This is a genomic window from Bradyrhizobium sp. SZCCHNGR1005 (assembly GCF_032489995.1).
Taxonomy (GTDB): Bacteria; Pseudomonadota; Alphaproteobacteria; order Rhizobiales; family Xanthobacteraceae; genus Bradyrhizobium.
Genome location: NZ_JAUEZC010000008.1, coordinates 1 through 56,614 on the forward strand (window position 1 = coordinate 1; position 56,614 = coordinate 56,614).

The window sequence follows — 56,614 nt, forward strand, 5'->3', positions numbered from 1 at the left end:
TCACCGCAAACACCATGGTCAAAAACAACACCCGATATACCCAGCAATCGCTTGACAGCTAAGACAGTCGCCGGGCTTATCGTTTTGCGCCGCCCCGGAATGACGGCGGTGAGGAGCCAAGCCTCGATGCCGCTGCAAAACCGCGTCACCCCCACTGGCGACATCATCGCGACGCCCGAACGCGGCCTGTTCACCGGCAATCGCGGCATCATCCATGATCCCGCGACCAGGACGCTGCTGAGGAGGCGCTGGTCGAGCCCGGCCTGGCTCACCTGCCTGTGTGACTTCCGCGGCCGTCGCCGCGAGGTGATGGCCCGGCGAAGCTGGACCGAACTGTTCTTCCTCGACGAAGCCACCGCGCTCGCCGCCGGGCATCGGCCCTGCTTCTATTGCCGCCGTGAGGACGCCAACCGTTTTCGCGTGGCGTGGGAGGCGGGCAACGGAGCGAGCGGCGTGCACGCCTCGGACATTGATACCGTGCTGCATGGCGAGCGGCTGGAGCGCGGCCGGAAGCGGCTGCATCCGCTGCCGGCGCCACTGGAGCAATTGCCTGATGGCGCGATGGTGCAGGCGGGCGAAGAGAGCTTCTTGATTCTGCAGGGCAGGGCGTTGCCATGGTCGCCGGCCGGCTATGGTGATGCGCGTGCCCCGCCTGATGAAGCGATGCTGCTGACCCCGCCGTCGACCGTTCGGACCCTGCAAGCGCGCTACGAGCCTGTGCTGCATCCGAGCGCGCAGGCACAAAAGACGCGAGGGTAGCTCGGTCTGCTCTCGCCCCCTTGTGGGAGAGAGTTGGAGAGGGGGACGAGCGCAGGCGTGTGGGGCTTACCCCCTCCCTAGCCCAACGGCGGGGAGGGAACACGGTGCACCCGGCTTCGATAGCTCGGGTCCAAGCTGATTACGCCAGCCGCTGCCGCGCCAGCTTCGCGCCGCTGCCCAGCGCCATCAGCTTGGCTTCCGCGATCTCGCGCCGCATCGGCGCCATGCCGCAATTGGTGGTGGCGATGATGTTCTGCTTCGGCACGTATTTCATGACGTCTTCGATCACTTTGCAGACGTCCTCGGCAGTCTCGATCTCGTCGCTGGCGACATCGATCACGCCGGCCTGCACCACCTTGTTCTTCAACAGCCCGAGCAACTCGATCGGCACTTTCGAGTTGCGGCATTCGACAGCGACCTGCTGGATCGCGCTGGCATCGATCGCCGGAAAGGTCTCCTCATATTGCCGCCACTCGCTGCCCAGCGTCTCCTTCCAATCGGTGTTGGCCTTGATGCCGTAGCCGTAACAGATGTGAACGGCGGTGGGACAGGTCAGCCCTTCGGCCGCACGCTCCAGCGCCTTGATGCCCCAGTCGCGCACCTCGTCCATGTAGACGTTGAAGGCGGGCTCGTCGAACTGGATCAGGTCGATGCCGTCGGCATGCAGCGCCTTGGCCTCCTGGTTCAACAGCTCGGCGAAGGCGAAGGCCATCTTGACCCGGTCGCCGTAGTAATTGTCGGCGATGGTGTCGATGATGGTCATCGGTCCGGGCAGCGTGAACTTCAGCGCCCGCGTCGTATGCGTGCGCGCGATCCGCGCCTCGTCGGCATGGACGCGACCCTTCAGCGACAGCGGCGCCACGACCTGCGGCACCATCGCCTTGTAGCGATCTTTCCGGATGCCCATCTCGACCTTGTGGGCGAAATCGATGCCTTCCACGCGCTCGAGGAAGCCGTGCACGAAATGCTGGCGCGACTGCTCTCCCTCGGTGAGGATGTCGATGCCGGCATCCTCCTGCAGCTTCAGCGCCAGGATGGTCGCATCGCGCTTGGCGCGGGCAAGCTCGTCGCCCTTCGATTTCCACGGCGCCCAGAGCGCATTCGGCTCGGCCAGCCATTCCGGCTTCGGCAGGGAGCCTGCGATGGTGGATGGAAACAGCACCTTGTCATTCCCCGTCGGTTCCATGGGCGGCGTCCTCATATGCCAGCTTCGGCTGATGTTGTTGAGCGCTTCTCTGCCATGTCTTATGGTCAAGGTATAGCAATGAATACGGCCGCGAAAAGTGGCTGGCAGGAAACGCCATGATCGAATTCTTCTTCGACTGCTCCAGCCCGTGGACCTATCTCGCCTTCCACAACATCCAGCCGATCGCGGCAGAGTTCGGTGCGGAGATCGTTTGGCGGCCGATCCTGGTCGGCGGCATTTTCAATACCGTGAATCCGAGCGTCTACGCGCAACGCGAAACCCCGGTGCCGCTGAAGGCGCAATACATGCTCAAGGACCTCGGCGACTGGGCGCGCTCGGCGGGTCTCAAGATCAAGATGCCGCCGACCGTGTTTCCGGTGAACAGCGTCAAGGCGATGCGCGGCTGCATCTGGCTCGGCAACGAGGACATGGTGCCGTTCGCGCGTGCGGTGTTCGAGGCCTATTGGGGCGAGGACAAGGACATCTCGCAGGATGGCGTGCTGACGGAGATCTGCCGGCGGGTCGGGATCGATTCCGCAAAGTTCTTTGAGGGGATCAGCCAGCAGGCCGTCAAGGATCAGCTCAGGGCGAACACGGAGGAGGTGGTCAAGCGCGGAGGTTTCGGCTCGCCCACGATCTTCCTCAACCAGACCGACATGTATTTCGGCAACGACCGCCTGCCGCTGGTGCGCGAAGCGCTGGCTCGAAGCAAAGAGCGCGCAGCCTGATGTCGCGCGCCGTAGTCTGCCGCGAACTCGGGGCGCCCGAGATGTTGCGGCTGGAAAACATCGAAAGCCGCTCGCTGCAAGAGGGCGAGGTGCGGGTGAGGATCCGCGCCGCCGGGATCAATTTTCCCGACATACTGATGTGCGCCGGCGAATATCAGCTCAAGCCGGAATTGCCGTTCACACCGGGTGTAGAGGCGGCAGGTGACGTCGTCGAGGTGAGTCCGGACGTGACGGGCGCGGCGGTCGGCGACAAAGTCATCGTGCGGATGCGCTTCGGCGCCTATGCCGAGGAAGCGGCGGTCGTAGCCGGCCAGCTGACGCCGCTGCCCTCCACCTTCGACTATGCCGAAGGCGCGACATATCTTGCCGCCTACGGCACAGCCCATCACGCGCTGGTCGACCGCGGCCAACTCAAGGCTGGCGAGGTTCTCCTCGTCCATGGCGCCGGTGGCGGCGTCGGCCTTGCCGCGGTCGAGATGGGCAAGCTGTTAGGGGCGACCGTGATCGCCACGGCGTCATCCGAGGAGAAGCTCGGGGTCGCGCGATCGCGCGGCGCCGACCATCTCGTGCTCTATTCCCGGGAGCCGTTCCGCGAGGCGGTCAAGCGGATCACGGATGGGCGTGGCGTCGATGTCGTGTTCGATCCGGTCGGCGGCGAGGTGTTCGAGCAGAGCGTGCGAAGCATTGCCTGGGGCGCGCGGCTGCTCGTCGTCGGCTTCACCGGCGGCATCGGGCTCGCCCGCACCAATTTGATCCTGATGAAGGGCGCGAGCGTACTCGGTGTGCGAGCCGGGGAGGCGACGCGCAAGGACCCGGCACTGGCAGCCGCGCGCATGCGGGCGCTGTTGGCCTGGGCGGAAGCGGGCAGGCTGCGGCCGCACGTGTCGCATCGCGTGCCGATCGAGGACTATGCGCGCGCGATGCGATTGCTTATCGAGCGCAAGGCGATCGGCCGTGTCGCGCTGATGATGGATTAGTTTGCAAGCGTCTGCCCAAAATTGCGGCGCGCAAGTCTGTGGGTTTATTTACCACTGGATTTCTAAAATGATCGGACAGGTTGAGGCCGATCATGCTCAAGACGTCGAAAATACTTCACCGGATAGCCCTCTCGGCATTGTTGCCGATCCTCACACTCGGCGCACTGGCCGCCTACGAAATCTCCACAAAGTGGTCGGTCCGTTCCGAGATGGCGCGCCTGCAGCCGGTTGCAGAAGCTGTCGGCCAGCTGAGCCGCTTCGTTCACGAGCTGCAGCGCGAGCGCGGCATGTCGTCGGCCTTCCTCAGCAGCAAGGGCCTGCAGATGGGCCCCGAGCTCGCCCGCCAACGTCAGCAGTCCAATGTGGAGCGTGCAGCCGCGGTCACTGCACTCAACGAGCTGCGTGGCGCCGAAGCCCTGGCTGCGGCCGTGCGCGACTGCGAGCAGCAACTGGCCCAGCTCGATGGCTATCGCGGTGAGATTGACGCGCAATCGGTCACGCCGCCCGTCGCGGTCGGCAATCTCACCGAGATCGTCAGCCGTCTGATCGGACTGATCAACGGCATGTCGAAATTGAGCCACGACGACGAGATTTCCAAAGCCATCATCGCCTATGGCAACCTGACCGAGGGCAAGGAGCGCGCCGGCTTGGAGCGCGCCACCGTGGCCGGCGGCCTTGCTGCGGGCCGCTTCGAACCGGCTGGCTATGCCCGTGCGATGGGGCTTGCTGCAGCTCAGGACAGCTTCTTCAGCGCGTTCAGAATGGTCGCGACCGCGAAGGCGCAGGCGGCATTCCAGGCCGCAATGGCGAGCTCGGCCATCCAAGGTTTCAGCGCGATGCGCAAGACCGTCGAACAAGGCGCGGTCAATGGTGATTTCAAGGGGCTCGACAGCAAGGTGTGGTTCGACGCGGCGACTGTGCGGATCGATCTTCTGAAAAAGGTCGAGGACGCGCTGGCGGCCGAACTGTCGGAGATGATGGCGCGCAAGGAAGCCGACGCTGATAGGAGTCTCGGTGTCGTTGCCGGATTGCTGCTGGTCGCCCTGCTGGTCAGCATCGGTGCCGTGCTTGCGATGGCACGGAGCATCACCGAGCCGGTCAACGCGCTCGCCGATGCGATGACGCGGCTCGCGAAGGGCGATCTTGCGACGGAGGTCGACGCGGTCGACCGGTGCGACGAGATCGGGCTGATGGCGCAGTCGGTGCAGTTCTTCAAGCAGAACATGATCCATACGGCCGAGCTCACCGCCAAGGATGCCGAGGCGGAACGTGCGCGCACTGCCAGAGCGCGGCAGGTCGGCGACCTCGCCGACCGGTTCAGCAACGATATCGCAGGCGTGATCGAGACGGTGATCTCGGCATCGACCCAATTGGAGTCGACCGCCGCCGTGATGGACAAGAGTGCAAGCCGGACCAGCGGCGAGGCGGCGAGAGTGGCGCAGGCGACCGAAGCCGCATCGGGCAATATGCAGACGGTGGCTGCGGCATCGGAGCAACTGTCGACCGCGGTCGCAAGGATCGGTGGGCAGGTGACGCAGTCCACCGAGATTGCGCGTGGAGCAGTGGTCGAGGGACGACGGGCGAACGAGACCGTGCAGGGCCTCTCCAGCGCGGCCGAGAAGATCGGTGATGTGGTCAGGCTGATCAGCGAGATCGCCGGTCAGACCAACCTGCTTGCGCTCAATGCCACGATCGAGGCCGCGCGGGCGGGCGATGCGGGCCGCGGTTTTGCGGTGGTTGCCGGCGAAGTGAAGAGCCTTGCCGAGCAGACCGCCAAGGCTACCGACGAGATCCGCGCGCAGATATCGGCGATGCAGGGCATCTCGACCGAGGCCGTACGGGCCATTCGAGGGATCACGACCACGATCGACGAGCTCAACACGATTGCGGTCTCGATTGCTTCAGCCGTCGAGGAGCAGGACGCCGCGACGCGCGAGATCGTTCGCAACGTGCAACATGCGGCGCAGGGCACCGGCGAGATATCGGACAATATCCTGCAGGTCACCGCTGCGGCCACCGAGTCCGGAACGGCAGCGAGCCAGGTGCTCGGCGCCTCGAAGGAGCTGTTGCGCCAATCGGAGAGCATGCGCCGACAGGTCGATGCCTTCATCAACGGCATCAAGGCGGCCTGAGCGGTCGCGGTGCTGGTTTGTGAACCGGCGCTGAAAGCAACCCGTTCGGTGTCGTCCCGGCCTTTGAGCCGGGACCCAAATCCACAGAACGCCATTTGGCGAAGAACGACGTCCGGATTGCCCCTGATAGATCACGCGGCATGGATCCCGGCTTTCGCCGGGATGACAGCGTGGGCAACTCTACTTGTACTCCCGCTCGTCCCACCACGGGAAATAGTCTGGCATGTCGCTGGAGACCTTGTTCCCGAACTGCGCCGGGCGTTTCTCCAGGAACGCCATCACGCCTTCCTTGACGTCATCGGAGCGCCCGCGTGCATAGATGCCGCGGCTGTCGACCTTGTGCGCCTCCATCGGATCGTCGGCGCCCATCATGCGCCACATCATCTGGCGGATCAGCGCGATCGAGACCGGGGCGGTCTTCTCGGCGATCTCGCGCGCCAGCGCACGAGCGGTCGGTAGCAGTTCGTCCGGCGGCACCACCTTGCTGATGAGACGCCCCGCAAGTGCCTCCTGCGCCGGGAAGACGCGGCCGGTGTAGCACCATTCCAAGGCTTGCGAGATGCCGACGATGCGCGGCAGGAACCAGCTGGACGCCGCCTCCGGCACGATGCCGCGCTGGGAGAACACGAAGCCGAAGCGCGCCGCTTCCGAGGCGATGCGGATGTCCATCGCGAGCTGCATGGTGACGCCGATGCCGACGGCAGGGCCGTTGACCGCGGCGATGACGGGCTTCAGCGACTTGAAGATGCGAAGAGTGACCTGTCCGCCGCCATCGCGGACCTGCGGATCGGAATAGTCGACGCGGCCGTCGGCATGGCGCTTGACGGGTCCGCGCCTGGCGTCGCGATCGAAGGTGTCGGCACCGGAGGACAGATCGGCGCCGGCGCAGAAGGCGCGGCCCGCGCCGGTGACGATGATCGCTCTGACCTCGTCGTCCCGGTCGGCGCGATCGAAGGCGTCGATCAGCTCCTTCTGCATCGTCGGCGTGAAGGCGTTCAGCTTCTCGGGACGGTTGAGCGTAATGGTCAGGATCTGGTCGGCGACGTCGTAGAGAATGGTCTCGTAGGCCATGGGCGTTTCCTCGCGCTTGTTTGCTTTTGTTGTCGTCGTTGTAGCTGCTCACGTCGTCATTCCGGGGCGGCGCGAAGCGACGAGCCCGGAATCCATAACCACCATTGTGAATTGGCTAGCATGGATTCCCGGCTCGTCGCTTCGCATCGCCCCGGAATGACGGCGGAAATATCTATGCCTTCGGCGGCGCCGGCCAGGGGCGCTGCTCGCCGCGCAGGCCCTCGAAGGTCTTCGCCAGGCCGAGCACGCCGAGATCGTCGAAGCGGCGGCCGACGATCTGCAGCCCGATCGGGAAGCCGTGGGCGTCATAGCCGGCGTTGATCGAGACCGCCGGGTTCTCCGATATATTCCACGGCACGGTGTAGGTGATGTGCTCGAACGGCAGCTGCGGGTCGTTGATCGGGGATGCGAACTCCGCCGGAAATTTCACGCCCGGAGAGGTCGGCGAGATCACGTAGTCGAACTCGCAGAACATCTTGGCGGCGGCGGCGCGGATCGCCATGGTGACGTTGAAGCCGCGCACGACCTCGACGCCCGAAAGCGTCGCGCCGCGCTCGGCCCATTGCAGGATATAAGGCAGCGTCTTGTTGCGGATCTCGGGCGTGAGCCGGGAGAGATCGTCCCACAGCCGCGCGCGCCAGAAATTGTCGAGCCCGTCGAGCATCTCGCGCGTGAGGAAGCCCTTGGCTTCGCCGACGACGGCGCCTGCGGATTCGAACGCCTTTGCCGCCTCGAGCACGACCGCGCGCACCGGCTGCTCCAGCGGCTGTCCGACGCCGGGCTCGAGCATCACGCCGATGCGGAGCTTGCGCGGCGATTTCTCGGCGAGCTTCCAGTTGAGGTCGCTCGGCGGCAGGCTGCTGCCGTCACGACGATCGGGCTTCGACAGCACGCTCATCATCAGCGCAGCGTCATCGACGGTGCGCGTCATCGGCCCGGCGACGCGGCCGACATAGGGCGGATCGATCGGCACGCGCCCGTGGCTCGGCTTGAGGCCGACCAGGCCGCACCACGATGCCGGCAGGCGGACCGAGCCGCCAATGTCGGTCCCGAGGTGCAACGGGCCATAACCGGCCGCGGCGGCGGCTCCAGCGCCGGCGCTCGAGCCGCCGGGATTCATCTTGAGGTCCCAGGGATTGCGGGTGAGCGGATGGAAGCTCGACAAGCCAGAGGACAGCATGCCGTAATCCGGCATCGTGGTCTTGGCGAAGATGATCGCGCCAGCTTCGCGCAAGCGTGCGACGGGCGGGGCGTCCGCCACGGCCGGCGCCAGCGTGACGCTCGCCGAGCCGAGCGGGATCGGCTGGCCCTTGGTGGCCATGTTGTCCTTCACCGTCGTTGGTACGCCGTCGAGCGCACCGATCGGCTCGTCCTGCGCCCAGCGCGCCGTGGAGGCCGATGCGGCGGCGCGCGCCGCATCGGGATCAAACAGATAGAGCGCCTTGATGTGCGGCTCCCAAGCCGCAGCACGTGCCAGCACCTCCTCCATCACCTCCGATGGCGAGAACTGGCGCGCGCGATAGCCGGCGATCAGATCGACCGCGGAAAGGTCGTGCAGCGAGGTAATCTCGTCCGAGACCGGTTTATGCATGGGCGCTCACACTGGGAGGCGGGTTTCGATGATACGGGCGAACATGCTGGCGCCGACCGGCAGGATCTTGTCGTCCAGCACGTAACCGGGATTGTGCACCGGGACCGAGCCGTCATGGCCAACCCAGAAATAGGCGCCCGGAATCTTCTGCAGCATGTCGGCGAAGTCCTCGCTGCCCATCTTCGGGGTCGAGCGGGTCACGACCTTGGACGGCTCGACCACGCTACGTGCGACCTCTTCGACCACCTTGGACTGTTCTTCCTGGTTCACCAGCACGCTGAACGTATCGCGGATATCGACGTCGATCTCGCAATGGAAGGCGGCCGCCACGCCGGCGCAGAGCGCGCGCATGCGCTCGCGGATCAGGGCGCGGACGGAATCGGAGAAGGCGCGCACGGTACCGCACAGCCAGGCATCGCCCGGAATGACGTTGTAGGCGGAGCCGGCATGGATCTGCGTGATCGAGACCACGGCGGCCTGCAACGGATCGACATTGCGGCTGACGATGGTCTGGATCGACTGCGCCACGGTGGTTGCAATGACGACCGCGTCCTTGGAGCGCTCGGGCATCGCGCCATGGGCGCCATAGCCGGAGATGCGGATATCGAAGAAATCGGCGCCGGCCATCGCGGGCCCCGGCAGGATGGCGATCTCGCCGTGGTTCAGATCGGGCGCGTTGTGCAGACCGTAGAGCTCGTCGCAGGGAAACTTCTCGAACAGCCCGTCCTTGATCATCGCCCGCGCGCCGCCGAGGCCTTCCTCGGCGGGCTGGAAGATGAAATGCACGGTGCCGTCGAAATTCCGGGTCTCGGCCAGATACCGCGCAGTGCCGAGCAGCATGGTGGTGTGGCCATCATGGCCGCAGCCATGGAAGCGGCCCGGAATGGTCGAGCGCCAGGGCAGGATGGTGTTCTCTTCCATGGGCAGCGCGTCCATGTCGGCGCGCAGACCGATCGTCTTGCCATTGGCGCCCTTGCCCTTGAGCACGCCGACCAGGCCGGTACCACCGAGGCCGCGATGCACTTCGATGCCCCATTGCGCAAGCTTCTCGGCGACGATGCCGGATGTGCGCGTCTCCTCGAAGCCGATCTCCGGATGAGCGTGCAGGTCGCGGCGGATCGCGGTGAGCTCGTCGGCGTAGCCTTCAATGCGGTCGATCAGGGGCATGGATATCTTTGTCCGTTGCGAGATGATGAGATGTTAAGGCGCGAACGTCGGGCCGTTCGGTTTGAGGCGGATGCCCGGACGCAGCCGCGTCCAGGGCAGGGTGGCGGGATCGGCCGCCATCGGGCCGGGCGCGGCGCAGATCAACAGCTTCTCCGCGATCGGCTCGAAGTCGGCGCGGAAATGCACCGAGCTCTTGTTGATCAGGATGGCCTGCTCGGTTGGCTCGATCCCGACGAAGCGGTACATCGCCTGATCGGCGAGCTGCGCCTTGTGCGAGCAGACCACGACACTGATGTCACCGATGCGCAAGGCGGCCGAAGGGCCCATGTCCATCTTGCGGCCGCCATAGAACGGACCCGGCGCCACGAAGCGGCCGTCCGACAGTTTCTCGACGATGAAGCTCTCCGTAAAGGGCGCGTCGCCGGGAATCCCGGACTTGCCGCCAAGGGAGAGCGTGACGGTGGCGCCTTCGCCGGCGGCGTGCGCTGCGAGCGCCGATTGCGGATCGTAGATCATTCCGATCGCGGCGCGCTGCGCGCGGTTACGCACCAGTGCACGCAGCATGCCCGTGGTGTCGGAATCGCCACCGGCGCCGGGATTGTCCTGGGTGTCGGCGATGACGATCGGTTTCGACGCATTCCTGGCAAGCTCCATCGCGTGGCGCACGCCCTCGTCCGGCGAATAGATCCTGCCGTCGAAATCGTCCTCATGACTTGCGACGAGGCTTGCGATCGCATCGGCCGCGGCATCGGCATCGGCTTGGGTCCGGCCATAGGCGAAGACGCTCGGCCCGCAATGAATGAAGTCGGCGGCCGGAAAGCCCGGCGCGAAGGATAGCGTCGGCACGGTCTCGCTCTGGTAGCGTGCGAGCGTCTCGTAGATGCCCTTGGCGGGATGATCGTTGGTGCATTGCCAACTGATCGGAATCAGGAAAGGCAATTGCCGGAATGATTTGGCGAGGCGCTGCTTCGAGTCCAGCAGCAGCGCGAGATGATGCGCCGAGGCGCGGCCGGTGTCGGCCATATCAGTATGCGGATATTTCCGATAGGCGATCAGCGCATCGGCATGCGCGATCATCTCAGGCGTGACATTGGCGTGCAGGTCGAGGCTTGCGACCAGAGGCACGCTCGGGCCGATCACCTTGCGCACGCGCGCCAAAATCTCGCCTTCGCCGTCGTCGAAATGTTCGGTGACCATCGCGCCATGCAGGTCGAGATATACGCCATCGATGGCGCCGGCGGCCTTGATGCGATCGACCATGACGCCAACGATGCGCTCGAACGCATCCTCCGTGACATGAGCCGATGGGCTTGCATGACAGGCGATGGTCGGCACCACGTCCCACCCGCGCGACGTCGCGACATCGATAAATCCGGACTGGCCCGCATTGATGCCGCGCATGATCTTCATCACGTTGGCGGCGTCTGCGATCGTGGCGCCGCCTTCGTGCATGAAGTCGTCATAGGTCGCCTTGGTCGGCGCGAAGGTGTTGGTCTCGTGCAGGAAGCCGCCGATGGCGATGCGGGTCATTCGGGTCATCTCAAGCCGTTGACGTGATCGGCGACGTTAGACCGCTCCTCGCGCGGGGCGCAAGCGAGGGAGCGATGCCGATTTGCATGCGCCGGGCGCGCCTCACGCGTGTTGGCTGGCCCACCTGCTTCTACAGCGTCATTCCGGGGCATCGCGTAGCGATGAGCCCGGAATCCATAACCACAGCAGGATCTGTGTGGCATGAGCGTCGATCAGCCGATGTTACGACATCCGCCTGTGAGTATGGATTCCGGGCTCGTGCTGCGCACGCCCCGGAATGACGAGGAGGACGAGGCTGCTACGCCACCGCCTCGGCCACGGGGCGGAAATTGGCAAAATCCCAGTTGCGGCCGGGCGCGGCCTCGAGCAGCGCCCGAGTATAGGTCTCCTTCGGGTGCGTGAGGATCTCGCCGGCCGGGCCCTGCTCGACGATGCGGCCCTTCTGCATCACCACGACCTCGTCGCAGATCTGCGCGGCGACGCGCAGATCGTGGGTGATGAACAAGATGGCGATGCCGAGCCGGCGCTGGATCTCATCGAGGAGGTCCAGCACCTGCGCCTGCACGGAAACGTCGAGCGCGGAAACCGCTTCGTCCGCGACCAGCACATCCGGATCGAGTGCCAGTGCGCGGGCGATCGCGATGCGCTGGCGCTGGCCGCCGGAGAACTGATGCGGAAAGCGCGAGATGGAATCCGCGGGCAGTCCGACCAGTTCCAATAGCTCCCGGGCGCGCGCCATCGCCTTGTCACGCGACGTGCCGTAATTGATCGGCCCCTCGGCGATGCTTTCGCCCACGGTCAGGCGCGGGTTCAGCGAGCGGTAGGGATCCTGGAAGACGATCTGGATGCGCTTGCGGTGCGGCTGCAGCAGGCGGCGCGTCAGGATCGAAATTTCGTGGCCGGCCAGCCGGACCCCGCCCGAGGTCGGATCGATCAGACGGACGATGCAGCGCGCCACCGTCGACTTGCCCGAGCCGCTCTCGCCGACGATGCCGAGCGTGCGGCCCTTGCGCAACGTGAGAGTGACATTCTGCGCCGCGACCACCTCGCGCGGTTTGCCGAGGAAGGAACGCTCACGATAGACCTTGCCGAGATCGGTGGTCTCCAGCACCACCGGCTCCTTGGTCTCGGGGCGGGCAGGGCGCGGAATGAGACTGGGGACCGCTGCGAGCAGGTTGCGCGTGTAGTCCATTTCCGGCTTGCGCAGGATCTGGTCGAGCGCACCGGTTTCGACCAGTCGGCCCTGGCGCATCACCGCGACGCGGTCCGCGATCTCGGCCACGACGCCCATGTCATGGGTGATGAACAGCACCGCCGTGCCATGGTCGCGCTGCAGCTCGCGGATCAGGGTGAGGATCTGCTTCTGCGTGGTGACGTCGAGCGCGGTGGTCGGCTCGTCCGCGATCAAGAGTTTTGGTTCAAGCACCAGCGCCATCGCGATCATGATGCGCTGGCGCTGGCCGCCGGACAGGCGGTGGGGATAGGAGGCGAAGATGCGCTCGACATCGGGCAGGTGCACCTGCTCCATCATGTTGAGAATGCGCTTGCGGCGGGTGCGCGCGTCCAGCGAGGTGTGCGCGCGCAGGACCTCGTCGATCTGACGGCCGACCGGCACCACGGGATTGAGTGCGGTCATCGGCTCCTGGAAGATCATCGCCATGGTGGTGGCGCGGAGTTGCCGCAGCCGGCGATCGGTCGCGGTCAACAGCTCCTCACCGACCAGCTTGATGCTGCCGCTGACCGGGTGCAGCGTGTTCTTCGGCAACAGGCCCATCGTCGTCAGCGAGGTCACGGATTTGCCGGAGCCGCTTTCGCCGACCACGCACAGCGTCTCGCCCTTGGCCACCTTGATGGAGATGCCGTCGATGATCCGCGGGCCGGTGGAGCTCTTGGTCTTGCCGAGGGCAACGACGAGATTGTCGATGTCGAGGATGGTATCGGTCATGATCGTACTCTCTGCCGTCATTGCGAGGAGCGAAGCGACGAAGCAATCCAGTTCAATGTTGCAAGGCGATTCTGGATTGCTTCGCTTCGCTCGCAATGATGGTTAGGGGAAGACGGCGTCATTTCCCCTCCCGCTGCTTCATGCGCGGATCGAGCGCATCGCGCGCGGCGTCGCCGATCAGGTTGATCGAGAGAATCGCGATCGACAGCAGCAGGCCCGGCCAGAAGATCAGGGACGGCTTGATCTGGAAGTAAGCGCGGCCCTCGGCCATGATGTTGCCCCAGGTCGGCGTCTCCGGGCTGATGCCGGCGCCGAGGAAGGAGAGGATCGCCTCGGTGAGGATCGCCGAGGCGCAGACATAAGTACCCTGCACGATCAGGGGCGCGATCGTGTTCGGCATCAGATGCCGCCACATGATCTTGGGTAGCGAAGAGCCGACCGAGATCGCGGCCTCGACATAGGGCTCCTCGCGCGCGGTCAGCACCACCGAACGCACCAGCCGCGCGACGCGCGGAATTTCCGGAATGGTGATCGCGATCATCACGGTGGCGATGCTGGCGCCGGACAATGACACCACGGCAATGGCGAGCAGGATGCTCGGAATCGCCATCAGGCCATCCATCACGCGCATCATCACGGCATCGACCCATTTGAAGAAGCCGGAGACGAGGCCGATGAACAGGCCGATCGCGATCGAGAATACGGCGGCGCCCACACCGACCAGGAGCGATACGCGCCCGCCATAGATCGTGCGCGACATCAGATCGCGGCCGTAGGCGTCGGTGCCGAGCAGGAACTGCGCGCTGGCCGGCTTCAGCCGCTGTGCCGGCGCCAGCAGGACCGGATCATGCGGCGCCAGCAATGGCGCCAGCACGGAGATGAGCACGATCAAAGCGAGACAGACGGTTGCGACCGCGATGATCGGAGTCGAGGTGAGAAAGCCGAACCGCGGGCTCAGCCGCGAGGTGACCGGCAAAGACGGCTCGGGATGGGTGACGATCGCCATCAGGACAATGCCTCAGTAACGGATACGGGGATCGAGCAGGGTGTAGGCGACATCGATCAGCAGGTTGACTGCGAGATAGATGAAGGATGTCAGCAGAATCATGCCCTGGATGACCGGATAGTCGCGCGCCAGCACGGCGTCGACCGTAAGGCGTCCGATGCCCGGCAGGTTGAACACGCTTTCGGTGACGACAACGCCGGAGATCAGAAGCGCAAAGCCGGACCCGATCACGGTGATGACGGGCACGGCGGCATTGCGCAGCGCATGACGCAGCAGCACCGAGGTTTCGCCGATGCCCTTGGCGCGTGCGGTGCGGACGAAGTCCTCGCCGAGGACGTCGAGCATCGCCGCGCGCGTCATGCGGGCAATCAATGCGATGTAGATGAACGACAGCGTGCAGGTCGGCAGGATGATGCGGTCGAAGAACGGCCCGAAGCCGGCCGACAGGCTCTTGAAGCCCTGCACCGGGAACCAGCGCAGATTGATCGCGAACACCTCGATCAGCACGTAGCCGATCACGAAGACGGGGACCGAGAAGCCGAGCACGGAGAGCCCCATCACGAAACGATCGATCCAGGTGCCGTGCTTCCAGGCGGCGATGACGCCGAGCGGCACGGCGACCACGATCGCCAGAATGATCGTGGAGATCGCGACCGAGATCGATGGCTCGATGCGTTGGCCGATCATCTGCAAGACCGGCACTTTGGAGATCAGCGAGACGCCAAGATCGCCATGCAGCAGCTGATTGATCCAGGTGAAGAACTGGACGTACAGCGGCTCGTGCAGGCCGAGCGAGACGCGAATGCGTTCGAGCTGTTCGGGGGTGGCGTTATCGCCCGCCAAGATGGCGGCGGGATCACCGGGCGTTAGTCTCAAAAGAAGGAACACGAACAAGGCGACCACGCCCATCACGGGAATGGCGGCGAGTACGCGGCGAACCAGATATCCGATCATCGGGTGAGGACTGCCTTCATCCTAGGCTTGGGCCGGTTACACGGCACGGTGAATGCGCCTGCATGTCACTGATATCAGTCACTTTCAAGAACTCCCGGTAATTTCGCACTGCAATGTGCTGCAAGCTGCGTGCCATGTACCGAAGCACATTGCGATGCTGCACATCATGTTTGACGGTTCTCGCCGACCGAGAGCGCGCAGATGCGGGACAAATGCGTATAGGACAATCCTGTCTCCTTGGCCCACGCATTGAACTGCGCCTGCACCTTGGCGAGGTCGCTCTTGGACTTGACCTCATCGGCAATGTCCAGTCCAGAGTCACGCAGGCAGGCCACGACGTCCTTTGATGTCACGAAACCATCCCAGCCGAGGAAGCGTAGCAACAGCTGTCCGGTGTTGCCGCCGAGCCGGCTGCCGCGCTTATCGAGGATTGCCAGGAGTCCGACTTCATCAGAGGACGGCCAACTCGCCAGGAACTTGCCGAAGCCGCCGTGCTCCTTGGCGATCTCCTGCACGAAGGCCGCATTCTGCCGCACCGACATGATCTTTGCTGCGTTGCGCACAATGCGGCTGTCCCGCAACAGGCCGTCCCAGAAATCGTCCGGCTGAAACAGCAGCCGCGCCGGCTGAAAGCTTAGGAACGCGTCCTCAAATCCCGGCCATTTCGACTCGATCACGCTCCAGGCAAACCCCGCGGAGAACACGCGCCGGGTCATTTCGGCCAGCACGCGATCATCACTCAGCTTTGCGACTTCCGCGATGTCGGGCGCCGGCGGCAGCAGCGTGATCAACGCCTGTGTGCCGCCCTTGCGCTTCTCCGCCCGACTTCTGATGGTTTTGAACGAGGTCATGTACGCCGCGTTTTTGCCTGTGCCGAACACAGCAGAGTTCGCGGCGCACGTAAAGCTGCGAGGCCCTAATCTGATGCTGCCATATTACGCCAGCGTGGCCAGCAAGCCGGCCATGAGTCGCCCACGTTCGACGAGGCTTTCGACCTCGATGTGCTCGTTGAGAGTGTGAGCATCGGCGCCGCGCACGCCCAAGCCGTCGAGTGTCGGGATTCCGAGGGCGCCGGTGAAGTTGCCGTCGGATCCGCCGCCGGCCGAACCGTGTGGCAGCTTCATCCCGAGCTGTTCGGCGATGCCGCGCGCTTTGTCGTAGAGTGCCATAGTTCCGGAATCCGGCTCCCACACCGGACGCGTCACGCCGCGGGTCACCTTGAATGCGACGTCGTTGCTGGTGCCCGACAGCGCCAGCATTCGTTCCACCCCGCGATCGAGATCGTCCTGGCGCTTGGCCATGCTGAGGGCTTCACCGTTGCAGGTTGTTGCGACGCAGTTCACCCATTGCCCGCCGTGAACGATGCCGACCGAGAAGGTGCAATCCTCCGTCGTCATCGCATCGATCGCGAGGATCTGTCGCGCCATTTCCCGTATCGCGGAACGGCCAGATGACAATGTTGCTCCGGCGTGGCTCGGCCGTCCCGTTGCTTCGAGATTGAAGCGGGCGATCGCATAACGCCCGGTGACGACGCCGTTGTCGGGCCGGCCGGGCTCGGGCACCAGCACGTATTTGTTGCGCGCGGCCTCCGCTTCGATGATATCGCGCGTCGAGGGCGTGCCGACTTCCTCGTCGGGAGTAAAGAGAACGGTAATCGGCAGTGGCGTGGCGATGGAGGCGCGCATCAACTGCCTGATCGCCTCGAGCGACAGATAATTGCCACCCTTCATGTCAAAGATGCCGGGGCCATAGCATTTGTTGCCTTCGCGCCGCCATGGCAGCTTGGCGATCGTCCCGATGGGATGGACGGTATCGAGATGACCCGCAATCAGGATGCCGGGCTCGCCCTGTTTCGGATGCGGAAAGCGGGCGCGGACGCAGCCTGCGAAGCCCTGGCGTCCGGCGATGCGCTCGATCGTCGCGCCCATGATCGCCATCTCGCGGGCTGCGATATCGAACATGCGTTCGACCGCGGGAGCGTCCCAGGTCGGGCTTTCGCATTCCACCCAACCGCGCAAACCTTGCAGCATGGCCTCGGCATCGAAGGGAAGATTGGCTGGATTCATCAGAGCTCTCGCTGGTTTGCCGGCGTTATCGCGCGGCGGCGGAATGGTCGGCATTTTGTATAACCAAGTCATGCCCGCGTTAACGTCATTCCGGCCGACGTCACGCATGCGCCGAATGCGGATTGACCTGTGCAGCATCCTGGTGCAACTGTCGAAATCTAAGGGTTTACAGCCTGTTAGTTCGCCTAAAGAACGGACTACATGCATAAACAGTGACCGCGTCGTGACCGCTTTTACGCCAAGTCAGGAGATATCAATGTTCCACATCTCGCGCCGGAAACTTCTCACGCTCGCGGGGGCTGCCTGGTCGGCGCTCGCGCTCTCCGGAGCAGAGCCGTCCGACGCCCTCGCGGCATCGGGCAAGAAGATGATCACCGCGGTGATGCATTCGGATCTGCGCGTCATCGATCCCGGGTTCACCACCGCCTATATCACGCGCGACCATGGCTACATGGTTTATGACACCTTGCTGGCCACCGACTCGAACTTCAAGGTCCAGCCGCAAATGGCCGACTGGAAGGTCAGTGACGACAAGCTGACCTATACTTTCACCTTGCGCGACGGCCTGAAGTGGCATGACGGCACGCCGGTCACGGCCGAGGATTGTGTCGCCTCGCTGAAGCGCTGGGGCCGCAACGACGGCATGGGCCAGAAGCTGATGGATTTCACGGCGAGCCTGGAGGCTGCCGATGCGAAGACCATCGTGCTGAAGTTGAAGGAGCCCTATGGCCTCGTGCTGGAGTCGATCGGCAAGCCATCCTCGCTGGTGCCCTTCATGATGCCGAAGCGTCTTGCCGAGACGCCGGCCGGTCAGCAGATCCCCGAGCAGATCGGCTCCGGGCCGTTCAAATTCGTCAAGGAGGAATTCCAGCCGGGCGTCAAGGCGGTCTATGAGAAGAACACCGACTACGTCCCGCGCAAGGAGCCGGCGAGCTGGACCGCTGGCGGCAAGGTGGTGAAGGTCGATCGGGTCGAATGGATCACGATGCCGGACGCGCAGACGGCGGTGAACGCGCTGCAGTCGGGTGACATCGACTTCATGGAGAACCTGCCTTACGACATGCTGCCGGTGCTGGAAGGCAATCCGGATATCCAGATCGACGTCTCCAACAAGTTCGGCTTCCAGACGCTCGGACGGATGAATTTCCTGCTGCCGCCGTTCGACAATGTGAAGGTCCGCCGTGCAGCTTTCCTGGCAATCAATCAGAAGGATGTGCTCGACGCCCTCGTCGGCAATCCGAAGTATCAGAAAGTCTGCGGCGCGGTGTTCGTCTGCGGCACTCCGCTGGAGACCGATGTCGGCGCCGAGACGCTGATCAAGGGCAACGGCCTGGAGCAGGCCAAGAAGGCGCTCGCGGAGTCCGGCTATGACGGCACGCCGATCGTGATCATGGCGCCGGGCGACGTGACCACGCTCAAGGCCCAGCCGGTGGTCGTGGCGCAGCAGCTGCGCGAGGCCGGCTTCAAGGTCGACCTGCAGGCGACCGATTGGCAGACCGTGGTGACGCGCCGCGCCAGCCAGAAGCCGGTCAAGGAGGGCGGCTGGAACATGTTCTTCACCAACTGGGTCGGCGCCGACGTCGCCAACCCCGTGGTCAACGTCTCAGTGGGCGGCCGCGGCACCAAGGGCGGTTGGTTCGGCTGGGCGACGGATGAGAAGATCGAGAAACTGCGCGACGACTATGCCCGCGCGAGCTCGCCGGAGGAGCAGAAGCGGATCGCGACCGAGATCCAGAAGGAGAACTACGAGCAGGTGATCTACATTCCGCTCGGCCAGTATCTCCTGCCGAGCGGCTGGCGCAAGTCGCTGACCGGCGTACTCGACGGTCCCGCCACGCCGGTGTTCTGGAACATCGACAAGAGCGAATAGCAAATTTTTCGCAGGAATGAAGAAAACACGGCGGAGCTTTTCCGCCGTGTTTTTGTTTATGAGCCTCTGTTCGTACGGCCGCTAGTCGTTAGCAATGGCTGTCGCGCACGGCTTCAAGGCCGTCGACGACCAACGGCGGCGCGATCTCGCGCGGGCACCTGTTCGCGCGCGGTGCGGCCGCTGCGGGCTTGCTCGCGCTGTTGCGGTTCGGCGCATTTGTCGGACATCATCTCGCTCCTTTGCTTGCACCGACAATGATCGAAGGGACAGGTAGTTCCAAAATGCGGGAGTGACGAAGGGGTGATCATGATGATCTCATCTCATCGCGCCAGGATGAGGTCGCGTTTGGAGACTGGCGAAAGCGGATTGACGGGCGCGGGAACAGCTGCAAGTCTCGGCATCGTAAGACATAGAACGCTGCCTATCGGTCAGCGTCGATGCGCGGACGCGATGCACAATGAATCGCCGGGTCTTGATCAGTTTCGCGCCATCAATTCCACATCGTCACGTTAAGAGAGATCGCATGCCACATCATCCGCGTCGGATATTTCCAGCGCTCGCGTCCTGCCTCGTCGCCGCTGCCATAGCCTTGTCGGTGAGCGCGGTGCCCGCGCTCGCCGCCGCCAAGAAGACCATCACGGCGGTCATGCATTCGGACCTGCGTGTCATCGATCCGATTTTCTCGCCGGCCTACATCACCCGCGATCATGGCTACATGGTCTATGACACGCTGTTGGGAACGGACTCCAATTTCAAGGTCCAGCCGCAGATGGCGGACTGGAAGGTGAGTGATGACAAGCTGACTTACACCTTCACTTTGCGCGACGGGCTGAAATGGCACGACGGCACGCCGGTGACCGCGGAGGATTGCGTCGCCTCGCTGAAGCGCTGGAGCAGCAATGACCCGATGGGCCAGAAGCTGATGGAGTTTACGGCCAGTCTGGAAGCGACCGACGCCAAAACGATCACGCTGAAGCTGAAGGAGCGTTATGGCCTTGTGCTGGAGTCGATCGGCAAGCCGTCCTCCTACGTCCCGTTCATGATGCCGAAGCGGCTGGCGGAGACACCGGCGAATCAGCCGATCCCCGAGCAGATCGGATCCGGCCCGTTCAAGTTCGTACAGGCGGAATTCCAGCCCGGCGTAAAGGCGGTCTATGAGAAGAACACCGACTATGTGCCGCGCAAGGAGCCGCCGAGCTGGACCGCGGGCGGCAAGGTCGTGAAGGTCGATCGCGTCGAGTGGGTGACGATGCCCGACGCGCAGACCGCGGTGAACGCGCTGCAGGCCGGCGACATCGATTTCTTGGAGTTTCCGCCGCAGGATCTGGAGCCGGTGCTCGCCGCGAATCCCGACCTCACGATGAACGTTCTGAACAAGTTCGGCTATCAGACCTTGGGACGCATGAACTTCCTCTATCCGCCGTTCGACAATGTGAAGATCCGCCGCGCGGCGTTCCTGGCGATCAATCAGAAGGATGTGCTCGACGCGCTGGTCGGCAATCCGAAATTCTACAAGATCTGCGGCGCCTTGTTCGGTTGCGGCACGCCGCTCGAGGCCGACGTCGGTTCGGAGACGCTGGTCAAGGGCAATGGCCTGGAGCAGGCCAAGAAGCTGCTCGCCGAATCCGGCTATGACGGCACGCCGCTCGTGATCCTCGCGCCGGGGGACGCGATCACGCTCAAACCCCAGCCGATCGTGGTGGCGCAGCAACTGCGTGCCGCCGGCTTCAAGGTCGATCTTCAGGCCACCGACTGGCAGTCTGTGGTGACGCGCCGCGCCAGCCAGAAGCCGCCGAAGGAGGGGGGCTGGAACATGTTCTTCACCAATTCGGTGATTGCCGATGTCGGCAACCCGCTGTCCAGCACCTTCCTCAGCGCGCGCGGTCTCAAATCCTCCTTCGGCTGGCCGGATGATCCCAAGATCGAGGAGCTGCGCGACGCCTTTGCTCGCGCCACGACGCTCGACGAGCAGAAGCGGATCGCGGCCGAACTGCAGAAGGAAGCCTACGACCAGGTGATCTACATTCCGCTCGGCCAATGGTTCAGCCCGAGCGCCTGGCGCAAGTCGCTCACCGGCGTGCTGGAAGGGCAGGCGGTGCCGGTGTTCTGGAACGTCGACAAGAGCGAGTGATCCAGGGCGAGCGATCCTCGCACTCACATCATGGTTTTCCAGACGCGCGGCGGGGCATCTCCGCCGCGCTTTGCATTTGCGGATTTTGTTTGCGCTTGACGGTCAGTAAGTCGTGGCTTACGGTAAGTCATGGCTTACCAAAATGCCTTGACGGTGCTGGCCGATCCGACGCGGCGGCAGGTGTTCGAACGGCTGCGCGATGGGCCGCAGCCGGTCAAGCTGATCGCGGCAGGACTGTCGGTGTCGCGGCCGGCAGTGTCGCAGCATCTGAAGGTGTTGAAGGACGCGGGGCTGGTTCAGGAGCGTAGCGAAGGCACACGCCGCATCTACTCGGTGAGGCGCGAGGGCCTATCCGAACTGCGCGATTGGCTCGACAGTTTCTGGGACGATGCGCTGCTCGCATTCAAGATCGAGGCGGAGCGATCGCATCGAAAAAGCAAAGGGAGGAAGCGGGATGAGTGACGTCGCGGCGATTGCCCCGGTGCACAAGCAGGTCCTGGTCCGGGTGCCGATCGGCCACGCCTTCGAGGTCTTCACCAGCGGCTTGACTCGCTGGTGGCCGCATACGCATGGCGTCGGCAAGCAACCGATCCGAGCCGTATTGATGGAGCCGCGGCTCGGCGGGCGTTGGCTCGAAGTCGGCGAGGACGGCACCGAGACGCCGGTTGCCACGATCATCCTGTGGGAGCCGCCGCATCGTGTCGTGATGCTCTGGCAAATCAGCGCGCAATGGAAGCCGGACGCGACGATGCGTTCGGAGGTCGATGTCCGCTTCATCGCCGAAGGCACAGAGCTGACGCGGGTCGAGCTCACGCATCATAAGTTCGAGACCATGGGCCCCGAGGCCGGCGCTTCGATGCGCAAGGATGTCGACGGCGGCTGGCCGGGACTCATGCGGCGCTTTGTCGAGGAAGCCGAGCGTAGTCGGTCATAATCAGGGAGGTCGTCATGTCGGAGTTCGTCGTCCATTCCGTACCAGGAAGCCCGTTCGGGCGTTGCGTTCTGATCGCGCTGGAAGAGAAGGAGACATCGTATCGCCTGGCGGCCATGGCCCCCGGCGCTTCGAAGTCCGCGGAACATCTGGCGCGAAATCCGTTCGGCTGTATCCCCGTGCTGGAGCATGGCGGCTTCATGCTTTACGAGACCCAGGCGATCCTGCGTTATCTCGACCGGATCCTGCCCCAGCCATCCCTGACGCCTGCCGATCCCAAGCAGGCGGCGCGGATGGATCAGGTGATGAATATCAGCGATTGGTATCTGTTCCAGGGCGTCTGCAGCGTCATCGTCTTTCAGCGCATCGTCGGCCCGCGCCTGCTGGGACTTGCGACCGATGAAGCCGCCATAGAGGCGGCAATGCCGCGCGCACGCACCGTATTCGCTGAGCTGTCGCGCCTGCTCGGCGAACAGCCCTTCATGGCGGGTGATGTTCTCACGCTGGCCGATCTGCAGGCCGGGCCACAGGCCAGCTTCCTGGCCGCGACACCTGAATGGGCTACACTCACTGCGGCGTATCCCAATCTCGTAGCCTGGATCGACCGGCTGGAAGCGCGGCCGAGCTTTCAGGCCACGACCTGGGAGAGGCTGCTGGAGCGCGCGCGAGCCGCGTGAGAATTCGCGCGAACTTGTCGACGGAAATTTGAGTGGCCGGCTTGCTTCCGTCCATCGGCACCGGCTCCGGACGAGAGATGATTCTGGTGCGGGCGGTGGGAGTCGAACCCACACGACGTTGCCATCGAGGGATTTTAAGTCCCTTGCGTCTACCAATTCCGCCACGTCCGCATTTGAGATCAGGGACTTAGCGCCTCATTCGGCGAAAGGGAATGAGGTCTGCTAGCATCCTTGCAGCTCACGCAATGCTTAAGCCAGCCGGGCCGCCTCGGTAAAGCCTCAATCCGGACGTCTGCACCTGCTTGAGAACGGGCTCAGGCCTTCGAGGCGACTTGGGATCGGGGGCTGCCTGGTTGGTCAGGCGCCTTGTGGGACGGGCGCCTTTGGATCGGACTTGAGACGATGTCTTAAGCTTCATGAACTATCGAGGTGGAATGACCGTCGCCGGATACCGCTGTGCCCCATCCCTGTTGGCCCCCTTTGCGGGGCTGCTGCTGCTTGCGCCCTTGCTCGGAGCTTGCGCAGGCATGAGCGACAGCATGTCGACCGCCTTCGCCGACCCCGCCAAGTACGAGCTTTACGATTGCAAGCAGCTCGAGGCCGAACGCAAGACTCTCGCGTCCCGCTCGGCCGAATTGCAGGGCTTGATGGCAAAGGCGGAAACCGGGGCAGGCGGCACCGTGGTGGCGGAGCTCGCCTATCGCAACGACTACGTCGCGGTTCGCGGACAGTCTCAGCTTGCCGAAGAGGCTTGGCGGCGCAACCAATGCCAGGAGACACCTCCATCTCCGCCAGCCTCCGCCCATGGGAAGACGGCGGCCAAATCGGTCAGGTCGGTAAAGCCGGCCAAGCCCGGGAGCCGGCCAGTTCCAGAGGCTCCGGTCACGACGCTGCCGAAGGACGGCTCGACCTACTGACCGGTCGACCTTTGCGCCGCGGCGGCGTCACAGCCGCCAGTTATAGATCCAGCTCTGCCGCTTGAGCAGGCGCGCCGGACCGAGTGCTTTGATCGCGAGGTCGCGGGCGAGCGCCAGCGGCCCGGTCATGTGGTAGATGCGGCCCTGGCTGCGCGCCGTACGCTGCACCTGCGTCACGCGGGGACGGCGCAGCTTGGCATAGGTTTTCAACGCCGCGGCGACGTCGCGTGGCCCCTCCAGATGCGCCTCGCTCAACGTCTTCGCCAGGACGGCGGCGTCCTCGATCGCCATTCCCGCTCCTTGCGCGGCGAAGGGAAGCATCGCGTGCGCGGCATCCCCCAGGAGGGCGATCGACCCTTCGGCCCAGTCGCTGCCTTCGGGCACGCCGAACAGAGCCCATTTGCGCCAGCTGCCGACCGCATTGAGCAGCATGCGCGCCGGGCTTGGCCAGCGCGGTGGGGCAAAAGCAGCCATCAGCTCGGCGGCGCTGCCTTCGGTGCTCCAGCCTGGCCGATTCCAGGTTCCCGGCACTACGGCCACGACGTTGATCTGCCGGCCGCCGGAAATCGGATAGACCACGAGGTGGGCGTCCGGCCCCATCCACAGCTGCACACGGGCTGCGGTCAGTTCGCGCGGCAACTGCTTGGCGTCCAACGTGCCGCGCCAGGCGATCAGGCCGGAGAATTGAGCTTGGACCTGCGGAAACAGATGATGTCGAACAGTCGACCAAACCCCGTCGGCCCCGATCAAGGCCAGCGCGAGGTCCTGTCTGCGATCATTGCCACGGCGGTGGACGACGGTCAGGCCCTTGGCGTGGCCTGCGGCGTCCTCGAACTGGCAGCCGAGCCGCAGATCGATGTCGGGATGAGCCATGGCCTCGGCCGCGAGCGCCCCCTGCAGGTCGGCGCGGTGGATCACCCAATAGGGAGCGCCGGCCGCTCGGCTTGCAGCCTCGCCCAGCGGCAGCCGCACGATCTCACCGCCCGCCCGCGCGCTCATGATCGCGATCGATTCGGGAACGACGGCGCATGCCGATAGCCGCGGCTTCAGCCCGAGATCGATCAGCACGCGGCTGGCGTTGGGCGAGAGCTGCAGGCCGGCGCCCACTTCTTCGAGACGCTCGGCCTTTTCCAGCACCACGACGTGGAAGCCCTTGGTCGCGAGCGCCAGCGCCGCGGTCAGCCCGCCAATCCCGGCCCCTGCGACGAAGATGGTGCGAGATGGCGCCACTGCTCGATCAGGCGACGTCCTTCAGCACGCATTCCGGCGGTCGCGCTTCGCCCGGCGCGAGGTCGGCTGCATAGCGATACAGCGTCGAGCAGTAAGGGCAGATGATCTCCTTGTCGTTGCCGAGGTCGAGGAAGACGTGCGGATGATCGAAGGGCGGATTGGCGCCCACGCACATGAACTCATGCGAGCCGATCTCAATGACGGGAACACCGGCATCATTGTGGAAGTGCGGGACGATGTTATCGGCCATCGAGTTCACCTTGGGTGGCAACGGGAGCAGACGCAAGAATCAGGGCAGCACGCGGGACTCCGGTGGCCGCCGTCGAAACGGCGCGCACCATACTGGCGGGCGCAGGCAATTCCTAGGGTGGGGAACCCGCGTTTCGCGCGACACTCGCCGTTAATTTTTACATGTGGATTCGACACAATCGCGGTCCGATCGAGAAGCCCTTCTTTCGTCGGGGCCGTTGTGTCTTGATACCGGAGCACTATGTCTTGCCAAATTGCCGTGAGAAGGCGTGAATCGGCGTGAAAGCAGGACGACTCAATCTGGCTCTGGCCGGAGTTGCATTCAGCGTGGCCATCGGCGGCGCGTTGTGGCCGCACGCCCGGCAGGCCGGCGCGATGCTCGCCGCGCAGGACGATCCTGCACTTCTGTCTGATATCCAGCTGAGTTCTCTGTTGCGGAACAATGAGGCTCTGATCGCGCAGAACATCGACGCCGCGCTCGATGCCGGCGATGCGGATCTTGCGAGCAGTTTCCTGGCGCTCGCACAGGACAAGCAGGTGAACGTCAGCGACGAGCAGGCCCGGCGAGTGGCAGATGCGCTCGCAGCGGAAAACTCGACGCCACATTTTGCCAAGCGCTTTGCCAGCGGGCTTGTGACCGGCCAGGCGGACGATGTCGCGAGCCTCTCGGGAACCGTGGCCGGCGATCTTTTTGTGTTCGGTGACATCCGAGATGCGGTGCGCGAAGGCAAGCATCTGGTGATGGGCGAGGCGACCGACCGGCTGGTGCTGGGTCTCGCCACGGCAGGACTGGCCGTGACCGCGGCGACCTATGTTTCGGCCGGCACGGCAACGCCGGTGCGCGCAGGGCTGACGCTGGTGAAGGATGCCCGCAAAGCGGGCCGGCTGGGCGAGGGGCTCGCCGCGTGGGCCGGCCGCTCGGCGCGTGAGGTGGTGGATACGCCGGCGCTCGAGCAGGCGGTTGCCTCCGGCTCGGTGTTGCGTCCCGGCGAGACGGCGACCGCGATCAAAGCGGCATTCCGGGCCGAAAAGGCAGGTGGACTGGTGCGGCTCGCCAAGGATGTCGGCCGTATCACCGAGAAGTCCGGAACCCGTGGCGCGCTCGATTCGCTGAAGCTCGCCGAGGGCCCGAAAGACGTGGCGCGTGCGGCGCGCCTCGCCGAAGCCAAGGGCGGCCAGACCCGGGCGATCCTGAAACTGCTCGGTCGCGGCGCGCTGCTCCTGCTGACGGGAACCTTCAACCTCGCGCTCTGGCTGTTGAGTGCGCTTATGATGGTGTTTGGGTTCCTCTCCTCGATCAAGGCCACGACCGAGCGGGCGACGCAATCCTGGCTCGACCGGCGCAAGCGACGCCGCCTTCGCCAGGCGCAGGCCGGTTCCGCTGCTGCGGTGCTTTCTCCGGCGGCGAGCTGCGGCTAAGTTTGCCTCCCATTCTCCACGCCAACTTCGGGGTCAATCGCCGATGCCGAGCTTTCACAACGGCACAGTCGAAATTGCTTTTCTGGACGAGGGGGAGGGCGATCCGATCGTCCTGGTGCACGGCTTCGCCTCGAGCAAGAACGTCAACTGGGTCTATCCGACCTGGGTCAGCGACCTGCGCAAGGACGGGCGGCGCGTGATCGCGCTCGACAATCGCGGCCATGGCGACTCGACGAAGCTTTATGAACCCGCGCAATATTCCATTGCGGAGATGGCAAGCGACGTCACCGCGCTGCTCGATCATCTCGGCATCGCAAGCGCCGACATCATGGGTTATTCGCTCGGCGGACGCATCGCCGGTCACATCGCGCTGACCGCGCCCCCCCGCGTGCGCTCGGCGATCTTCGGCGGCATCGGCATGGCGATGATCGAAGGCGGCGGCCCCGGCGAGAATGTCGCAGCCGCGTTGGAAGCGCCATCACTGGACGACGTCACAGATCCTGTCGGGCGAACGTTTCGCGCTTTTGCCGATCAGACGCGATCCGATCGGCTGGCACTCGCCGCCTGCATGCGCGGCTCACGCGGGCTAATGTCGCGCGAGGACGCGGGACGCATCGACGTGCCCGTACTCATTGCCGTGGGTACAGCAGACGAAGTGGCAGGGTCCGCTCCGGCGCTGGGGGCGCTCATTCCCGGCGCAGACGTGCTCGAGATTCCCAACCGCGACCATATGCGCGCCGTCGGCGACAAGGTTTACAAGGCCGGTGTGATCGACTTCCTGTCACGCCGAAAATAGCTCACGCCGATCGCAGCGACGGAGCCGGCTTGTCCGCACCGGAGAGATAGCGAGCGGCCGCGATCAGCCCGGTGAAGGTTGCGATCCAGACTATTCGCGCACCGTAACGATCGTGCGGTCCGGAGATCACCCCGCAGATCACCGCATTGCCGAGCAAAGCCAGCGTCACCGTTGCTGCGAGCAGGGCGACGTCATCCCGTCGCCGCCGCCAGATCGCGTGGCCGACGATTGCGACCACGGCCAGCATCGAGCCGAGCGCGACCGGCACATGCAGCCAGTTCACTGGCGCGAAATTGATCTCCCAATGCTGCTGATGTGCGGCATGCATCGCCTGAGACTGCGCGGGGACATAGCGGTCGATGATGCCATAGGTATGCGGCAGCCAGCCGTTGGTGCCTTCACCGGTCGCGACATGCACCAGCTGCTCCGCGGTGGCCACTGCGGCCGCCTTGACCTGCCAGAGCGGATATTCGGCGAGCGAGCGCTCGACGATGAAACCCATCTCGTCGTTCAGCCCCTCGAAGCGACCGAGCTTGTCGAACATGCTGTGGCCCCACAGGAAGTCATCGGCAGTGGGCGGCAGCTCATTGCGATAAGGGCACAGCTTGAGCTTCTGCTGCGGGCAGTGGTCGCGCAGGTATTGCGTGACGATGCCGTCCTGGAGCATCCGGCCGAAGGCGACGCCGACCCCGCCCGGCGTCCAGGCGAACTGTCTCGAGAGTGCAGCGTTGGCGGCGAGCAGCATCGCCGCGCCGACCAGGATCGTGGCGCTTGCCTGCACCAAGCCTGAGAACGAAATCCGGTCGCGAAGGAAGGGCTTGGCGACCCAGCCGACGCAGCAGAGCCCGAACAGGACGCCAAGCGTGGCGCTATGGGTGGCGGACGCAAACGCCGTGAATACGAACAGCGCGGTCTTTTCCAATCCGGACGTCCGGTCTGCCTGGGTGACCAGGATGAACAGGGCGAGCACGGCCAGGCCCGCGAAAATGTCGGTCAGCAGCATGCTGGCGAGCCAGGGCAGGGCGGTGGTGAGGATCAAGAGCAGTCCGATCCAGAGCAGCCGTAACGGCTGGCTCAATCCCAGGACGCGCAATGTGAGCTGCAGGATCCAGAGCGTCGCCAATGCCTGAAAGGTGAGATTGAGCCAGAAACCCGAAGCTTCGCCGTAATGCAGATACAGGCCGAACACCGTCGAGCGGCTGGGAACCAGATAGCCCTCGTACCAACGCGCCAGATAGCCGCCCGTATCCCATTGCAGAAGCGGGTAGCCGTTCCACAAGGCCGGTGCGACCAGGAAAAGTGGAATGATGACGAGGGGGAGCCAAACCGAAGCGGTTTCGGCCGTCCGCGCATCCAGGGTCTGTGTGTTGCTGATGCCAGCATCCCCCATCTGGCCACCGCGGCTCGGAATTGGGCCCAAGTGCGGTGGGATCGACATTCGCTTCGGTGCCGCCTCGGATCCGCTCAGCGAACGTCAAATCCAAGACCACTGCAGAATCGATGCTGCCAGCGTTGCTTCGGCTCAGACATTCGTATGAGACGATGCTCCGAGAAGACACGAATGTCGGAGCCGGAACACTGGCGGGCTCATCAATAGTCGCAGAGTAATGGATGGTAAAGGTCGGGTGGATACCGGAGGCGCCCTGCCATCTTTTCGGAGTTTGCAGTGCAGCATTGATGCGCTGGAGGGGCAGCGCTTGATTTCCGGTTCCCAAAGGCCACCTTTGACCTGCGCGCTTCTTTGGCCGGAGCGGTGTTCGCGCGCCGGTCAGGGAAGTGTGTCAAATTTGGTGCTGCCAGTGCCGTGATCGCCGGTCTTTGAATGCCACGCAGGTTGGCTCGAAGACGGCGCGCCTGAAGGACACAAGGCGGGCTCCGTGCTATAATGATATTTGTTGAAGTTGAGGGCAGCCCATGGCCATGCATCAGACCCATCCGCACGCCGGCAAAGTGGCAGCACTCGATCCGATCTGGGATCGGATTCGGCAAGAGGCGGAAGATATCGTCCGTCGCGAACCCGAACTTGCGACCTTCATCTATTCGACCGTGCTGCATCACGACCGTTTGGAAGATTCGGTCGTACATCGCATCACCGATCGGCTCGACCACTCCGCACTCTCGGGTGACCTGATCCGGCAGACCTATGACGATGCCTTGCGCGACGAGCCGGATCTCGGCCATGCGTTCCGCGCCGATCTTGTCGCGGTCTACGACCGCGATCCTGCAACGTCACGCTTCATCGATCCGTTGCTCTATTTCAAAGGCTTTCACGCCATTCAGACGCATCGGCTGGCGCACTGGTTGTATCGGAAGAACCGCAAGGATTTCGCCTTCTACCTGCAAAGCCGTTCGTCGGCCGTGTTTCAGACCGACATCAACCCCGCCGCGCGGATCGGGCGCGGCATCTTCCTCGATCATGCTACGGGATTTGTCTGCGGCGAGACCGCTCTTATCGAGGATAATGTCTCGATCCTGCACGGCGTCACGCTCGGCGGCACCGGCAAGGAGAATGAGGACCGTCATCCCAAGATCAGGCACGGGGTACTGATCGGCGCCGGCGCGAAAGTTCTCGGCAATATCGAGGTCGGTCACTGCGCGCGCATTGCGGCCGGCTCCGTCGTGGTGAAGCCGGTTCCGAACAACGTCACGGTCGCCGGCGTGCCGGCCAAGATCGTCGGCGAAGCAGGTTGCGCCGAACCGTCACGGACGATGGATCAGATGATCAACGCCATGGGTCTGTGAATGGTCTGTGATCCCCGGCAAAGGCGAGATGGAGTCAAGAGCTTTTCAACGCCGTGATTTCGTGCGACCACGTTGATGGGCTGTGGATTTGATCGTCGCCGCGTTTGTTTCGGCGGCGTGAATCTGTGATCCACAGCGTCCTTCCGGTCCGGCGTTCCGATGCGCGGATCGGAATGTTGAATCGGGACACTGGCGGTTCGCGCCATATCGTCGTAAATCCCGCAACCTCGATGCCGATTGGAGACAGCCGTGGACGTTCAAGAAGTCAGGAAGTTGGACGCGTATCTCAAACGCGTGTTCGGCAATCCCAAGATCCGCGTGGTGCCGCGGCCCAAGAAGGAAGACTCGGCCGAGGTCTATATCGGTGAGGAATTCATCGGTGTGCTGTTCGTCGATGACGAGGACGATGATCGCTCGTTCCAGTTTCAGATGGCGATCCTCGAGGACGATCTGGTCGAATAGATCTTTGCGGCGCGGCTGGGGGCTCAGTGCGAGCTGAGCGACTTATCCGTACGACTTATCCCTTGGCATGGTGGAGCTGCGACGTCAGCCGTTCGATTGCATCGGCGACGTCCTGCCAATGCGACAACCAGCTTCGCGGAAAGCGGAAGGTGAGATCGGCAGCGTCGACGCGCCGCTCGCTCAAGCACATCCCCGGTGTCGCCGCGTCGCGCGTACAGCGAGCCGCGAGCGGCGGCTGCTCCGCCTGAAACAGATCTTCGCTCTCGTAGGGCGTGCCGGCGCGAAAGCTGCGCATCGTCAAGCCATCCTGCACCGACACGATGGCCGGATCCAGATAACGCGGATAGATGGTGCGCAACCGTGTCTCCGGCGAGAGGGCGTCGTGATGGGCCGCGATTGACACGAAAATGCGGTCGATCGGTTGCGGTCCCTCGTCCAGCTGCTCGACGCTGACATGCCGTGGCGTCTCGGGTGCGGACAGCGAGGGATAGGCGAAGCCGAGATCGACCCGTTCCTGTGGTCCGCTATGGCGCTGGATCTTCATGCGGACCGCCGCGGTCGGGACGTTGAACAGTGTGCCGCCGACGCTGACGGGCAGCTGATCGGGGCCTTTCAACGGGGCCGCGCCCCAGGTCGGCCACAGCAGATAGGCGACCAGGGCGAGTGCCGCGGTCGCGAGCAGTCCCCCCGCCGCGATCGGCAGGGCGTGGGCGTAACGGCTCAACGGGGCGCCCATCGTGCGGCTGCGGCGTTGGTTTGCCGAAAACATCGTCATCAGCGAAAGAAGGCTCCGGATCGAATCAGCGCGGACTATGCCACGGAGGCGTGGCATTCCGGAGAACTTCACCCGCAAATGTTGCAAGGTGAACCGCCACGCCAAGCGCAGCCGGTATTAACCTTTCTTTAAGGATAATCTGGCGCCGGTCCCCGATTTTTGCGAAACCGACGGTCGGCAGTCCTGAAATGTACGTGGGTGCGTTTGCAATGTCGGTCGAGGCATTCAATTCCCTGTTCTCGCTCTTGATCGGCTTTGCGCTCGCCGGCGCGCTGACGAGCGCCTACCAGGCCTGGGCAGAGCGCCCCGCCGGCTTCGAACTTCTACAGCAGGGCGTGACGCCTCAGCGCTTCGCGGCCGTACCGTTCCTGGTGTTCGCGGCGCCGTTCATCATCATGCGAAACACGCTGCGTGGAGCCCGCATCGAGCGGCGACGCTTCGAGTTCGTGATGATGGCGACCGTCATCGCCGGCTTCTGGAGCATGATGTCAGGCACCTTCTTTGTGATGACATTGCGCGCGGCCGGATTGATCTAGTTCCGCCTTCCCTCATGAGGCGTCGCGCTTGCTTGAAAACTTTGCGTGGGCTGTGCCAAGGTCGTCTCCTTGAAGGAGACGCTTGATGGCTATCTACGAGCTCGACGGGCAGGCGCCCGAGCTTCCGGCAAACGGAAATTACTACATCGCCGAAAGCGCGACGGTGATCGGTCGCGTGCGCCTGTTGAATGCGGCGACGGTCTGGTTCGGCGCGGTGCTGCGCGGCGACAATGAATGGATCGAGGTCGGCGAGGGGGCCAACATCCAGGACAATTCCACCTGTCACACCGATCTGGGATTTCCGCTGCGGATCGGGACGAATTGCACGGTCGGCCATAATGTGATCCTGCACGGCTGCACGATCGAGGATGACGCGCTGATCGGAATGGGATCGATCGTGATGAACGGGGCGCGGATCGGGCGGGGCAGCGTGGTCGGCGCCGGAGCGGTCATCACCGAAGGCAAGGAATTTCCCGAGTATTCGCTGATCATCGGCGCCCCGGCGCGCGTGATCCGCACCCTCGAACCGGCGCAGGTCCAGAAGATGGGAAGCGCTGCGCGCTTCTATGTCGCCAATGGCCAGCGCTATGGCAAAGGCTTGAAGAAGATCGGCTGACGAAATCGTCGTCAGGTCCCTTCGCTCTCGTTCCTTTCGACCGCCGTAGCGACACGCTCGTGACCCGCGGCCCAGAGGGCATATTGTTCGCTGCCTTCCTGGTAGGGATTGGCCTCGGCTGGAATGCTCTCGCGCGCGGCGCGCTGGCCCTGCTCGAACGGATCCGGGTCGGTGGTCACCATGTCCTATTGTCCTAGTCCCTGTTTCTCTCGGTTCTGATCGTCACTACCAAAGCGCGCCGCACCTCTGACCTCAATGCAAAGCGTGTGAGGTCGCGGCAAGCCGTACTTCTCGCTCAATCGAAGACATCGCCTCGGCAAGTCCTGCAAGCTCGGTGTCGATCGAGAGGCCCTTGCTTGTGCTCGTCCAAGTATCCTCGTCGAGAGCGCTCAGGTTGTGCACGGACCGTTGCTTCCTTGCAGTATCAATCGCCCTCGATACTGATCTGTTCCCGGAACGGGGCGCTCTCCCGACCGTTGCACGGCAAAGGGAGTTCGCCAGATGACGATATCTTCGTTAGGGACATTCGTTGCGATTGTCATTCTTGCCGGATCGACAACGGCCTTCGCACAAGGCGGTGGGGGCGGCGGAGGTGGTGGTTCAGGCGGAGCTGGTGGTGGCGGCGCCAGTGGCACGAGCACAGGTGCTTCCGCCAGCGGACCGTCGGCCGGCAGTCCGAGTGCTTTCGGCAGCCCGAGCGCCGGCTCGGCAGGTACGGGATCGGCTGCGTCGAGCGGCATTCCACCCGGGCCTGCCAACGCAGCCAGCCTCAATAATTCAGGTCATGACCCCAGCGGGGCCGGTAACTCATCTAAATCTGCATCGCCTCCGAAGCCCGGCACCAACAGCTCAGGCACGGCTCAGTCGTCTGGACGATCGTCATCGGGAGCGTCCGGCAATTCGCAAGCTGGTGTCACCACTGGCGCCGGACCAGGCGCGGGGCAGGGTGCCACGGGACAGGCGACTGATGACACAATCAAGGCAGAGGATCAGGCGATCGATCGTAAGGTGAAAAGCATCTGCCGCGGTTGCTGAATGTTGCCGGTCCGTCGCGCAGATGTGAGTAGGAATGCCCGACGCCCGTTCCAAATACATTCTAAGTAAGGGTCCATTGCGGTGACGGGATCATCGCAACGCGTGTGTTTGGAGAGGGTGTGTTGATGCGCAAGACGATGGTTGGGCTGCTGGCAGCAGCATCACTTGCAATGGCCTCGCCTGAGGTCGCTTTGGCCGCAGGCGGCCATGGTGGTGGCTTTGGAGGCCACGGTGGTGGCTTCGGCGGCCATGTTGGAGGTTTCGCAGGTCCGCGCGGCGGCGGTTTCCAGGGTGGGGTCGGAGGCTTCCATCCCGGTGGCTTTCACCACGGCGGCTTCCATCATGGCTTCGGTCCGGGCTTCGCCTTTGGCTTCGGCTATCCCTACTATTACGGCTATTACGGCGGTTACTACCCCTACTATTATGACTACGAGGGTGATGGCGGTTGCTACGTGGTGCGCCAGCGGGTGCATACGCGTCATGGCTGGCGCTATCGGCGTGTCGAAGTTTGCGAGTGATCAGGAGCGCGTCGTCACGGGCTGACGTCGGTCATCTCTGATTTGCGTTGGCCTGATGCCGGTATCCCGGCGTGAAGCTCGCCGGGTGCTGGTGTGCAGCTTGCAGACAAACGGGAATGATGATTTCGATGACATCCCCGGAACTTACGCTGCTATTTCTCGGCATCGTCGTCAGCCTCGGCGCCGCCCTGGTCTGGATGATGTGGGAGGTCGAGCAGTCGACGAAAGCGCGCCGGAGCAGCTCTCGTCTGCGCTAGATCGGCAGACGGCGCGCAGTTCGTCCGCCGCGCGCCGTGCCTTCGCTATCGGTGCCTTTCGCTTCCCGAGAACGTTTAGCCGAGCACGTTGTATTTCTTGAACCAGCTCTGCATCTGATTCCAGGCATCCTCCGCTGCTTCCTTGCGATAGCTTGGACGATAGTCGGCGTGGAAGCCGTGCGGAGCCCCGGGATAGATCTTGAACTCCGCAGTCTTGTGGTGTTCGGCCAGCGCCGTCTTCATCGCTTCCACCTGCGCTACCGTGATGCCGGTATCCGCTTCGCCATAGAGGCCGAGCACAGGCGCTTTCATGTCCCCCGCAAGCTGGGTCGGGCTCTTGGGCCAGGCAGGATTTGGTGGATCAACCAGCGGTCCATAAAAGGCGACCCCGGCCTTCAGTGCGCTGCTGTGGGCGGCATATTCCCAGACCGTGCGGCCGCCGCGGCAGAAGCCGACAATGCCGAGGCGCGAAGTATCGCCACCTTGCGATTTGGCCCAGGCCACGGCGCTGTCGAGATCGGAGAGGAGTTCAGCGTCCGGCTTTGCGTTCACGATCGGCAGCAATTGCTGCATGTCGGTGATCTTGGTGAGATCGACGCCTTTGCGGAAGTAATAATCGGGCGCGACTGCGAACGCGCCAAGCTTGGCAAGCCGCCGCGTCACGTCCTTGATGTATTGGTGAAGGCCGAAGATCTCCATCGCGACCAGGATCACCGGAGGATTGCTGGCGTTGGTCGGCCGCGCGAAGTAGGCCGGCATCTCGCCGTCGGCAACCTTGATTTTGGCGTCGCCGGCATTGAGTCCGTTAGTGTCGGTGGTGATGACCTCGGCGCGGACGGGGCCGGCGGCCAGCGTGTAGCCAGCGGCCACCGCGGCAGAGGCGCTCATGAATCCGCGTCGGGAGAACGGAGCGGATGTTGTCAGTCCGATGACATCGGATGGTGCAAGCTCGGCAGTCATGGGGGCTCCTCTCCAGATGGGAGCCGCATTCAGCAAAGAAAATTTCCCGAAAGGCAAGTCACCAGGGCGAGAGACGCCACCCCGCTGCCGCGGTTGGCAGGGCAAATAGGGAACTGGCAAAAAACAAGGCCGCTGGCGCAGTATGCCGCCAACGACCTTGCCAGCCCCGGACATTAAAATTGGCCCTGCGCCATCCTGAAATTGGCTAACGCCATCCGGTGAGTTCAGGATGGACCGAAAGCCTGCGGTCATCTGTGAAACAGTTCACAAAGTTCCGGGAAAATTCGGTGGCGCTTCTTCTCCTGACTTTCAGGTCCGGCTTCGCCGGTGACGATGCACGCTCCGGCTGGCATGAGCGCGGGTGCGAACCGCTCTGTTGCGGGCCGCAGGTTCTGAAGGCTCGGCACTCTGCACGCTCGCAAAGGACTGTCGCAGACCGCTGACGGCGTCAGTCAGTGAGGCGACCTGGTCCGAGAGCCGCTTGGTGTCGGCTTGCTGCGCAGCCAGAAGGTGGCGCAAGGTCTGCAATTGATCCTGCACCATCTGCAGCTGATCGATGGATTCCTGCTGTGTCGCTTCGAGGCCCTTGGTCTTTTCCACCAGTTGCTCGGATACTTGCGCTGTGTGTGCCTGTACCTGTCGCGCGATGGCAGTGCGATCGAGCTCAGGCGACGCTCCGCCATAGGCACGCCACAGCGCGATCGCGCCCATGCCGGCCACCAGCATCAGCAACGTTGCGGCGGCGAGTGCGACCGGCTGAGCGCCCATCAGCGGAAGGGCATTTGATTTGGGAAGCTGTGGTCTGGTATCGCGCGTCAAAGGATGCATCGGAAACCAACCTATCGAAAAGCGCCTCAGATGCCCCCGGATCGAAGCGGGGTGAAACTACGAAAAGCAACTTCGACATCCGCGGGGGCCGCTGTCGCCCCTGCACTGGTAAGCTTCTATTAGCAAATCTGACAAAGGAGATGCCTGCAAGCCCCAATTCGCGGCTGCAGGCAAGCCCCAATTCGCGGCTGCAGGACGGTTGTACGGTATGAAAAAACCGTCAGTCCCTCGCCGTCCGCATGAGTTGCAATGCGCCAGGGACGGGAGGGGCTACTGGGCGGAGGAGCAATTCCGGCAGATGATCAGTTTCTGCTTCAACCGGTCTTCGTCAGCCTGATCGAGCACTTGCTGCTCTTCAAAGTCGGGATCCTTGCGGTAGCCGGTGCTGGATTGCGCTGACATGACATCGACGCCGTCAGCCCTGCGCTTAGCCTGCTTGCGCTGCGGCTGCACCGCAATGGGGTCAGTCTCCATTGCGGCCGCTTGGGGCGCGCTGAAGCCGTCCCAGTCCGGCGCGGCAGCCGCGACCGGAGCAGCGGTCGCCTGCACGGGGGCTCCCGCGGCCGCCAGCGGCGCGTTGCAACTCGTGGAGGAGAGGCAGCAGTTCGACAGGGTCGCCGCCGCAGCGAATAGCATTGCGCTTCGCAATATCTTCATGCCCAACCTAAGACGTCCGAGATGTGAAATTTCAAGGCTGAGCTTGCGGATCAGCCGCCAATCCACGCCATACGTTCAAAGCAAGGCCGAAAAAAGTTGCGGCCAGCCCTTGGGGGAGAGCTGGCCGCGCGCGAACCGGTCTGGGACGGGGAGGGGTGGGGATGTGACCGGGTCGCGTAACTCGTATCTCGTGGCGATAGATCGCAGGACTTACTATCAGCGCTCCTTGGCGCTGGCGGTGGCCACTGCCGGCCGGCCATCACCCAGCGAGACCCACACGTTGGGATCGCTCTGCGATTGCCGCTTGACGAAGCGGTAGCCAGTCTCGGTCCAGGCGACCACGTTCTCATTCTGATTGTCGAGAATGAACTCGCCCTTGTCGGTCTTGACGGTCAGCACCGCGTGGCCTTCGCCCTTGCGGTCGCGCACCACCGTGATCAGCAGGGCCTCGCGCGGCCACCCTGCGTCGATCAGGAGCTTACGCTTCAGCAGCACGTAGTCTTCGCAGTCGCCATAGCCGTCGGTCGGCAGGGACCATTTCTCGACCACGCCCCAGTGATCCATGTCGGTCAGCGGTTTGACGTTCTCGTTCACCCAGTGATTGACCTTCAACAGGTCGCGCCAAGCCGTCTGCGACAGGACGATGTCGCGGGCTTGCGACGGGCCGCCGCGGCATTCCTCGGCATTCTCAGTGCAGAATTCGATCCACCCGATCGGCGCGCGCGTGGTGTCGCCCAGGCTTGCGTAGAGCACCCGGTCGTCCCCGGCATGCGCTGCAGCGCCCATTGCTAACAGGATGGCTCCCACCGCCAATCCGATCCTCAGTCCCGTCCGCTTGACCATTGTGGCCCCCGTTATCGTTGGGACCACGTGTCGCACAAAGATTTTGCCCGGCAGCTAAGTAGTCAAAGTAGATTTGAGACGAATCCAAGTAAAACTAAAATCTCATTCGAGCTTTACTTGAAGCTTATTTGATTAAAATTTGAGAGGACTCTATTTGATTAAAATGCGTCGGATCGAGCCGGATCGTGTTGATCTTGCTGCTTTTCCTCCCGCCGAGATGCGCCCGCTTTGCCCACGCCGTGACGGAAGTGGATGCGCGCAACAACCAGCAGTCGGCGTGGGCCGGCCCTGGTTGTCTTCCGAGATTGGCGGAATGTGGAGGGGCTTCGCTTTACCGCGCGCTAACGCTCTCTTCGAGCGTGTCTGCGAGCTGCGGATGAACGAACTCGATCGCGAAGCCGTCTTCGAGATTGCGCACGACGCGCGAAGCCACACGGCCGAGCATCACCTGCGACTTCAAGGGAGGCTTGGTCTCGGCAGCGATCGCGGCGCCAGACAGCGACAGGTCGATGATGCGGCAGGTCATCTTGGTGCCGTCATCGAGCGTGAGCACAGCGATCGGATTCCGCGGCACGATACGATCGTGGCGGCGGTCCTCCGGCAAATTGAGGATGTCGCGGTTGGCGAGCCAGGTCAGTTGTGCGGCGAGCTTGTCGCGCTTGCGCGCGGTCGCCCCGATCGTCATCGCAAAGCCGTTGTCGATGATCCGGGTGATCTTGCCCTCGACGCGGCCGATATGGTCGAGATAGGCGATGACGCGATCACCGACATTGCCGATGCCGGGGGCCAGCAGGGCAAGTCCGCCTGGCGACATGTTGATCACCTGGCAAGGGAATTCGCGGCGATCCGGCAGCATATAACGGCCGAGCAGGTGAACCTTCACCCTCTGGAAGCGGCGACGCTCCTCGGCGGCCGGAAGAGTCAGTTTTTTGTTCGGCAACGCCATATTTCGCCACTCAAGCCGGCTCTGCGGGATCACATGACCCTACGTCTTGCAGGGTTAATGCGGCGTTACAGGATACTACCGGCAGCCGTGCAACGAGGGATAGACGCGGGTCGGGTCGGTCAAAGCTGATCATCCGGTCGATGAGGTGTGCTCATCGCGGTTCTTGCCAGCATACCATCGGAATGCCCCAGCGTGCCGGGCTCAACACGCAGCGAGCTGATCTACCGCAAGCCCTCGTAGACCATGAGGCCACGCGCGAGCGCCAGCTTGCGCAGGGCGCGCGGCACGATGCGCTCCGGTGGCGGTTGGATATAGCGCCAGGAGACGATCTCAAGCGGGCCCAGCGTGCCCTGCGGTCGCTCGAACGGGGCGAGCAGGCCGGTGAGGCTGATCGGCTCGTGCGCGCGAGTGTTGAATGGAAGCAACAGCAGTTCGAGATGCATCCGCGAGCGGTCGGGCGAAGGTGCCGTCACGCCGGCGATCGCGGGCAGCATCTCCTCGGAAACGACCGTCGCGATCTCCTGGATCTCGCTGCGGCTTTCCGGTGCGAACTGCGCCGGAAAGCTTTTATCCTTCATATCGCCGCCGAGCAGCGCGCAGAGTCGCGTTCCGGCCATCCGGAACGGGAAGCCCGCCTCAGCGTCGCAGGACAGCACGAAAATATCGCCAAGCAGCTCGCGGACCGCGGAAGGCTCGATCTCGCTACGGTCCGGGGCCCGGCCAAAGCCGCGCTGGGCGTTCCAGTAGGCGAAGAAATCGCGGTTGGACGGATGTTTCATCTCGATGGCCCTCCCGCCCCGCGATCAAGCGGGGACATCTCTGTCCTGCTTTCAGCCAGGCGGCTCGTTGGAGTGTTGTGCAGGAGGGGCTTTGCAGCGTCTATGCCGATGGTCTGATTGTGCCTGGTTTCCCTGGGGCTTCCGCGCGTTAAGGTTAAATTAACGATGTGCTTGGCGGCAGCGGAACAACACGTAAGATCGTGCGTATCAGGCCCGCGCCGGAAGGTGGAAGGTCCGGCGCGACACGGTGAAGCGAAGACACGAGGCGGCGTCAAATAGTCTGGTCATGCGACGGGGAGGGGTGGGGATCGGATCCCGACGGCTCCCCGAGGGCTTAAGACCGGCAGAGCCAAGCAGGGAGGGCTTTCTCAGAGCCCTCCCTATTTCTTTGGCCTATCGCCATGCGATCAACGGACAGCTTGTGCGCTTGCGCAAGGCAGCCAAAGCCGCCTATCTGGACGTTCCGATCCACACGCTGAAGGCGTCCGCCCCCTTGGAATCGTCGCCAGACCTCTTGCAAGAGCTCCCGCCGGATACTCCGCGAGAGCCGATCCTGACGCTGCCCGGCGCATTGACCAGTTATGTGCTTCTGATCGCGGTGATCCATTTGCGCGTCCTGCTACCCCCCGAGTGGGAGAACTGGACCGTCGATGTGTTCGGCTTCATCCCCAAGCGCTACGATTCGACATTGATGGACGTGGATTTCCCTGGTGGCGCTGGGGCCAAGATCTGGACCTTCGTCACCTATTCGTTGCTGCACGCCAATCTCACGCACATAGCCTTCAACGTGCTTTGGCTGCTGCCGTTCGGCAGCGCATTGGCGCGTCGTTTCGGTGCTCTGAGGTTCTTCCTGTTCATGGCCGTGACGGCCGCGGCGGGTGCGCTGGCACACCTGCTCACGCATGAGCACGAAATCGCGCCGATGATCGGCGCCTCGGCTTCCGTTTCGGGCACCATGGCAGCCGCGATGCGCTTTGCGTTTGTGCAAGGCAGCTTCCTGTCCTTCAGTCGCGGCGACGCGGATGCGGCGGCCAAAGTTCCCGCACTGTCGCTGTCGCGTGCGCTGCGTAATCCGCGGGTGCTCGGTTTCCTCGGCGTTTGGTTCGCCGTGAACATCGTCTTCGGCGTGTGGTCGCTTTCGATCGGGACCGATGGCGCCAGCGTGGCATGGCAGGCGCATATCGGCGGCTTCTTCGCCGGCTTGATCCTGTTCGCGCTGTTTGATCCCGTGTCGCACACGCGGGATGTTGCACCTGCGTCGTCTCCGGAAGCTCCTGAGCGCGAGCTGCAGTGATCGTGTGCTTGCGATAGCAGGCGATTTCATTCATCATCAAGAACTCGCGAAGCGGGTAAAAAAGGCCCCACACGAGCGGGCGGCAGCGTCGTATGCGGATAGGCGCCGGCCTCCCTCGCTCGGCTGCAAATGCGTGCAGCGCCCGACTGTTGATTAAGACTCGTGCAACGCCAAGCCGCAGCCGCCTCGCAAGAAGGGCGGGATCGGCTTCTCAAGGAGACGGTCCATGACAGTACGCGCAATTCTCGATACCAAAGGCCATCACGTTGAAACCGTCGAGCCGGAAACCAGTGTCGCCGACACCGCCAAGCGTTTGGCTGAGCGCAAGATCGGCGCTGTTCTGGTGATGACGGGAGCGCGCATGGAAGGCATCCTGTCCGAGCGCGATATCGTCCGCGCGCTGGGCGAGCGGGGCGCCGACGTGCTCAGCGAGCCGGTCTCCAGCATCATGACGCGCCGTGTCGTGAGCTGTCGGCCGGCCGATACGGTCGCCGCCATCATGGAGACCATGACGCTCGGCAAATTCCGGCATCTGCCGGTGATCGAGGGCGGGCTCGTCGTTGGCCTGATCTCGATCGGCGACGTCGTGAAATGGCGCGTCCAGGAATACGAGAACGAGCAGGAAGCGTTGCGTCAGTACATCAAGACGGCGTAGCGCCGTTCGGCGGTGTCATGACGCCGATCGCCTCCTGGAGCGAATCCAGCGCGCGATCGGCCGCGCGGGTGCCGGCCGCGATCAGGTCGGAAGCACGATGGAAGTCGAACCAGCCGATCTGGCCGACGCGTGGCGTGATCAGGAGGTCAGGCGGATCGCCGGCCAGCCGCGCGCGGGTGATGCGGTCCTGCATGATGTTGAAGGCATCCACCATCACGGAGGAGATGCCGGGTCGGCCGCCGCCGCCAAAGAACTCCCGCTTCACGGTGCGTTCGGGTGAGAAGAATTTCCCGAAGCGCCGCTTCGGTGCGGTGGGCTCGATCACGGTTTCCGGCACCTCGACCGGTTGGCCGTGCGAATAGATCGTCGTTGAATGCGTAAAGACGTCGCTGGATAGGTTGGCGGCAATTACGATCTCGGCCCCTAACGCGCGCGCGGCCGACACCGGCACCGGATTGACCAGCGCACCATCGACCAGCCAGCGATCGCCGATCAGCACCGGCGCGAAGATGCCGGGCAGCGCATAGGAGGCGCGCATCGCATCGACCAGGCTGCCATGGGTCAGCCAGATCTCGTGGCCGGTACGCACCTCGGTTGCGACGGTGGCCACCTTCATCGTGAGTTCTTCGATCGTGATACGGCCGAGCGAGGCCTCGAGCTGCGCGGCAAGTTTCTCCCCGCCAATCAGGCCGGAGCCGTTGAGGCGGATGTCGAGATAACCGAGGACGCTTCGGACCTGCAGGCTGCGCGCCCATTCCTCCAACGTATCGAGGTGACCGGCGGCGAAAGCTCCGCCGACCACGGCGCCGATCGAGGTGCCGACGACGACGTCGGGCACGATGCCATGGGCCGCCAATGTGCGGATCACGCCGATATGGGCGAAGCCGCGCGCCGCGCCGCCACCCAAGGCGAGACCGATCACCGGTTTGCGGATCGCGCCAAGCCCAACCTTGCCATTTTCTTCAGTGCCGCTCTGACGGCGCCCGATCAGCAGATCCAACACGACAACATCTCCAGGGCGTACGCTCGTCGTCCGTCTTGCGGCAGACTACGCGGCCACGCCGGCTGCTCGCCAGACCCTATCCGAAGCATGGTTTATGCCGGTTGGCGCCTGAATTCCGAGTTCCGGGGGCGGCCGTCATGGGGGCGCACCTGATGCCGCCGATTTGGAGTTCCCGCAAGCCCTCCCGCTGCCAGACAGCATCGTGCCGAGCCTCAGGGCAGGGGAATGCACGAAGATGTGAGCGCTGAGCCCGAAAGGCGTGGGCTCCGCGGCCACCGTGGCGACACAGGCTTGAATTCGCCGCGTTTTCGGTGAAAAGCAGGATAATGATGACGAAACGTGGCGGCACCACTTCAGACCGGCGCGGCAGAGGCCTATTGCGGCTCGACGCCGCGGTCTTGGCCGGGGCCGCGCTGCTCGGCGCCGTCGCGAGCAGCCCGGCTGCGGCACAGTTCTTTACCGACCGCCCGCCGCCGGTGCCCCCGGCCGCAGTGCCGGATCCGGGCGCTGCCGTCAGTCTGGCCCCGCCCTCAGGCCCGGGGGCCGGATCACCGCCGCCGCCCATGCCGGCCACGCCTCCCTCGGTCGCGGTGGTGCCGCCCGTCGCAGCCCCTGCAACGGTGCCGCCGGGACAGCCGCCCAGCGCGCCCAGCCAGGGCGTGCTGTCGCTGTCGGCGCGCTACGGCAAGGACCAGCCCGCCATCAATGGCGGCCTGGTTTGGCGGGTGTTTGCGGACCGGCCTGACGAGACCGGCACTTTCAAGATGCTGCGGGAAGATCGCACTGCGAGCCCGAACATCACGCTGCCGCCCGGCAACTACGTCGTCCACGTCTCGCTCGGACTGGTGAGCGCAATGCGCACCGTGAGCTTGAAGCCGGAGACCGACCGGGAAGCCTTCGTGCTGCCGGCCGGCGGGTTGCGGCTCGAGGGACGTGTCGGCAGCAGCAAGATCCCGCAGAACCAGTTGTCGTTTGCGATCTACAAGGGCAGCCAGTTCGAAGGCGGGGACCGGCCGCCATTGGTGCCGAGCGTGGCGGCGGGCGACGTGCTGTTGCTGCCCGAAGGCACCTATTACATCGTCTCCAACTACGGCGACGCCAATTCGGTGGTGCGTTCCGATATCCGCGTGCAAGCCGGCAAGCTCACCGATGTGACGGTGACACACCGCGCCGCCGTGATCACCTTGAAGCTGGTGTCCGACAATGGCGGCGAGGCACTTGCCAACACGGCGTGGTCGGTCATCAACCCCGGCGGCGACGTGATCAAGGAATCGATCGGCGCCTTTCCGAAGGTCGTGCTGTCGGAGGGCGAGTATCGCGCCATCGCGAAGAACGAAGGCAAGGTGTACGAGCGCACCTTCACCGTCGTGAACGGCGTCGACGGCGAAGTCGAAGTGATTGCGCGCTAAGCGCAGGGTTTTCGCGCGTACTACCAGCACGCAGAAGATGCCAGTTCGGTATGGATTGGTAGTTAAACTGCAATAACCATCGATCGACTTAAAACTGTCATAATTGCTGGTTTGCGCAGGAATTGTTTGCATTTTTACAGAGCATTAAGTCACCCCTCATTGGATACCGGTAACGCCAACCTTGTGCAGTGCGTGGTCGTGACGTGACTTCGCTATGCGAACAACGCAAGGCATTGGCGCTCGCAAAGCTTGGGGCCGCTTCGGCCTGGCTTCCTGGGAGGGAGTGCTCGTGGGGCAGGACGTTCGGGGCAACGGCCCTTGCGCTGAAAGGCGCTTGCGCGTGCGGAATTGCGTGGGGAATGTATGAGTGCCGTCAAGAAGAAGCCGTCCGCCAAGATCAATCATGATCTGTTCGAGGATATCCCCGTCCTCCAGCGCAAATGGCAAGCCGCACTGAAGCCCGGGCAGGCGCTGCCGCGTTACGAAGACGTGATGCTCGGCAGTCTCGGCCGCCTGGCGGATCACATCGCGGTCCTGAAGCACGAAAACGGTGCGCTGCAGATCTCCCGCACCGGCCGTTATGTGCAGCTCTGGCTCCAGGACGAGCGCTGGGACATCGCGGTCGACCTCGTGCCGCCAGACTGCGCGACGGCCCTCAGCGAAGCCGCGAGCTGCGCGCTGGCGAGCGGGCGTCCCTATCTTGCCGCCTGTCATTGTGTGCGCGACGGCATGGTGCGGACCTACGATGTGTTGGCGATGCCGACCAGCTCGCGCTGGGGCAGCATCCTGATCGGAACCTACGTCAACGAACGGGCGGCGCAGTACAATCTGCTCGATGCGATCTTCTCGACCAGCGAGGATGGCGTGGTGTCGCTGGCGACCATCCGCAACGCGGCCGGCGCGCCGTCCGATTTCCAGATCGTCCACCACAACCAGTCGGCCGCGAAGCATCTGAAGCTGCCATCGTCGCGCCTGCAATGGAGCCGTCTGAAGGAGGGCGGCAACATCCTGTGCGCCGACGAAGTCGTGGCGCGGCTGTTCGACGTGGTTTCGCGCGGCGGCCACGATCAGTTCGAAGTCGACAGCGACGAGCGCAATCTGCGGCTCGGCGCGCATGCCTTCGGCGACATCGTCTCGCTGACCATTGCCGACGTCACGGCGCTGAAGCGCCGCGAGGCCTCGTTCCGCCTGTTGTTCGATACCAATCCGGTGCCGATGTGCATCTTCGACCGGAAGACCGCGGAAATCCTCAACGTCAATGACGCTGCCGTGGGTCACTACGGCTACGCCCGCGCGCAGTTTCTGCGCAAGACGATCTGGCAGCTCTGGCCGTCCGGCGAATGGGAAAGCCTGGACGATGCGCTGGAGCTGCTCGCGGAGACCGATGAATTTCATCGCGACTGGCGCCACCTCAAGGCCGACGGCACCGAGATCGAAGTCTTGACCTACGGGCGGCAGGTCCCGTTCGACGGCCGCGACGGCTTTCTGGTTGCCATCGTCGACATCACCGAGCGCCGCAAGGCCGAAGCTCGCATCGCCTATATGGCGCATCATGACGGGCTGACCAATCTGCCCAATCGCGAATTCTACCAGCAACGCCTGAAGCAGGCGCTGGAACAGGGCGCCGCGAATGGCAAATGCGTCGCGATCATGTGCATCGACCTCGACCTGTTCAAGAACGTCAACGATTCGTTCGGACACCCGGTCGGCGACCGTCTGCTGCAGGCGGTTGCTAACCGGCTGAGCGGGGAAGTTCGCGGCGGCAATCTGGCGGCGCGACTTGGTGGCGATGAATTTGCGATGATCCTGAGCGATGCGGGACCGCAGAGCGAAACCGGCGAATTCGCCGCACATCTGATCGACGTGCTGAGCGCACCCTATGAGATCGAGGGCGATGAGCTGGTGGTCGGCGCCTCGATCGGAATTGCAGTTTCGCCCAGCGACGGTTCGACCAGCGAACAGCTGATGAAGAACGCCGACATGGCCTTGTACCGCGCCAAGCAGGAAGGCGGTGGTGTCCACCGCTTCTTCGACAAGGAGATGCATCGCCAGGCGCAAAAGCGCCGCGACCTCGAGCTCGATCTGCGCCGGGCCTTTGCTCATGGCGAGTTCGAGCTGCATTATCAGCCGCTCGTCGATGTCGCGTCGAACCGTATCAGCGGCTTCGAGTCGCTGTTGCGCTGGCGCCATCCTGACAAGGGCATGGTCTCGCCCGCCGATTTCATCCCGGTGGCCGAAGACATCGGATTGATCGTGCCGCTCGGCGAATGGGTGCTGCGCGAAGCCTGCAGGGAAGCCGCCAAATGGCCCGACGGCGTCAAGGTGGCGGTTAATCTCTCCGCGGTGCAGTTCCGCAGCCGCAACCTGGTCCAGGTGGTGGTGTCGGCGTTGGCGCAGTCCGGACTTACACCGACCCGGCTCGAACTGGAGATCACCGAATCGATCTTCCTGGCGGAGACCGAGGCCAATCTCGCGACCCTGCACCAGCTCCGTCAGCTCGGCGTCAGCATCTCGATGGATGATTTCGGGACCGGCTATTCGAGCCTCAGCTATCTCCGCAGCTTCCCGTTCGACAAGATCAAGATCGACCGGTCTTTCGTCAAGGATCTCGCGCATCGCGCCGACTGCGTTGCGATCGTCCGCGCGATCTCCGGGCTCGGCCGCAGCCTCAACATCACCACCACAGCCGAGGGCGTGGAGACTATCGACCAGCTCGACTGGTTGCGGGCAGAAGGCTGCAACCAGGTGCAGGGTTTCCTGTTCAGCGCCGCCAAGCCGGCGTCCGAGGTCGAGGAGTTGTTGGTTCGCTTCGGGGCCCGCGCGTCGAAGGCGGCTTGAACGCCGGTCCGCGTCATCTCCTATTGCGCGCGCCAAACAGCGTGAAGAGGCCACCGTCAGTCCCTCCCAAGAGACCTCCGACCGACCACCCCACAGCACACTCGCAAGAACGCGCAGCTCTGCAGTCTCGCGGCACATCGTGCCCGAGTGATGCGATCAGCATGTCCCGCTCGAAATCCGAGAGGGAGCAGGGAAGGCCGGGAGCTCGCCGCCCCCATGGCCCGCCTGCATCAAAGAAAGCAGGCGGCAGTCACCACAGGTTCGGCCGAGACATCCCGGCCTTCCCCGCGCGATGGGTTACGGCTTATACGCGCTCTCCCCAGGGACCGGCTCTCTTGCCCCTGTCGCCGGCGTGACGCGCAGGCATCATCGCCAACTTGACGTCAGCACCGGGACGCCAGGACCACACGATTTCGCCGTCCGCGATCTGGCACGATCGTCTTGCGCACCACTCCGCGGCCACCGCTCCCCGCACTCCACGTATCGTGACGACGCGTACGCCCCTGTTCGATGAGGCGGGATGACGATAGATAAGCACGGTTTCTGAAAAAAAGAAATAGAAATTTTATTGCCTGAGAGCATCGCAACCGCGTTCTCGTTCAAATCGCTTCCAAACTTCGCATTTGGGCGCGATGGCTCTTTTACCCGCGCTTCTTCCCTTTGAGTGCCATTGGTTGCGACACGCCTATCAGCTCGAGCCGTTGTCCAGAAAGGGATCGAACCGCTGGCGAAGCTTTGCTTCCAAGCGTAGTCTGTTCAGATCGGCCCTACAGAGGCCGGGTTGAAATGGGGAGGATGCCCGAATGCCGGCTTACCGTGCCGCGGGACTGCTATCTGCAGCCGCGATTTTGCTGTGCACACACCTGAGCGTTGGACAGGCCAAGCCACTCATGATCGTTGGCCTGGACGAGAAGACCCTGTGGGACGATAGCGGCAAGCCGCTGCTGTTCCCACCGGGCAAGGACCAGGTGCTGATCGTCGATCTCGCGGACCCTGAAAGCCCGAAGATCGTCGCCTCGCTGCCGCTCAAGAATTCCGTGGTCGGACCACCGGTGAACGTGGCGATCGATCCAACCGGGAAGGTTGCGCTGGTCGCCGACTCCGTCGATGTGGTGAAGGACGGTGACGCGCTCAAGCAGGTGCCTGACAACAAGATCTACGTGATCGATCTGCAGGCCAGCCCACCGAAGCTGGCCGCCACGCTGAGCGGCGGCAAACAGCCCTCCGGCCTGAGCTTCAATCCTGATGGCCGCATGGCGCTGGTCGCCAACCGCGCTGACAATTCGATCAGCGTGCTTTCGGTCAATGGTTCCGACGTCAAGATTGTCGATACGGTCGCCATGCCGGACAGCGTCGCCCATGTGACGTTCGCGCCCGACGGCAAGCGCGCGCTCGCCGCCCGCTTCCCGGCTCACAAGATCTCGATCCTCGATGTCGCCGGCGACAAGGTGTCCTACAGCAAGATAGATCTTCCGGCCGGGCAATGGCCCTACAACGTCGCGGTCGTGCCGGGTGGAAAGGTTGCGCTGACCTCCGACAACGGCAATGCAGGCGCCTCGGATGGCAGCGTCGATACGACGAGCGTCATCGATCTCGAAGCCGATCCGCCGCGCATCATCGATCGCGTGGTCGTCGGTGACGGGCCGGAGGGGCTGGCCATCAGTCCGACAGGCGATCTCGCGGTGTCGGTCATCCTCCGCGGTTCCAACGCAAAGAACGCCTACTTCTACCAAAAGAACGGAAGCATCACGGTTTTGAAAATCGACGGCAAGAAGGTCAGCAAGACCCAGGAGATCGAGGTCGGTGGACTTCCCGAGGCTGCGGTGTTCACGCCCGACGGCAAATACCTCCTGGTCGGCAACTACCTGACCCAGGATTTTTCGATCCTGAAGGTCGAGGGCGGAAAGGTCGTGGACACCGGCAAGCGCTTTCAGGTGTCGGGACATCCCGCGTCGGCAAGGATGGGACCGTAGCGCGCGTTACCAACTCCAGAGCAGGCGGTGAAGGTCCGCTTCATCTCGGGCCTTCATCCGTCGCATACTCACCATCCAGCAGGTACGGTGTGCGGCCCGCGCCTGAGACAACAACGGACAACATCAGGACGGCTTGTTTCGCTGCTTCCGCGAGCGGGGCGCTTTTGGCCAATGGTGAAGAGCGACGTCGGCAACCCCCTGCAGTTCGCCGCGCCTAGTCCCGCCGGCCGCCAGCACGGCCATGCCGTAGATCAGCGCGGAGAGATAGCGCGCAAGGTCCGCGGGATCGTCATCGCCAGGCAGGTCATGGTCTTTCGCCGCACGCTGAAGGCGGCGTCTTATCGCTGCTTCTCCACGCTGACGGCGCGAAGCGAGATCGCTGCGGATCGTGTCCGACTCGACCCCGCAGGCAAGCGCGCCCTGAACGCCGAGGCAGCCGGGTGGATTCTGCTTGTCGCCGTGAAGCGCGACAGGCCCGGTCAGCCAGAGGCGCACCGCTTCGAGAGATGTCGCCGCCTGTTCGGCGGCGGTTCTGTAGCCGCCGGCCTTCGCCTCGTAGCGGTCCATCACGCGCTGGAACAGGCCCTCCTTGTTGCCGAACGCGGCATAGAGGCTGGCACGCGTGATGCCGAGGGCCGCGGTCAGGTCGGCCATCGATGTTCCCTCATACCCCCGACGCCAGAACAGGCCCATTGCGCGCTCGACAGCCTGATCCATGTCGAATTCGCGCGGTCGTCCAGCACTCATGATTCATCCTCGCGCGCCACTTGATCTTCGGCTTGTCTATTATAGATCGGTCGTTCTATAATCACACCATTGCCGGCCGAAACACACATGATAGGGGGTGCCGGTGGGCGCAAGATGCCTCGCAATTCTCCTCATGCTGCTCGCTCCTGCGGCCCGAGCCGAGGTCGAGCAGTTCCCCTCGGGTTTCAAAACCAGGACGATCGCGGCCAATGGGACGCAAATCCATGTTCGTGTCGGCGGTCAGGGGCCTGCCGTGATCCTGATCCATGGATTCGGCGATACCGGCGACATGTGGGTCAAGCTCGGGGCTGACCTGGCGCGCGACCACACCGTGGTCGTTCCGGATCTGCGCGGCATGGGCCTCTCGGGCAAGCCCGACAGCGGCTACGACAAATGGACCCAGGCCGCCGATATGCGGGCCGTTTTAGCCGCGCTTGGCATCGACAAGGCGGCTGTCGTCGGACACGACATCGGAACCATGGTGGCTTATGCCTGCGCGGCGCGGTATCGCGACATGACCGAGAAGCTGGTCGTCATGGATGCCCCGGTGCCCGGCGTGCCGCCTTGGGATGAGATCGTTCGCAGCCCGCAGCTGTGGCACTTCGATCTCGGCGGCCCTGATATGGAGCGGCTGGTCAAAGGCCGTGAGCGCATCTACCTCGACCGTTTCTGGAATGAATTCGCCGGCACGCCTTCGAAGATTGGGGAAGCGACACGCCGCCATTACGCAGCGCTCTATGCGCGACCGGGCGCGATGCGTGCTGCATTCGCTCAGTTCAGGTCGATCCGCACCGACGCAGAGGACAACAAGAAGGCGATCGCCACAAAGTTGACCATTCCTGTGCTTGCCGTCGGCGGCCAGAAATCCTTCGGCGCGATGGAAGCCGTCGTGATGCGCAATGCCGCATCCGACGTCACCGAGGTTGTCATTCCCGACGCCGGACACTGGCTGATGGAAGAGCAGCCGGAGGCGACCATCAAGGCGATACGCCAATTTCTTGACGGAAGAAATTAGCGGTCGGCCTAAAACCGCGTCACGATCTCCGACAGCGCCGGACGCGGGCGGTCCTCGCTCGGCTTGGTCGGCGTGCCGATATGGATCATGCCGGCGAGCTTCTCGTCCGGCTTCAGTCCCAAGCGGTCGAGCACGTCGCGGTCGAAGCAGAACCAGCCGGTGAGCCAGGCGGCGCCATAGCCGAGCGCAGTGGCGGCGGTGACGATGTTCATCGCGCTCGCGCCGGCCGACAGCTCCTGCTCGAACGGAGGGACCTTCGGGTGCGGCTTGGTGCTGCTGACCACGCCGATCACCAGCGGCGCATCGGTCAGCCGCTTCTTCTCGGTCTCGATCTCGGCTTCGCTCGCTTGCGGGTGTTTCTCAGAAAACACCTTGGCGATGATCTCGCCGGCGCGCTGGCGCGCATCGCCCTCGAAGATGATGAAACGCCAGGGCGCGAGCTTGCCGTGATCAGGCACGCGGGCGCCGATGGTCAGGATGGTCTCGAGTTCGGCAGGCGAGGGGCCGGGGCCGGCCATCTCGCGCGGCTTGACCGAGCGGCGGGTCTTCAGGAGTTCAAGGGCGTCGGGCACTTGCATGTTCTCGGTGGCTGATGTCTCGCCTTAGATAGCATGCCGATCCGCCTGCAACAGATGGCTCCGGCGGTTTTGATCGACTCTAAAGCGGCGACAGGCGAGCCCCCGCAGCTGATGGCTTCCGGGCCGCTTGCTTTGCAAGCGCTCCCGGAAGCACGTCGTGACAAGTGCGGTCGTTTGTAGCCTAGGGCAGTATCTACGCCGCCTCGCGCGCCCGCCGTGCGACGTCCGGCGGCGTCGCCTCCTCGACCAGCGCCGCGATCGCCTCCGCGGTCGGCATTACGGTCTGACCGTCGCGGCCGAGCCGTCGCACGGAGACCGAATGCGTCTCGGCCTCCTTCTTGCCGACGACGAGCAGCGCTGGGATCTTCTGCAGCGAGTGCTCGCGGACCTTGTAGTTGATCTTCTCGTTGCGCAGATCGATCTCGGCCCGCAAGCCCACAGCGCGCGCCGCCGCCAACACCCGCTTGGCGTATTCGTCGCCCTCCGAGGTGATGGTGGTGACGACGAGCTGCGTCGGCGCCAGCCAGAGCGGGAAGTTGCCGGCATAGTGCTCGATCAGGATGCCGATGAAGCGCTCCATCGAGCCGCAGATCGCCCGGTGCACCATCACCGGCGGCTTCTTGGCGCCGTCGGCGTCGATGTAGAACGCGCCGAACCGCTCCGGCAGGTTGAAGTCGACCTGCGTGGTGCCGCACTGCCAGTCGCGCCCGATGGCGTCGCGCAGCACGTATTCGAACTTCGGCCCGTAGAACGCGCCTTCGCCCGGGTTGATCTCGGTCCGGATGTTGTTGCGCTGGGTCTTGATCTCCTGCAGCACGGTGGCCATCACTCGCTCGGCGTGATCCCACATCTCGTCGGTGCCGACGCGCTTCTCCGGACGGGTCGAGAGCTTCACCGTCAGTTCGCCCTCGAAGCCGAAATCGGCATAGGTCGACAGGATCAGCTCGTTGATCTTCAGGCACTCGTCCGCGAGCTGGTCCTCGGTGCAGAAGATGTGGGCGTCGTCCTGGGTGAAGCCGCGCACGCGCATCAAGCCGTGCATCGCACCGGAGGCTTCGTAGCGATGCACGACGCCGAATTCGGCAAGGCGCAAGGGCAGGTCGCGATAGCTCTTCAATCCGTGCTTGAAGATCTGCACGTGCCCCGGGCAGTTCATCGGCTTCAGCGCGAACCAGCGCTTGTCCTCGGCCTCGTCACCGGCCGACTGGGCCGCGAACATGTTCTCGCGGTACCAGTTCCAGTGCCCCGAGGTCTCCCACAGCGACTTGTCGAGGATCTGCGGCGCGTTGACCTCGCTGTAGTCGCCCGCCAGGCGCCGGCGCATATAGGCGATCAGCGCCTGGAAGATGCTCCAGCCCTTGGGGTGCCAGAACACGACGCCGGGGCCTTCCTCCTGGAAGTGGAACAGGTCGAGCTCGCGGCCGAGCTTGCGATGATCGCGTTTCTCGGCTTCCTCGATCTGCTTCAGGTAGGCGTCGAGCTGCTCCTGTTTCGCGAAGGCGGTGCCGTAGATGCGGGTCAGCATCGGATTGTTGGAATCGCCGCGCCAATAGGCGCCGGCCACCTTCATCAGCTTGAACGCATTGCCGATCTTGCCGGTCGAGGTCATGTGCGGACCGCGGCAGAGATCGAACCAGTCGCCCTGGAAGTAGATCTTGATCGGCTCGTCGCCGGGAATGGCATCGACCAGCTCGACCTTGAACGCCTCGCCCTTGTCGCGGAACACCTGCTTGGTGTGCTCGCGATTCCACACTTCCTTGGTGAAGGGTTTGTCGCGCGCGATGATCTCGCGCATCTTCTTCTCGATCGCGGCGAAGTCTTCCGGAGTGAACGGCTCGTTGCGGAAGAAGTCGTAGTAGAAGCCATTCTCGATCACCGGGCCGATCGTGACCTGGGTGCCCGGCCACAGCGACTGCACGGCTTCGGCGAGCACGTGTGCGCAGTCGTGCCGGATCAATTCCAGCGCGCGCGGATCGTCGCGATCGACCAGCTCGAGCCTGGCATCGTCCGCGATGGGGTCATTGAGGTCGGCCAGCGTGCCGTCCAGCGCCATCGCGACCGTGCGCTTGGCGAGCGAGGGCGAGATGCCCTTGGCGATGTCGAAGCCGGTGGTGTTCTTGGGGTATTCGCGCTTTGCCCCGTCGGGGAAGCTGATGGTGATCTTCTCGACCGGTGCGGCGGGCTTCAGATTGCTGAGGCTGTATTGGAAGCCGGATTCGGCTTTCGGCTGGTCGGATTTGGACTGGTCGGGTTTAGACTGGTCAGGCATGGCGTTCTCCTAAAGCTCACTCCTGCGAACGAGCGCAGGTAAGCGGGAGCAAGCGGTATAGCAGCGGATTCGGAGCCTGCAACCCGCCACGCGTGGGAAAGCTGCCAGTTCCGGCCGCGACGGCCTGCCAGCCTTGCGGCGGTAGGGCGGTGTGATACAACCGAAAGTGCTGGGGTCGTGCTATTTTCCGATGCTTGTCTTCCATCAACGTGTGGGCGGGATCATTCCGCGCCTCGCTCTGCTTGCGGCGCTGGTCCTGACGTGCAGCCGCAGCCTTGCTGCGCCAGCAGCCTCGCCGGCGCGGCACCTTGCCGATCATTCGCCGCCGATCTCATTCTACCTGGTCAAGGGACAACCGGGCACCTGTGGCGAGGGTTGTGACAGCTGGATCGCGGCCGAGGGGCGGATCGACAACATCGCCGTGGCGCGGTTTCGCAAATTTCTGAAGCAGGTCGGTGACCGCCGGCTGCCGATCTATTTCGAGTCGCCGGGCGGCAATCTCGAGCAGGCGCTCGCGATCGGCAACCTCCTGCGGGAGAGAAAGGCCATCGCGCGGGTCGGCCGGACCATGGTCCGCGACTGTGGCCTGGAGGCTCAGGACAGCGAGGTCTGCGTCAAGCTCAAGCAGTCCGGTCGTGAGTTGACCGGAGACGTTTGGACCCGTGGTGCGATGTGTGCCTCGGCCTGTCCCTATCTCATCCTCGGCGCGCCGACTCGCGAGATCGCGCCCGATACCATGCTGGCCGTCCACTCGCCGCGGGTGATTTTGAACTTCACCACCGGCGTGCCGCCCCCGGAGCTGCGGACGCGCGCTTTGCAGCAGGCGAGCGCGCGGGCCGATCGCCTGGTGCTCGATTATCTCAAGAAGATGGGGATCGACTCCGGCCTGCTCGCCGCTTCGCGCTCCGTGCGTTTCGAGGGGCTGCACATCCTGAGCCGCGAGGAGATCGCCAGGTTCGGCCTCGACCGGCGCGAGGTGGCCGAGACGCGCTGGATGTTCGAGAACGCTAGCCTCGGCGTTGCGTATAAGACGGTGATCTCGCGCAAACCCGGCGATACCAGCTTCCGCACGACGCGATTCCAGCTCGTCTGTTTCGATGCCGACCGGTTCGAACTCGATTTCCAGCGGCCCGCGCCAACCGCGACGGGAACGGCCTCGGTCGCGATCGTGAACGGGGCCGAGCGGCTCAATTTCCTTTACCCGCCGCGCAGGGGAAGCGGTCAGGAGACCTGGGGCGCGCGCTTGAACGGTGGCCAGCTTCGCGCGCTCGCGGCCAGTGCTGCGACCGACCTCACCGAAGGCGAATTGCGTGAGGGCAACTGGCAATTCGCGTCGTCCCGACTCTCCACGGACGGTCTGCCGGCGGCGCTGCAGCGCCTGCTTTCCGGCTGCCCGCAGGCAAAGGCGACGTCAGCAATGTCCGCAGGACGCGAGCAGGTAGCCGGAGCAGTCCGCTGATTGCGCCTCTTCGGCCGACACGCGTGCTCATCCAAGAAGATGTCATGCGGGACATGACAATGTTTCAAGCAAATGCATGGACGCGGTCTGGTATCAATTGGATATGACCGATCATCTCGAATCCCATCGTTTCGCACCCACGGCCCTGATGCTGGGCAATCTCGTCACCGGCTGTTCCGTGCTGGCCCCGGCCGGGCTGTTGCCGGAGCTCGCCGGAGATCTCGACGTCAGCATCCGGACCGCGGGCTTGCTGATCACCTTCGGCGCAGTGATCCTGTGCATCGGCTCGCCGTTGACGGCCTGGCTCACCAGCCGGATCGATCGCCGCAGCCTGCTTGCGGTCACGCTCGCGGTCATGGCGCTCGGCAATCTGGCCTCGAGCGTGGCGCCCGGGTATGCGAGCCTGCTCGCAATCCGCCTGGCAATGCTCGCGGTCGGGGCGCTCTATACGCCGCAGGCGGCAGGTACTGCAGCGCTGATCGTTCCGGCCGAACGGCGCGGTGGCACCATCGCCTATGTGTTTCTCGGCTGGTCGCTGGCGGCCGCCGTGGGCCTGCCGCTGATCACTTTCGTCGGCAGCCATCTGGGCTGGCGGACGGCCTATCTGTTCGTCGGACTGATCGGCGCGGTGAGTTGCTTGCTCCTGGTCTGGCGCCTGCCAAAGGGGCTGCTCGGCGCTCGCGTCGATCTGAAGACCTGGGTCGAACTCGGCCGCAATCGGGCGGTCGTGCTGCTGCTCTTGATCACGACGCTGCAGATGTCCGGGCAGTTCGTCGTCTTCACCTTCATGGGCCCGCTGTTGAAGATGCTGACCGGCGCGGACGCGAACGAGATTGGAGTCGTGTTTGCGCTCTATGGCGTCGCCGGCTTTGTCGGCGTCGTCATTGCCACCCGCATCGTCGATTCCTGGGGCGCATTTCGGACCTCACTGCTGTTTACCTGCCTGGTCCTGACCGGCATCTTCTGCTGGACGCTGGGGGCGGGGGCTTATCCGGTCATGGCGGCCGGGGCGGCGATCTGGGGACTTGGCTTTGCTTCGTCGAATTCCATGCAGCAGGTCCGCCTGGTTGCGGCCGCGCCGCCGCTCGCGTCGGCCTCGGTCTCGCTGAACACCTCGGTTCTCTATGTCGGTCAGGCGATCGGTTCGGCCGTTGGTGGAACGCTGTTTGCGCGCAACCTGCTGGACAGCACCGGCTATGTTGCCACGGCGTTCCTGATCATGGCGCTGCTTGCCATTCTGTCCAGCCGGCCGCGCGTGCCGGTAGCGGCATTGGCATGAGTTCTCGGGCATGAGTTCTCGCAGGCGCGAACGGGGTGTCCCCAAGAAAGCCTGCCGGGGATGCCCCGGACATCGGGACCTGGCCAATAGGCGCTTGGCAAACGCTGCAAGACTGGCTTAAAGCCGCTTCATGCGGGAGGCGGGCTGTCGCTGATTTCGCCACAACCGGCGGCTAATCAGGCTGACGCCCGAGGGCCCTCCGCACGTTCATATGAAAGCGATATGACATGAAACGGATAACTTTGAGCTTGGCCGTGGCGTTGATTTCGACGGCCGCCCTTGCCCAGGCCGACCCGCCGATGGTGGGGGACCGGCCGTTGGTCCAGGTCAAGCCGCACACGATGGCTGCCGCCAAGCCGCAGTCGGCCGCCGTGCGGCTGCAGGCCTGTCTGGAGATCGAGGATGGCACCAAGGAGCGGCTGAACTGCTATGACGCCGTGATCCCGCCGGCGCCGAAGCCGAAGGCGATCAAGGCCAAGACGGTGGCCGATTGCAAGTTCACCAAGGAGGAGGACGAGCGGCTCGCCTGCTTCAATGGCTTCGTGGACAAGATGCCGAAGCCGAAGGCCGACGAAAAATCCGGCGAGAAATCCTGATCTCGATCGCCCTGGCATAGCCGAGAGCAGGGCGAGCTCGGCGCCGTTAGGCGGGGGCGCAGGGTCAGCGGCTGGTCGCCGTCGAACTGCCAGCCGCGATCCGGATCGGCGGCTGGGCGGCGGCCATCTTCGTCAGCACGTCCTTGATCGGATTTCTCGTCCAGGCCAGCGTGACGTAGTCCCGATGCGTCACGCCCTCCGGCGTCTCGACGA

At 63.9% G+C, this 56,614-nt stretch carries 53 protein-coding genes and 1 tRNA gene (1 of these 54 cut by a window edge); 27 read left to right on the plus strand and 27 right to left on the minus strand.

The window, feature by feature from the left end; all coding sequences use genetic code 11:
* Positions 1-126 precede the first annotated feature (126 nt).
* The gene (locus QXZ85_RS27075) at positions 127-759 is read left to right on the plus strand and encodes a hypothetical protein (protein ID WP_315705460.1); all 633 of its coding nucleotides are present in this window, start codon (positions 127-129) and stop codon (positions 757-759) included.
* Positions 760-898: 139 nt separating this feature from the next.
* Here QXZ85_RS27075 and QXZ85_RS27080 read toward each other — a convergent pair whose 3' ends face one another.
* The gene (locus tag QXZ85_RS27080; RefSeq protein ID WP_316175306.1) at positions 899-1,921 is read right to left on the minus strand and encodes a methionine synthase; all 1,023 of its coding nucleotides are present in this window, start codon (positions 1,919-1,921) and stop codon (positions 899-901) included.
* A gap of 140 nt (positions 1,922-2,061) precedes the next feature.
* Between QXZ85_RS27080 and QXZ85_RS27085 the strand changes: the two genes are divergently transcribed.
* The 3 genes from QXZ85_RS27085 to QXZ85_RS27095 all read left to right on the plus strand — a co-directional run bounded on the left by QXZ85_RS27085 (position 2,062) and on the right by QXZ85_RS27095 (position 5,782).
* Complete coding sequence (locus tag QXZ85_RS27085) at positions 2,062-2,673, plus strand: 2-hydroxychromene-2-carboxylate isomerase (RefSeq protein WP_315704980.1); 612 nt, start codon at positions 2,062-2,064, stop codon at positions 2,671-2,673.
* Positions 2,673-3,650, plus strand: coding sequence for an NADPH:quinone oxidoreductase family protein (locus QXZ85_RS27090; protein ID WP_316175299.1), 978 nt, complete (start codon positions 2,673-2,675; stop codon positions 3,648-3,650). The genes QXZ85_RS27085 and QXZ85_RS27090 overlap by 1 nt, the downstream gene beginning before the upstream one ends.
* Positions 3,651-3,742: 92 nt before the next feature.
* Positions 3,743-5,782: a methyl-accepting chemotaxis protein gene (locus QXZ85_RS27095; RefSeq protein ID WP_315704982.1), complete on the plus strand. Its 2,040-nt coding sequence runs from the start codon at positions 3,743-3,745 to the stop codon at positions 5,780-5,782.
* A gap of 180 nt (positions 5,783-5,962) precedes the next feature.
* Here the strand turns inward: QXZ85_RS27095 and QXZ85_RS27100 are convergent, their stop codons facing one another.
* The 9 genes from QXZ85_RS27100 to QXZ85_RS27140 form a co-directional block, all read right to left on the minus strand.
* Positions 5,963-6,853 (minus strand): crotonase/enoyl-CoA hydratase family protein, encoded by an 891-nt coding sequence (locus QXZ85_RS27100; RefSeq protein ID WP_315768319.1) that lies wholly within the window; start codon positions 6,851-6,853, stop codon positions 5,963-5,965.
* Between the two features lie 172 nt (positions 6,854-7,025).
* Positions 7,026-8,444 (minus strand): amidase, encoded by a 1,419-nt coding sequence (locus tag QXZ85_RS27105; protein ID WP_316175297.1) that lies wholly within the window; start codon positions 8,442-8,444, stop codon positions 7,026-7,028.
* 6 nt (positions 8,445-8,450) lie between these two features.
* On the minus strand, positions 8,451-9,611 hold the full coding sequence (locus tag QXZ85_RS27110; protein ID WP_315768317.1) for a M20 aminoacylase family protein: 1,161 nt from the start codon (positions 9,609-9,611) through the stop codon (positions 8,451-8,453).
* A 33-nt stretch (positions 9,612-9,644) separates the two neighbouring features.
* Positions 9,645-11,141: a M81 family metallopeptidase gene (locus QXZ85_RS27115; protein ID WP_315704986.1), complete on the minus strand. Its 1,497-nt coding sequence runs from the start codon at positions 11,139-11,141 to the stop codon at positions 9,645-9,647.
* A 298-nt stretch (positions 11,142-11,439) separates the two neighbouring features.
* Complete coding sequence (locus tag QXZ85_RS27120) at positions 11,440-13,086, minus strand: ABC transporter ATP-binding protein (RefSeq protein WP_315741397.1); 1,647 nt, start codon at positions 13,084-13,086, stop codon at positions 11,440-11,442.
* A gap of 118 nt (positions 13,087-13,204) precedes the next feature.
* Positions 13,205-14,092 (minus strand): ABC transporter permease, encoded by an 888-nt coding sequence (locus tag QXZ85_RS27125; RefSeq protein ID WP_315704988.1) that lies wholly within the window; start codon positions 14,090-14,092, stop codon positions 13,205-13,207.
* 12 nt (positions 14,093-14,104) lie between these two features.
* Entirely contained in the window at positions 14,105-15,046 is a 942-nt protein-coding gene (locus QXZ85_RS27130) for an ABC transporter permease (RefSeq protein WP_315704989.1), read from the minus strand.
* A 164-nt stretch (positions 15,047-15,210) separates the two neighbouring features.
* On the minus strand, positions 15,211-15,897 hold the full coding sequence (locus tag QXZ85_RS27135; RefSeq protein WP_316175294.1) for a DNA-3-methyladenine glycosylase I: 687 nt from the start codon (positions 15,895-15,897) through the stop codon (positions 15,211-15,213).
* Positions 15,898-15,981: 84 nt separating this feature from the next.
* On the minus strand, positions 15,982-17,112 hold the full coding sequence (locus tag QXZ85_RS27140; protein ID WP_315704991.1) for a M20/M25/M40 family metallo-hydrolase: 1,131 nt from the start codon (positions 17,110-17,112) through the stop codon (positions 15,982-15,984).
* Positions 17,113-17,368: 256 nt separating this feature from the next.
* Between QXZ85_RS27140 and QXZ85_RS27145 the strand changes: the two genes are divergently transcribed.
* The 5 genes from QXZ85_RS27145 (at position 17,369) to QXZ85_RS27165 (ending at position 22,721) form a co-directional block, all read left to right on the plus strand.
* Positions 17,369-18,982 (plus strand): ABC transporter substrate-binding protein, encoded by a 1,614-nt coding sequence (locus QXZ85_RS27145; protein ID WP_315768315.1) that lies wholly within the window; start codon positions 17,369-17,371, stop codon positions 18,980-18,982.
* 523 nt (positions 18,983-19,505) lie between these two features.
* Positions 19,506-21,113: an ABC transporter substrate-binding protein gene (locus QXZ85_RS27150; RefSeq protein WP_315704993.1), complete on the plus strand. Its 1,608-nt coding sequence runs from the start codon at positions 19,506-19,508 to the stop codon at positions 21,111-21,113.
* Between the two features lie 129 nt (positions 21,114-21,242).
* Positions 21,243-21,575: a metalloregulator ArsR/SmtB family transcription factor gene (locus tag QXZ85_RS27155; protein ID WP_315704994.1), complete on the plus strand. Its 333-nt coding sequence runs from the start codon at positions 21,243-21,245 to the stop codon at positions 21,573-21,575.
* Positions 21,568-22,047 carry an SRPBCC family protein gene (locus QXZ85_RS27160; protein WP_315704995.1) on the plus strand — a complete coding sequence of 160 codons (480 nt, stop codon included), beginning with the start codon at positions 21,568-21,570 and terminating at the stop codon, positions 22,045-22,047. Before QXZ85_RS27155 ends, QXZ85_RS27160 begins: the two co-directional genes overlap by 8 nt.
* 14 nt (positions 22,048-22,061) lie before the next feature.
* The gene (locus QXZ85_RS27165) at positions 22,062-22,721 is read left to right on the plus strand and encodes a glutathione S-transferase family protein (protein WP_315762031.1); all 660 of its coding nucleotides are present in this window, start codon (positions 22,062-22,064) and stop codon (positions 22,719-22,721) included.
* An 84-nt stretch (positions 22,722-22,805) separates the two neighbouring features.
* Here QXZ85_RS27165 and QXZ85_RS27170 read toward each other — a convergent pair.
* Positions 22,806-22,892 (minus strand) — tRNA-Leu (locus QXZ85_RS27170).
* Between the two features lie 263 nt (positions 22,893-23,155).
* Here QXZ85_RS27170 and QXZ85_RS27175 point away from each other — a divergent pair.
* The gene (locus QXZ85_RS27175; protein WP_315741393.1) at positions 23,156-23,638 is read left to right on the plus strand and encodes a hypothetical protein; all 483 of its coding nucleotides are present in this window, start codon (positions 23,156-23,158) and stop codon (positions 23,636-23,638) included.
* A 27-nt stretch (positions 23,639-23,665) separates the two neighbouring features.
* On the opposite strand, the gene QXZ85_RS27180 is transcribed toward QXZ85_RS27175, so the two are convergent.
* Entirely contained in the window at positions 23,666-24,868 is a 1,203-nt protein-coding gene (locus QXZ85_RS27180; protein WP_316175291.1) for an FAD-dependent monooxygenase, read from the minus strand.
* Between the two features lie 7 nt (positions 24,869-24,875).
* Positions 24,876-25,118, minus strand: coding sequence for a zinc-finger domain-containing protein (locus QXZ85_RS27185; RefSeq protein WP_315705082.1), 243 nt, complete (start codon positions 25,116-25,118; stop codon positions 24,876-24,878).
* A gap of 278 nt (positions 25,119-25,396) precedes the next feature.
* On the opposite strand from QXZ85_RS27185, the gene QXZ85_RS27190 reads away from it, so the two are divergent.
* The gene (locus QXZ85_RS27190; RefSeq protein ID WP_315768172.1) at positions 25,397-26,536 is read left to right on the plus strand and encodes a hypothetical protein; all 1,140 of its coding nucleotides are present in this window, start codon (positions 25,397-25,399) and stop codon (positions 26,534-26,536) included.
* A 43-nt stretch (positions 26,537-26,579) separates the two neighbouring features.
* Positions 26,580-27,332, plus strand: coding sequence for an alpha/beta hydrolase (locus QXZ85_RS27195; RefSeq protein WP_315705084.1), 753 nt, complete (start codon positions 26,580-26,582; stop codon positions 27,330-27,332).
* A gap of 1 nt (position 27,333) precedes the next feature.
* Here the strand turns inward: QXZ85_RS27195 and QXZ85_RS27200 are convergent, their stop codons facing one another.
* Positions 27,334-28,722: a hypothetical protein gene (locus tag QXZ85_RS27200; protein WP_315741390.1), complete on the minus strand. Its 1,389-nt coding sequence runs from the start codon at positions 28,720-28,722 to the stop codon at positions 27,334-27,336.
* Between the two features lie 524 nt (positions 28,723-29,246).
* On the opposite strand from QXZ85_RS27200, the gene cysE reads away from it, so the two are divergent.
* Positions 29,247-30,074, plus strand: a complete 828-nt coding sequence (gene cysE, locus QXZ85_RS27205; protein WP_315705086.1) for a serine O-acetyltransferase — start codon at positions 29,247-29,249, stop codon at positions 30,072-30,074.
* Positions 30,075-30,323: 249 nt separating this feature from the next.
* Complete coding sequence (locus tag QXZ85_RS27210) at positions 30,324-30,536, plus strand: DUF3126 family protein (protein ID WP_006611186.1); 213 nt, start codon at positions 30,324-30,326, stop codon at positions 30,534-30,536.
* 55 nt (positions 30,537-30,591) lie between these two features.
* On the opposite strand, the gene QXZ85_RS27215 is transcribed toward QXZ85_RS27210, so the two are convergent.
* Positions 30,592-31,311 carry a hypothetical protein gene (locus QXZ85_RS27215; RefSeq protein WP_316175290.1) on the minus strand — a complete coding sequence of 240 codons (720 nt, stop codon included), beginning with the start codon at positions 31,309-31,311 and terminating at the stop codon, positions 30,592-30,594.
* 209 nt (positions 31,312-31,520) lie between these two features.
* On the opposite strand from QXZ85_RS27215, the gene QXZ85_RS27220 reads away from it, so the two are divergent.
* Both QXZ85_RS27220 and QXZ85_RS27225 read left to right on the plus strand, forming a co-directional pair.
* On the plus strand, positions 31,521-31,847 hold the full coding sequence (locus QXZ85_RS27220) for a DUF6949 family protein (protein WP_315705463.1): 327 nt from the start codon (positions 31,521-31,523) through the stop codon (positions 31,845-31,847).
* Between the two features lie 85 nt (positions 31,848-31,932).
* Complete coding sequence (locus tag QXZ85_RS27225) at positions 31,933-32,463, plus strand: gamma carbonic anhydrase family protein (RefSeq protein WP_315705088.1); 531 nt, start codon at positions 31,933-31,935, stop codon at positions 32,461-32,463.
* A gap of 11 nt (positions 32,464-32,474) precedes the next feature.
* On the opposite strand, the gene QXZ85_RS27230 is transcribed toward QXZ85_RS27225, so the two are convergent.
* A complete protein-coding gene (locus tag QXZ85_RS27230; protein WP_315705487.1) occupies positions 32,475-32,645 on the minus strand; it encodes a hypothetical protein in 171 nt (56 codons plus the stop codon).
* 978 nt (positions 32,646-33,623) lie between these two features.
* Here QXZ85_RS27230 and QXZ85_RS27235 point away from each other — a divergent pair.
* Together QXZ85_RS27235 and QXZ85_RS27240 are read left to right on the plus strand one after the other, a co-directional pair.
* Positions 33,624-34,016 (plus strand): hypothetical protein, encoded by a 393-nt coding sequence (locus tag QXZ85_RS27235; protein ID WP_315705089.1) that lies wholly within the window; start codon positions 33,624-33,626, stop codon positions 34,014-34,016.
* Between the two features lie 128 nt (positions 34,017-34,144).
* Positions 34,145-34,273: a hypothetical protein gene (locus tag QXZ85_RS27240; protein WP_315741389.1), complete on the plus strand. Its 129-nt coding sequence runs from the start codon at positions 34,145-34,147 to the stop codon at positions 34,271-34,273.
* A 75-nt stretch (positions 34,274-34,348) separates the two neighbouring features.
* Here QXZ85_RS27240 and QXZ85_RS27245 read toward each other — a convergent pair whose 3' ends face one another.
* The 6 genes from QXZ85_RS27245 to QXZ85_RS27270 form a co-directional block, all read right to left on the minus strand.
* Positions 34,349-35,161 carry a dienelactone hydrolase family protein gene (locus QXZ85_RS27245; protein ID WP_315705464.1) on the minus strand — a complete coding sequence of 271 codons (813 nt, stop codon included), beginning with the start codon at positions 35,159-35,161 and terminating at the stop codon, positions 34,349-34,351.
* A 381-nt stretch (positions 35,162-35,542) separates the two neighbouring features.
* Positions 35,543-36,061, minus strand: coding sequence for a hypothetical protein (locus QXZ85_RS27250; protein WP_315705090.1), 519 nt, complete (start codon positions 36,059-36,061; stop codon positions 35,543-35,545).
* Positions 36,062-36,331: 270 nt separating this feature from the next.
* A complete protein-coding gene (locus QXZ85_RS27255) occupies positions 36,332-36,697 on the minus strand; it encodes a hypothetical protein (protein ID WP_316175288.1) in 366 nt (121 codons plus the stop codon).
* 237 nt (positions 36,698-36,934) lie between these two features.
* Positions 36,935-37,561: a transglutaminase-like cysteine peptidase gene (locus tag QXZ85_RS27260; RefSeq protein WP_315705092.1), complete on the minus strand. Its 627-nt coding sequence runs from the start codon at positions 37,559-37,561 to the stop codon at positions 36,935-36,937.
* A 331-nt stretch (positions 37,562-37,892) separates the two neighbouring features.
* Positions 37,893-38,507: a PilZ domain-containing protein gene (locus QXZ85_RS27265; protein WP_315705093.1), complete on the minus strand. Its 615-nt coding sequence runs from the start codon at positions 38,505-38,507 to the stop codon at positions 37,893-37,895.
* Between the two features lie 221 nt (positions 38,508-38,728).
* Positions 38,729-39,286, minus strand: coding sequence for a PAS domain-containing protein (locus QXZ85_RS27270; protein ID WP_315768168.1), 558 nt, complete (start codon positions 39,284-39,286; stop codon positions 38,729-38,731).
* 493 nt (positions 39,287-39,779) lie between these two features.
* Between QXZ85_RS27270 and QXZ85_RS27275 the strand changes: the two genes are divergently transcribed.
* The gene (locus tag QXZ85_RS27275) at positions 39,780-40,580 is read left to right on the plus strand and encodes a rhomboid family intramembrane serine protease (RefSeq protein WP_315705095.1); all 801 of its coding nucleotides are present in this window, start codon (positions 39,780-39,782) and stop codon (positions 40,578-40,580) included.
* 226 nt (positions 40,581-40,806) lie between these two features.
* On the plus strand, positions 40,807-41,235 hold the full coding sequence (locus QXZ85_RS27280; protein WP_315705096.1) for a CBS domain-containing protein: 429 nt from the start codon (positions 40,807-40,809) through the stop codon (positions 41,233-41,235).
* Here QXZ85_RS27280 and QXZ85_RS27285 read toward each other — a convergent pair.
* On the minus strand, positions 41,222-42,238 hold the full coding sequence (locus QXZ85_RS27285; protein WP_315761995.1) for a patatin-like phospholipase family protein: 1,017 nt from the start codon (positions 42,236-42,238) through the stop codon (positions 41,222-41,224). The two genes, QXZ85_RS27280 and QXZ85_RS27285, sit on opposite strands and share 14 nt — an antisense overlap.
* Before the next feature lie 329 nt (positions 42,239-42,567).
* On the opposite strand from QXZ85_RS27285, the gene QXZ85_RS27290 reads away from it, so the two are divergent.
* The 3 genes from QXZ85_RS27290 to QXZ85_RS27300 all read left to right on the plus strand — a co-directional run bounded on the left by QXZ85_RS27290 (position 42,568) and on the right by QXZ85_RS27300 (position 48,458).
* A complete protein-coding gene (locus QXZ85_RS27290) occupies positions 42,568-43,647 on the plus strand; it encodes a hypothetical protein (protein ID WP_315728607.1) in 1,080 nt (359 codons plus the stop codon).
* A 363-nt stretch (positions 43,648-44,010) separates the two neighbouring features.
* Positions 44,011-46,485: a putative bifunctional diguanylate cyclase/phosphodiesterase gene (locus QXZ85_RS27295; protein WP_315768165.1), complete on the plus strand. Its 2,475-nt coding sequence runs from the start codon at positions 44,011-44,013 to the stop codon at positions 46,483-46,485.
* Between the two features lie 890 nt (positions 46,486-47,375).
* Entirely contained in the window at positions 47,376-48,458 is a 1,083-nt protein-coding gene (locus tag QXZ85_RS27300; protein ID WP_316175285.1) for a YncE family protein, read from the plus strand.
* 123 nt (positions 48,459-48,581) lie between these two features.
* On the opposite strand, the gene QXZ85_RS27305 is transcribed toward QXZ85_RS27300, so the two are convergent.
* Positions 48,582-49,205 (minus strand): TetR/AcrR family transcriptional regulator, encoded by a 624-nt coding sequence (locus tag QXZ85_RS27305; RefSeq protein WP_315705102.1) that lies wholly within the window; start codon positions 49,203-49,205, stop codon positions 48,582-48,584.
* Positions 49,206-49,338: 133 nt separating this feature from the next.
* Here QXZ85_RS27305 and QXZ85_RS27310 point away from each other — a divergent pair, with 133 nt between their 5' ends.
* A complete protein-coding gene (locus tag QXZ85_RS27310; RefSeq protein ID WP_315728613.1) occupies positions 49,339-50,220 on the plus strand; it encodes an alpha/beta hydrolase in 882 nt (293 codons plus the stop codon).
* Between the two features lie 8 nt (positions 50,221-50,228).
* On the opposite strand, the gene QXZ85_RS27315 is transcribed toward QXZ85_RS27310, so the two are convergent.
* Positions 50,229-50,792 carry a nitroreductase gene (locus tag QXZ85_RS27315; RefSeq protein WP_316167089.1) on the minus strand — a complete coding sequence of 188 codons (564 nt, stop codon included), beginning with the start codon at positions 50,790-50,792 and terminating at the stop codon, positions 50,229-50,231.
* A 199-nt stretch (positions 50,793-50,991) separates the two neighbouring features.
* Complete coding sequence (thrS, locus tag QXZ85_RS27320) at positions 50,992-53,067, minus strand: threonine--tRNA ligase (protein ID WP_315728617.1); 2,076 nt, start codon at positions 53,065-53,067, stop codon at positions 50,992-50,994.
* A 190-nt stretch (positions 53,068-53,257) separates the two neighbouring features.
* Here thrS and QXZ85_RS27325 point away from each other — a divergent pair, with 190 nt between their 5' ends.
* From QXZ85_RS27325 to QXZ85_RS27335, 3 genes are all read left to right on the plus strand, one after another.
* A complete protein-coding gene (locus QXZ85_RS27325) occupies positions 53,258-54,526 on the plus strand; it encodes a hypothetical protein (RefSeq protein ID WP_315768161.1) in 1,269 nt (422 codons plus the stop codon).
* A 103-nt stretch (positions 54,527-54,629) separates the two neighbouring features.
* On the plus strand, positions 54,630-55,805 hold the full coding sequence (locus QXZ85_RS27330; protein ID WP_316175282.1) for an MFS transporter: 1,176 nt from the start codon (positions 54,630-54,632) through the stop codon (positions 55,803-55,805).
* Between the two features lie 227 nt (positions 55,806-56,032).
* On the plus strand, positions 56,033-56,401 hold the full coding sequence (locus QXZ85_RS27335) for a hypothetical protein (RefSeq protein ID WP_315766575.1): 369 nt from the start codon (positions 56,033-56,035) through the stop codon (positions 56,399-56,401).
* 64 nt (positions 56,402-56,465) lie between these two features.
* Here the strand turns inward: QXZ85_RS27335 and QXZ85_RS27340 are convergent, their stop codons facing one another.
* Positions 56,466-56,614, minus strand: the final stretch of a protein-coding gene (locus QXZ85_RS27340; protein WP_315705109.1) for an alpha/beta hydrolase. 1,138 nt of this gene lie beyond the right edge of the window; only the last 149 of its 1,287 coding nucleotides appear in the window; its start codon lies off the right edge, out of view; the stop codon is at positions 56,466-56,468.

Coding starts and splice junctions, on each gene's coding strand:
- QXZ85_RS27200 (WP_315741390.1), bottom strand. CDS start 28,722: ATGGGGGATGCTGGCATCAGCAACACACAGACCCTGGATGCGCGGACG.
- QXZ85_RS27245 (WP_315705464.1), bottom strand. CDS start 35,161: ATGAGCGCCTCTGCCGCGGTGGCCGCTGGCTACACGCTGGCCGCCGGC.
- QXZ85_RS27145 (WP_315768315.1), top strand. CDS start 17,369: ATGTTCCACATCTCGCGCCGGAAACTTCTCACGCTCGCGGGGGCTGCC.
- QXZ85_RS27195 (WP_315705084.1), top strand. CDS start 26,580: ATGCCGAGCTTTCACAACGGCACAGTCGAAATTGCTTTTCTGGACGAG.
- QXZ85_RS27125 (WP_315704988.1), bottom strand. CDS start 14,092: ATGGCGATCGTCACCCATCCCGAGCCGTCTTTGCCGGTCACCTCGCGG.
- QXZ85_RS27175 (WP_315741393.1), top strand. CDS start 23,156: ATGACCGTCGCCGGATACCGCTGTGCCCCATCCCTGTTGGCCCCCTTT.
- QXZ85_RS27085 (WP_315704980.1), top strand. CDS start 2,062: ATGATCGAATTCTTCTTCGACTGCTCCAGCCCGTGGACCTATCTCGCC.
- QXZ85_RS27250 (WP_315705090.1), bottom strand. CDS start 36,061: ATGCATCCTTTGACGCGCGATACCAGACCACAGCTTCCCAAATCAAAT.
- QXZ85_RS27140 (WP_315704991.1), bottom strand. CDS start 17,112: ATGAATCCAGCCAATCTTCCCTTCGATGCCGAGGCCATGCTGCAAGGT.
- QXZ85_RS27075 (WP_315705460.1), top strand. CDS start 127: ATGCCGCTGCAAAACCGCGTCACCCCCACTGGCGACATCATCGCGACG.
- QXZ85_RS27120 (WP_315741397.1), bottom strand. CDS start 13,086: ATGACCGATACCATCCTCGACATCGACAATCTCGTCGTTGCCCTCGGC.
- QXZ85_RS27325 (WP_315768161.1), top strand. CDS start 53,258: ATGCTTGTCTTCCATCAACGTGTGGGCGGGATCATTCCGCGCCTCGCT.
- QXZ85_RS27280 (WP_315705096.1), top strand. CDS start 40,807: ATGACAGTACGCGCAATTCTCGATACCAAAGGCCATCACGTTGAAACC.
- QXZ85_RS27265 (WP_315705093.1), bottom strand. CDS start 38,507: ATGGCGTTGCCGAACAAAAAACTGACTCTTCCGGCCGCCGAGGAGCGT.
- QXZ85_RS27165 (WP_315762031.1), top strand. CDS start 22,062: ATGTCGGAGTTCGTCGTCCATTCCGTACCAGGAAGCCCGTTCGGGCGT.
- QXZ85_RS27160 (WP_315704995.1), top strand. CDS start 21,568: ATGAGTGACGTCGCGGCGATTGCCCCGGTGCACAAGCAGGTCCTGGTC.
- QXZ85_RS27105 (WP_316175297.1), bottom strand. CDS start 8,444: ATGCATAAACCGGTCTCGGACGAGATTACCTCGCTGCACGACCTTTCC.
- QXZ85_RS27300 (WP_316175285.1), top strand. CDS start 47,376: ATGATCGTTGGCCTGGACGAGAAGACCCTGTGGGACGATAGCGGCAAG.
- QXZ85_RS27310 (WP_315728613.1), top strand. CDS start 49,339: ATGCTGCTCGCTCCTGCGGCCCGAGCCGAGGTCGAGCAGTTCCCCTCG.
- QXZ85_RS27330 (WP_316175282.1), top strand. CDS start 54,630: ATGACCGATCATCTCGAATCCCATCGTTTCGCACCCACGGCCCTGATG.
- QXZ85_RS27235 (WP_315705089.1), top strand. CDS start 33,624: ATGCGCAAGACGATGGTTGGGCTGCTGGCAGCAGCATCACTTGCAATG.
- thrS (WP_315728617.1), bottom strand. CDS start 53,067: ATGCCTGACCAGTCTAAACCCGACCAGTCCAAATCCGACCAGCCGAAA.
- QXZ85_RS27155 (WP_315704994.1), top strand. CDS start 21,243: ATGGCTTACCAAAATGCCTTGACGGTGCTGGCCGATCCGACGCGGCGG.
- QXZ85_RS27095 (WP_315704982.1), top strand. CDS start 3,743: ATGCTCAAGACGTCGAAAATACTTCACCGGATAGCCCTCTCGGCATTG.
- QXZ85_RS27110 (WP_315768317.1), bottom strand. CDS start 9,611: ATGCCCCTGATCGACCGCATTGAAGGCTACGCCGACGAGCTCACCGCG.
- QXZ85_RS27090 (WP_316175299.1), top strand. CDS start 2,673: ATGTCGCGCGCCGTAGTCTGCCGCGAACTCGGGGCGCCCGAGATGTTG.
- QXZ85_RS27295 (WP_315768165.1), top strand. CDS start 44,011: ATGAGTGCCGTCAAGAAGAAGCCGTCCGCCAAGATCAATCATGATCTG.
- QXZ85_RS27260 (WP_315705092.1), bottom strand. CDS start 37,561: ATGGTCAAGCGGACGGGACTGAGGATCGGATTGGCGGTGGGAGCCATC.
- QXZ85_RS27115 (WP_315704986.1), bottom strand. CDS start 11,141: ATGACCCGCATCGCCATCGGCGGCTTCCTGCACGAGACCAACACCTTC.
- cysE (WP_315705086.1), top strand. CDS start 29,247: ATGGCCATGCATCAGACCCATCCGCACGCCGGCAAAGTGGCAGCACTC.
- QXZ85_RS27215 (WP_316175290.1), bottom strand. CDS start 31,311: ATGACGATGTTTTCGGCAAACCAACGCCGCAGCCGCACGATGGGCGCC.
- QXZ85_RS27255 (WP_316175288.1), bottom strand. CDS start 36,697: ATGCTATTCGCTGCGGCGGCGACCCTGTCGAACTGCTGCCTCTCCTCC.
- QXZ85_RS27270 (WP_315768168.1), bottom strand. CDS start 39,286: ATGAAACATCCGTCCAACCGCGATTTCTTCGCCTACTGGAACGCCCAG.
- QXZ85_RS27135 (WP_316175294.1), bottom strand. CDS start 15,897: ATGACCTCGTTCAAAACCATCAGAAGTCGGGCGGAGAAGCGCAAGGGC.
- QXZ85_RS27150 (WP_315704993.1), top strand. CDS start 19,506: ATGCCACATCATCCGCGTCGGATATTTCCAGCGCTCGCGTCCTGCCTC.
- QXZ85_RS27220 (WP_315705463.1), top strand. CDS start 31,521: ATGTCGGTCGAGGCATTCAATTCCCTGTTCTCGCTCTTGATCGGCTTT.
- QXZ85_RS27305 (WP_315705102.1), bottom strand. CDS start 49,205: ATGAGTGCTGGACGACCGCGCGAATTCGACATGGATCAGGCTGTCGAG.
- QXZ85_RS27230 (WP_315705487.1), bottom strand. CDS start 32,645: ATGGTGACCACCGACCCGGATCCGTTCGAGCAGGGCCAGCGCGCCGCG.
- QXZ85_RS27225 (WP_315705088.1), top strand. CDS start 31,933: ATGGCTATCTACGAGCTCGACGGGCAGGCGCCCGAGCTTCCGGCAAAC.
- QXZ85_RS27240 (WP_315741389.1), top strand. CDS start 34,145: ATGACATCCCCGGAACTTACGCTGCTATTTCTCGGCATCGTCGTCAGC.
- QXZ85_RS27185 (WP_315705082.1), bottom strand. CDS start 25,118: ATGGCCGATAACATCGTCCCGCACTTCCACAATGATGCCGGTGTTCCC.
- QXZ85_RS27100 (WP_315768319.1), bottom strand. CDS start 6,853: ATGGCCTACGAGACCATTCTCTACGACGTCGCCGACCAGATCCTGACC.
- QXZ85_RS27130 (WP_315704989.1), bottom strand. CDS start 15,046: ATGATCGGATATCTGGTTCGCCGCGTACTCGCCGCCATTCCCGTGATG.
- QXZ85_RS27290 (WP_315728607.1), top strand. CDS start 42,568: ATGACGAAACGTGGCGGCACCACTTCAGACCGGCGCGGCAGAGGCCTA.
- QXZ85_RS27335 (WP_315766575.1), top strand. CDS start 56,033: ATGAAACGGATAACTTTGAGCTTGGCCGTGGCGTTGATTTCGACGGCC.